The following is a 57,671-nucleotide window of genomic DNA, read 5'->3' as shown; positions in this document are numbered from 1 at the left end:
CAAGGAACGCGTTCGCTTACAATGATTCCGTTTGTTTTCCATGGCAGCGGATTAAAAATAGAAACTCTGTACCCGCGCCTGCAAGGCGAACAGAGCGGAGCTTAACCCGAGCAAAGCGAACAGACCGGTGTTTTTTTGAAAAATAAAAAACTCCGGTAATCAGCCGGAGTTTCAATCATCAATCAAAAAACGAACAGTTAATCAGACTGTTGTTGCGGTAAATATTGTTGTTGTGTTTTGTGGCTCGCAAAATACGAATTAAAAATTAAACACAAAATAATATGTTAAAAAATCATCAAATTAACCCAGGTAGGTTTTCAGGATTTTGCTTCGTGAAGTGTGTTTCAGCCTCCTGATCGCTTTTTCCTTAATCTGGCGTACACGCTCCCGTGTAAGATCAAATGTTTCACCGATTTCCTCTAAAGTCATCGGATGTTGGTCCCCTAATCCGAAGTACAAACGCACGACATCAGCTTCCCTTGGCGTCAATGTTTCCAACGAACGCTCAATTTCAGTACGCAATGATTCGTGAATCAATTCGCGGTCCGGATTTGGCGATTCGCCTGAACGCAATACATCGTAAAGGTTGGAGTCCTCACCTTCAACCAGCGGCGCATCCATAGAAAGATGGCGTCCAGAGTTTTTCATACTTTCTTTAACGTCATTTACAGTCATGTCCAGTTCTTTTGCAATTTCTTCAGCAGAAGGCGGACGTTCGTTAGACTGTTCCAGTAAAGCATACATTTTATTGATCTTATTGATTGAACCAATCTTATTCAGCGGCAGACGAACGATACGGGATTGTTCAGCCAATGCCTGCAAAATGGATTGACGGATCCACCATACGGCGTAAGAAATGAATTTAAAACCACGGGTTTCATCAAATCTTTGAGCAGCCTTAATCAATCCCAGATTTCCTTCATTAATTAAATCGGGAAGGGTTAATCCCTGATTTTGGTATTGTTTTGCTACAGAAACCACGAAACGGAGGTTTGCTTTAGTAAGTTTCTCCAACGCTCTCTGGTCTCCGGCCTTGATCTTTTGTGCTAATTCTACCTCTTCGTCAGCGGTAATGAGGTCTACTTTTCCAATTTCCTGTAAGTACTTGTCTAATGAAGCAGTTTCCCTGTTGGTTACCTGCTTTGTAATTTTGAGCTGTCTCATGTAAAATCCTCCTGTTTAATTAAGTGTACAATTCGTTATACGTATTTCATCCGCCAAAAGTTACAACAACGGATAAATTTCTTTTTTATGTGTCTGATATACGCAATTTAACAGCAGTTTAGTACAATGGATCAATCTCATACCCAAGACGCTCCGCGTAATAATCGATTTTCTTATACGCCCTGTTAAAGAATATTTTCCGGTCGCGGGTGCCGGATAAATTGAGCGATTTTGAGTTCTTGATCTGGTGAAGGAAGTATGCGCCGGCATTTTTGCAGGTATTCTGGTCTTCGGTGATGAAATAGCCTAACATCGTGTAAGGGATGAACAGCGACATTTTTTCCGTTTCTGAAACCAGTACATTGTTGTTTAGAATCAGGAGTTCATTATAATACAAGTGGAAATCGGGATTGTTTTCAGCTGATTTTTGCTCAATCGACGACATCAGCTGGCGCATTTCCTCATACAATTCCAATGCATTTTTCATAGACAAAAGCCCCGATTCTGAGAAATAAAGAATCTGCTGCAGCGTGCTATTGATCGTGGTGTCGTTCCAGATTTCACTCACTGCAACGGCATCGTATACCGTCTTCAACTGCGAACTATAGGACAATAATGATACGGGCAACACAAATTTCTCAAACGGCTCCTGCTGTTCTTTCCCGATAAGCAGGTTCATCCAGACATACAGCTTAAACTTCGACAGCAGTGTTCCGCCAATGGTATAAAACAGCGGAATATCTTTGGCAGAATAATACAGCGTCGCCCCCGGCTTGCCAATATATTGCTTCAGATAGCCCGAAGATTGCTCAAAATACAACTCCAGGTCCCCGAATGTGGCAATCTCTTTCGTCTTTTCGACCAAAACCTTGTTGTCGCCTTCAAATACATGGTCCATCGAAATCCTGAATTGGCGGCATAACATCACGGCTTCGTCAATTGAAAATTTACTTTTCCCGGAAACCCTGCGGTGGGCCGCATCATAGCTGATATTCAATACTGTTGCCACCACATCGTTGATCGAGTCTGACTTTCCAATTTGCTTCCGGATGGCCTTTAATAGTTTTTGCTGTTGATTCATAATTTGTGATAATCACAAATGTATAGCTTTTTATTATTTAAATTCACAAATGCATTTGCGTTTATCACATTAGGTTTGTATTGTAATATTAATCAAACCAACATGAAAAAAGAAACTTATGAACACCGTGGGCCAAGCAGCCAAACCCTTTTCGGGATTGTCAGGCGGATGGCGTATCTGGCACTGCTGGTCTCCATGATTTCCTGCAGCGTCCAGAATCAAATCGACAAAAGCGATTTTAAAAGGATGCCTGAGCATTTCTCGGTCAGCTTCTACGACAAACTGGACACGCTCGACTACCATTACAACAACCGGATCTATACCCGGAGTTTTGTAAAAGACTTCGTCGGGCTCGAGAACATCGATTTTTCAAAACCCATCCGGGCCACGATGAACGACAACGAATTGTTCCTTGATTTTGAAGACACCGACAAAAAGCAACATGTCCTGAAGTTCTATGGACAGCGTAGGCGCAACCGGTTTGTTTTTTACACGAGCTATGAAACGGTATCCTTCCCGGTGCTGTTCATCAAAAAGGACATGACCAAATTTACGGTGTACCTTCCCAATAATAATGAGATACTTTTTCAAAAGCATGAGGTGGGCGAAGGCATGTTCTTGTTTTTTGGAGGCGGAAGCGCGTCAAAATCAGATTATAAATTTAAACTTTTAAGAGATGAATAAACTATTGTTGCTGCTTCTGGTTGCCTTCAGGATGAATGCACAGGACACCATTGTATTCCCGAAAATCGACCTGTACAAACGGAACATTGTCGAAGTGAGCTATGGCATTCCGCTGGGCGCATTGTCAGACAAATACGAAAGCTCGGTCAACACCGGCTATTACATGCGGACGAAAATTGCGAAGCGCCAGTTCATCGATTTCGGGGCTGAGCTGGGCGGCATCATCAAAGGCCGCGCGGTCGAATACGAAGCAAACGGTGAAAAAATCCTTTTGACCGGCAGCAAGTCATCGTTCCTGCTCGGCTTGCGGTACACGAGGCTTTGGTACCTGTCCCCGAACCAGCATTTCCAGATCGAAACCAATTCCGGAATGGGCTGGAAGTACCTGCATTACAGCAAACCCGAAGGGGAAGTCTATGACAATATGGACCTTCGGCCTACGTTGAACACCATTGCGGTATCGCAGGGCATCAAAGTCATGTTTCATGGGTTTGGCGTGCTTTGCAACTACCATTATGCACCTTATGGATTGTTCGATTCCAGGGCAGAACGAAATTTTGGCGCGTCGTCAATTCAATTTGGGGTGTCCGGAAGCTGGAATTTTTAACCGGCGACCGAATTTGCGTTGATGTTTTTTATTGTGCCGACTGCATGGGATCTTTGTTTACTTTAGCGTGCAGCCTGTACGCAACCAAACTTTTAAAATTAATCTCTTAGCTGTAACATAAACACAACAACATGAAAACAAGCATCGCTTTCCTTTTTATCCTGGCCGGATTTGGATTCCTCGCCTCCTGCAGTTCCGATAACGGAAGTGCAGCTCCTCAAAACCTGGTCGGAAACTGGATATGGATGCAGTCCGTGGGTGGGATTGACGGCGGGACCGAAACGCCTTCGTCGACAGGAACCGTGCGAAGCCTCGCGATTTCTACCACAGCGGTAAAAACATATACCAACGGCGCCCTTACCGGTACCTTTCCATATACTATAGAAACGCATACCTCCATTTTTGGCGGGCAGAAGCCCATGCTGGTGTTTGCAGAAGCCCGAAAGCAGTCTTTCGAACTTACCAGCACCCAATTACGGCTTAACGATGAGTGTTATGACTGCTATTCGAGTCAATACGAGAAGGCGCTTGAAGAATAAGCCGGCATTCAGTCGAGCACTATTTTTCAATAAAAAAGCTCTAAACAGGTAAGTTTCGGGTTTTTTTGATTTAAATTGTTAAACCTGAATCCGTTTTTATATCTTAGGATCTTCCCGATTTTTTTAGGAGAAATGTATGAAAAAGTTAAAGGGGATGTTGCGAAGGTAGTGAAGACTCATCCATTAAAAATTGATTTGAAGTTGCGTATATTTGAGGGCGGGCTTTGAGCCTGAGCGGCATGGATACAAATAGAAATTAGAAAATGAACATTAAATTAGAAACGGAGCGATTAATCTTAAGAGAGGTTTTATCAACCGATGTGGATAAATTTTTTGAATTAGATAGTAACCCAAATGTTCACAAATATGTTGGAAATAAGCCTGTAAAAGACAAGAAAGAAATAGAAAAAATAATCCAGAACCTTCAACAGCAATATGCTGAAAACGGAATCGCAAGATGGGCAGTCATCGATAAAACTACCAACGAACTTATCGGTTGGTCAGGTATCAAATTAATTAGGGAACCCATGAATAATCATCACAATTTTTACGAATTGGGTTACCGGTTTATAGAACGCTTTTGGGGAAAGGGATTTGCTACAGAAACAACAATGGCACTTGTTGATTACGCATTTGAAAATCTGAGCACGGAAAATATTTATGCCATTTGTGATATAGAAAATATAGGTTCCAAAAATGTTTTGGAAAAGACGGGTTTAAAGCTTGTTGAAATATTTGATCACGAAGGAACAGCACACAACTGGTTTAAAATGACAAAATCAGATTGGTTACATAAAAAGGCGAAGCAAGCCACCTGACGTTGCCGGTCATTGTTACGGTAGAACTAACAATCAGGATTCTAATTTCAAAACATGAGAAAAGTAATAGCAGCCATCAACATGACGCTCGATGGGATTTGCGACCATACGGTGGGCATTCCGGATGAAGATTTACACCAGCACTACACGGAACTAATCGACCATTCGGGCGTTATCTTATATGGAAGGACCACGTACCAACTGATGCAGTTTTGGCAAACCCTGATCAAGGAACCCTCCGGTGAAAAGTACATGGACGACTTTGCCAAGGCAATAGACCGCATTCCAAAAATTGTCTTTTCGCATACGCTGCAAAGCACCGGATGGGAAAGTGCGACACTGGCTGCCCAGGACCTTGAAAAAGAAGTTGTAGCACTGAAACAGCAGTCGGGTAAAGATATCTTAGTGGGAAGCCGCAGTATCATCATTCAGCTCATCAACCTTAATCTGGTCGATGAGTTCCAGATTTGCATTCATCCCATGTTAGAGGGAAAGGGTCCGCAGTTGTTTGACAAAATAAAAGACCGGACAGTTTATCGGCTTTTAAAGACGAAAACATTTGGCTCAGGTTCCATTGTGCTCTATTATCAGCCAGTTCGAACCTAAACAATAGGAACAGTTGTGAACCGAAATCTTAAAAAACAGCGGTTCGTTGGTAAAATCCGCGCTCGCGCTTAATATCATAGGCGCACCACAATACTGCAGCCCACAATTTTCCTTCCGATCCTCCGTTAAAAACCAATCTAAACCACAAATATGAAAACCACTACGTTTATATTTTTGCTCTTTTCCTGCCTCAACGCGCTGGGGCAGCAATCCGGACGCGACTACGACCGATACAAAGTGCTACGATTGGGTTTAGGGTACAGCTATGTTGGGGCGCAGGATGGTGAGCAGGCGTATCATTTCATAGACTTGGGTGTGAATCGGGCGCGATATGGCGGCAGGCATGGCGGCGGGTTCCAGTACGGCATCGGTACCGAAATCGGGATCAATACCCATGGATTTATGGTTGGCCCCAAAGCAGAAGGAATGGTGTACTTCCAGTTTCTGGCCATTGGCGCTGCACTGGTCACTTTTACTGATTTTGAAGCTTTCTCACCACGGCTGGTTCCTGTCCTTGGCCTCGGGAACGAAAAGGTCAGGCTGACATTTAATCCGCACATTGTATTTGCGAATAGGGATTTGCTGCCGGTTCCGGGCTTTGTGAACCTTGCAGTGAATTTCACACTGGACCGGAAGAAATACGATAAGTAAGGCGTTGCGTTCGTTTACACGATAGTACATTTGCAATCCGGATCCGCAAAGTATCGCTTACGCGAAAAAATGATTCATCACAACAAAACAATTATGCAATATAAAAATATCATCTTCGACTTTGGGGGTGTTTTAGTAGACTGGAACCCAAGGCATTTATACAAAGACCATTTTACCAATCCGGAGGACATGGAATACTTCCTCAAAAACATCTGCACCGAAGCCTGGAATATTGAGCAGGACCGCGGGCGTCCGCTTGCTCAGGCCACTACGGAACTACAGCGGCGGTTCCCGGAGCACAGCGAATCTATAGCGCTTTTTTATGGAAAGTGGGAAGTGATGCTGAAAGGCGAAATCCCCGAAACTGTGGCACTGCTTTATAGGCTCAAGGAAAAAAATTATCCGCTGTATGGCCTGACGAACTGGTCTGCAGAGACAATTGACATTGCATACCGCAGGTTTCCGTTTTTTGCTGTGTTTGACGGCATCGTCGTATCGGGAACGGAGAAACTGATCAAGCCGGACAAACGCATTTATGAGTTGTTGCTGGACCGGTACCAGCTCAAAGCGGAGGAAAGCATTTTTATCGATGACAACATCCACAATGTTGAAGCGGCCCGAGAATTGGGATTTTATGCGATACATTTTGTTGGCGCAGCGCAAGTGGAGGCAGTACTTTCCGGAATGGTTTCATTTTAAGCTTGGTAGCGGTTGTTAAAGTGAGTCCAGACTTATAGATCCCGGGATTTTTAACATGTTCGTATACTTAAACCCGCTATATTTGAAGGGAGGCAAACAAGGTTTTGCCCCATATAAATCCGGAACAGATGAAAAAACTGATTATTGTTTTGCTTGGGATAGGCTTCCTCCAAGGTTGTGAGGAAGTGATAGATGATTTTGATAAGGGCTGCACCAGTGACTGTACCACGGTAAACGGCGTATTTGTAACCGCAGAAAATGTGCCACTCAAAGGCATTAAGATTGAAGTTGATTACAATACCCATGTCGATCATTCTTATTCAACTAGGAATATCAAAAAGGCGGTTACGGACGAGCAGGGATTTTATGACCTGACGTTTTTCGCTAAGGACACAGAATTGGGTAACGGCGGTCCCGGAACGTTCAGGCTCCAGGCTGATTTCTCGGTTTTGGACACCACCAAATACATGGTACCGGATCGGGTTTTCATGTATGGTAATTTCAACCTGAGCCGCCGTGATACGGTACTCAGCAAAGCGTTTTATGTCCCCAGGAAAGCGGTGATTAAAGTCAGCCTCCACAATTTTGTTCCCCAACAGCCAGGGGATAAAGTGGTTGTAAGTACCTTTTTTCCATCAGGAGGAAAAGTTGATGACGGATTCCTAGATACCGACTACAATACCGGTGCCCATACTGTTGCCGCCAAAAATGTCCTGAACCAGACCATGGATCTGTTTGCGGCCGCGGGGGAAACAAATATCGTTAGGGTTTATAGGGTTAAGAATGGTGTCTCTTCACAAGAGGAAATCCAGTTGTTTATTGGGCCGGGTAATCCGGTACAATTGGATTACGATTTTTAGCCGCCTACCGAATCGCGGAATGGCTATTGAATCAACAACTTGCCACGACTATTAAAGCCAAAAAACCCCGAAACATCACTGCTTCGGGGTTCTTTATGAATTAATAACTGTAAATTATTCTTGAGGCGTTTCGCTGTTATCAGCGCCGTTTTCGTCTCTTCTTTCAGGGCGTGGGCCTCTGTTGTCGCGACTTCTGTCGTCTCTCCTGTCATCCCTTCTTGGACCGCGGTCGTCACGTCTTTCAGGACGTGGACCCCTGTCTTCCCTAGGTGCATTTTCATCCCTTGGAGGTCTTGGCATCAAAGCTTTTCTCGACACTTTCTCTTTTCTTGTTTTTGGATCGATACCCAGATATTTCACCTGGAATACATCACCCATATTGACCACGTCGGTAACGTTTTCAGTACGTGCCCAATCCAATTCTGAGACGTGAAGCAACACTTCGTTGCCCGGAGCTTCCGTATATTCTACTACAGCACCAAAGTCAAGCAATTTGATGACTTTCACTTCGTAAGATTCGCCAACGGTTGGTTTGAAAATGATAGAATCAATTTTCGCCAATACTGCTGCAATTCCTGCTGGATCTGTACCAAGGATTTCAACCACACCTTCTTCGTTAACTTCGTTGATCACGATAGTCGTTCCAGTTGCTTTTTGAAGTTCTTGAATCACTTTTCCTCCAGGGCCGATCAGCGCACCGATGAATGCACCAGGAATGGTTCTCATGATGATTTTTGGAGCGTGGTCTTTTACACCTGCTCTAGGTGTGTCTAAGGTTTCGATCAGTTTTCCAAGGATGTGCAAACGGCCATCACGGGCTTGTGCCAAAGCCTGCTCCATGATTTCGTATTTCAATCCGTCGATCTTGATGTCCATCTGACAAGCTGTGATTCCTTCTGAAGTTCCTGTTACTTTAAAGTCCATATCGCCTAAGTGATCTTCATCACCTAAGATGTCAGACAATACTGCGAAACGATCCCCATCGGTAATCAATCCCATGGCAATTCCTGAAACCGGACGAATCATCTGAACACCTGCATCCATCAAAGCCAAAGTTCCGGCACAAACGGTTGCCATAGAAGACGAACCATTTGATTCCAATACTTCAGAAACAACCCTGATTGTGTAAGGATTCTCAGCTGGGATCATGTTTTTCAAGGCACGTTGTGCGAGGTTTCCGTGACCTACTTCACGACGTGAAGTACCTCTCAACGGACGTGCTTCACCGGTAGAAAACGGCGGGAAATTATAATGCAAGTAGAATTTTTCTTCCCCTTGTTCTGATGGCGAATCAATTTGGTTAGCCTCTCTCGAAGTTCCCAAAGTCGCTGTTGCCAATGCCTGCGTTTCTCCACGTGTAAACAATGCAGAACCGTGAACTGATGGTAGATAATCTACTTCACACCAGATGGGACGGATTTCTGTGGTTTTCCTTCCGTCAAGACGCGTGCCTAAATCTAAGGTTACGTTACGAACGGCTTCTTTGTTAACTTCTTTGAAGTACTTAGAAATCAGGTCGCCATTTTCAAGCAACTCTTCTTCCGTGAACAAAGCTTTCACTTCTTCTTTTACTGCTTCGAATGCAGCGGAACGCTCTTGTTTTGCAGAACCTTTGCTCGCGATAGCGTAAATTTTGTCGTAAGCCGCTTCCTTTACCTTTGCAAGGATCGTCTCATCTGATTTTTCCTGATCATACGTACGCACTTCTTTTTTACCAAAAGCGGCCTGCAAACGCTCTTGTGCAGCGATCTGGTTTTTGATGTGCTCATGGGCGAATTTGATGGCTTCCACCATGTCCGCTTCTGAAATTTCTTTCATTTCTCCTTCTACCATCGCGATAGAATCGGTTGAAGCACCAATCATCATGTCGATATCGGACAGTTCCAATTGTGCACGGCTTGGGTTGATGATGAATTGTCCATCGATACGGCCAACCCTTGCTTCAGAAATCAGGGTTTCAAACGGAATGTCAGACAAAGCCAACGCTGCTGATGCGGCCAAACCTGCCAATGCATCGGGCATCACATCTTCGTCATGCGACATCAACTGGATCATCACCTGGACTTCAGCGTGATAATCACTTGGGAAAAGTGGACGCAATACACGGTCAACCAATCTCATTGTCAATACTTCGTTGTCACTCGGGCGTGCTTCTCTTTTAAAGAAACCGCCTGGAAAACGACCTGCTGCTGCAAATTTCTCGCGGTAATCTACCGTTAACGGTAAAAAGTCGATGCCAGGACTTGCCTTTCTTGCGGAAACAACTGTACCTAAAATAACAGTTTTTCCAATTCTTACTACTACAGAACCGTCGGCTTGTTTGGCCAAACGTCCTGTCTCGATTGTGATGCTTCTTCCATCACCTAAATCGATGCTTTCTACAAATAATTGTGGAATCATAAAATTTAATTCTCTAAGTTAAACAATGGGTTCTTAGTTGTGTTGTTGTGTAGTTGTTTAAGAACCCAATGAAAAACTAAACTTTTTTATCTACCGAAGCCCGCGGCCTAAGGTATACTATATCAGGCAAGGCCTGTTTTATGAAAAAAAAAAGAGGCGCGTGAGCACCTCTTTTTTATCGAATTATTTTCTGATATTCAATTCTTTGATAATCTCACGGTATCTGTTGATGTCTGTTTTCTTCAGATAATCCAGAAGGCTTCTTCTTTTACCTACGAGTTTCACAAGAGAACGCTCTGTGTTAAAATCGTGACGGTTTTTTTTCAAGTGGCCTGTGAGGTGGTTGATCCTGAATGTGAACAAAGCGATTTGCCCTTCAGACGAACCTGTGTTTGCTGCTGTTCCTCCGTGTTTAGCGAAGATTTCTTCTTTAACTTCCTTAGTTAAGTACATGCTAATATTATTTTAAATGATTATTATGTATGTGTCCATCTTTTGGATACGGGTGCAAAAGTAATGCTTATTTTTGGAAATACAAGGGCGGGCAATTAATAATTGACAATTAACAATTGATAATTTGGAGTAATGGGATTACTTCTCCAGTAATTTAGCCACTTCCTGATTTACAAATTCCAGGAATCTTTCGTCAGCTTCCGAAAAAGCGTCAATATCTTCAGAGTCAATGTCAATCTGCCCTAGGTTTTCACCATTTACGAATAAAGGAACCACGATTTCAGATTTAACCGTCATCGAACAGGCAATATAGTTGTCCTGTGCGGTCACATCCGGTACCACAAAGTTCTGGTTGGATACTGCGACCTGTCCGCAAATGCCTTTTCCAAATGGGATAATGGTGTGGTCCGTAGGTTCTCCGGCATAGGGGCCTAATTTAAGCTCAGGCTTGTCGCCGTTTTTGAAGTAAAATCCAACCCAGTCATAGTAATCTATGTTGTCCCGAAGCAAATGGCATACCTGCATCAGTTTGTCTTCGAGCAGCACATTGGCGTGGTGGAGGATATCGGCCACTTTCGGTTTTAGTTCTTCAAAAGTCATCAGATTGTTTTTTACAAAAGTATTTAATCGGCACAACTTTAATTTTATAAATTTGTTAAAAAAAATTATGAAGTCGTATCTGCAACGGTACAAGCCATTTTTAATATTCCTGAGCAAATTTCTGCTGTCGTATTTACTGCTCACTTTTCTTTATCAGGAGTATCTGAATCAGTTTGATGCCGCTAAATGTGAACCCGATGGAGCGACAAAATTGGTGTCTGAAAATACCGTTTGGTTCCTTAAGCTGATAGGGCATAATGCCGAGATTTATCCGCATCCCAACGAAGCATCCTATAAGTTGTTTGTCGAAGGGCATGCCGTAGCCAGGATTGTCGAAGGCTGCAATGCGGTGAGTGTCATGATTTTATTTGTTGCTTTCATCGTCGCGTTCAGTTCCCGGTTTTTAAAAACGACACTTTTTATATTTTCAGGTGTTTTATTGATTCATGTGTTAAATGTAATTCGGGTGGGCTTGATCAGCGTAGCGATGCGTACGTATCCGGAATACAAGGATTTTCTTCATGACATTGTTTTTCCGCTTTTTATTTATGGCGTGGTTTTCGGGCTTTGGGTGTTGTGGATTAATAAATTTTCGTCATATGCTAAAAAAAATCCTGCAACATAAGCTGAGAACGGCCATTTTTGTGGTGTTAGTCTGCACGCTCGCAGTAGTCAGGCTGTTTGAAAAAAAGCTTTTTTATGATCCATTTTTGGCATTTTTTAAAAGTGAATTCACTGCAAAACCGCTCCCTGAATTTGATGGGTTACAGCTTGCTGCTGGGTTGTTTATGCGTTATTTTTTCAATTCCGTCATATCACTGGCGATGATTTATGTTGCATTCAAGCAAAAGGAATTGGTAAGGTTTTCCGCGGTTTTATATGGTTTGTTTTTCGTAATCCTGATAATTTCATTTTTTCTGGTGATTTATTTTTCAGGTCCCCATAACAATTTGGTGTTATTCTACGTGCGGCGTTTCCTCATTCAGCCGTTATTCGTGGTACTTTTCCTTCCCGCATTTTATTATCAGGAGCAGCTTGCTAAAAAATAACATTTTATTGTGCCTGAACCTTTGATTTTTAGATACTTTTGCAGCATGAATCCGAAGAAATGTACAAGCGTGTTTTTAGCCATGCTGATATTGGTTACCAATATCGGTCTCGCTTTTAACGTACATTATTGCGGCGGAAAGGTTGCATCCATTTCTTCCATTTTCCATTCCGGCAAAGTTTGCAGTATGGAGAAAAGGGTGGTTGAGAAAGCGTGCTGTGCTAAAAAAATAGCCGAGGAACATCAGAGATGTTGCAAAGACAAGAAAGTGACACTCAAAAACAGCGCTGACAATGGTGTTGTAAAAGTGTTTTCGTTCCAGCTTGACACTCGTATTGTATTGCACAATGAATCACCATCTTTCCCGGAAGCGCAGTCTGAGTCCATTCCTCAGGAAAAATCTACCCATTATTATTGCGACGCGCATTCCCCGCCGCTGTTCAAACTCTATTCCTGTTACCTGCTTTACGCCTGATTTTGATGTTCACCTGATCGATCAACATTGATTAAGAACATTAAAATTTTATTATGCAAAAACAACTCATATTGCTTTTGCTGCTGATTCCCATGATCACTTTCGGGCAGGAAACCCAGGACACCCTGCAGGAAGTGAAGATTGAAGTCGGTCGTAAAAGTCTCAAAAAGTCCTTGAAGCTTACAGCCAACACCGTGACCATGACAAGTAATGAATTGCTTAAGGCCGCCTGTTGCAACCTTGCTGAAAGTTTCGAAACCAATCCCTCCATCGATGTCAATTTTCCGGATGCATTGACCGGGACGAAGCAAATTAAGATGCTTGGGCTTACCAGTCCGTATTTAATGATTACCGAAGAGAACATCCCTTCTGTCCGTGGTGCTTCCCAGGCCTATGGTCTGTCATTTACGCCCGGCACCTGGGTGGAAAGCATCCAGGTTACCAAAGGTGCAGGATCCGTGGTGAATGGTTACGAAAGTATCTCCGGACAAATCAATACGGAACTGATTAAGCCTGTGGGTGACATTCCGTTTTTCCTGAATGTCTACGGCTCTACAGACAGCAGGTTTGAAACCAACCTCCATTTCAACCGAAAACTTTCAGACAAATGGTCGTCCAGCCTTTTCGTACATGGGAACACACGTATTGCTAAAAATGACATGAATGATGACGGATTTATGGATAATCCCCTGGGAAGACAAATCAATGTGATGAACAGGTGGCAATACAACAACGCACAGAAAGGGTGGGTGAGTTTCATCAGCGCCAGGTTTATGGATGACGAAAAGCAAACCGGCCAGGTTGGGTTTGACAAAGGCAGTGACCGGGGTACTACAAACGCCTGGGGTTCTGAAATCAATACGCGCCGTTTTGATCTGGCGACCAAGATCGGATACGTATTTCCGGAAATGCCATATCAAAGCATCGGATTCCAGAATGCTTTTAACAGCCATGATCAGCAATCCTATTTTGGCCTAAACCAATACAACATCAGGCAGAACAGTTATTATTCGAATCTGATTTTCAATTCGATTATCAGCAATACCATGCACAAGTTCGCAACAGGACTGAATTTTGCCTATGATCAATACGAGGAATACGTTCAGGTGCCCGGGATCGATAGGAGTTTTGATCGTATAGATAATTCGGTTGGTGCGTTTTTCGAGTATACTTATGACAATACGGATAACTTCAGCCTCGTTGCCGGAGCGCGTTTCGACAAGCACAATCGTCTGGGGGCTTTTTTTACGCCCAGGCTGCATGTGCGTTATAACCCATGGCAAAAAGGCGTGCTGCGGTTTTCAGCCGGAAGAGGCAAGCGCGCGGCCAACATCTTTGCGGAAAATCAGCAACTTTTTGCGAGTTCCAGAACATTCAATATCGTTGAGGCCAGTGGGCGGGTCTATGGTTTAGATCCTGAGATTGCCTGGAACTACGGTATCAGTTTTTCGCAGCAGTTCTTTCTTTTTGGGCATAGCGCCGATGCGGGTTTTGACGTCTTCCGTACTGATTTCAGTAATCAGGCGGTGGCAGACTTATACAGGAGTCCGCAACAGGTCGCTTTCTATGGCAGCAAGTCGATAGCGAACAGTTTGCAGGTGGAATTTAATTTTGGCATCATTGAAAATCTCCATGCGAGGACTGCCTATAAGTTTTATGATATTCGAACAGATTACCTATCAGGGTCAGCAGAGCGGCCGTTACAGGCAAAACATCGATTTTTTGGAAACCTGGCATACGAAACCAAATTGCAGGCTGATGGCAGTCAGTGGAAATTTGATTACACCTACAACTGGATGGGAAGACAGCGCCTGCCCTTTACATGCACTAATCCCGGGGAAGACCAGCTGCCGGATTATTCGTCGCCATTCTCGCTAATGAATGTTCAGGCTACTAAAGTTTTTTCACGTGTTTTCGAGATCTATGCCGGTGCCGAGAACCTGAGCAATTACAGGCAGGAAAAAGCAATAGTGGGCAGCAGCGATCCGTTTGGTCCAAATTTTGATACCTCAATTGTCTATGCACCGGTGTTTGGCAGAATGTTATACGCCGGTTTACGTTTTAAAATAAAATAATAAAAATAAATCTCATGAAAAATATTGTATTAATAATCGCTTTTATGATTGGTTTTAGCGCCAATGCACAGGAAAATAAAAACAAAAACGCAAAGTACACCATCGAAGTGAATGGCAACTGTGAACAATGTAAAAAGCGCATTGAAAAGGCCGCTTTTGGTGTGGCCGGTGTAAAATCGGCGGTTTGGAATGTGGAAAGCCACAAGTTAAGCCTGATCCTGAATGAAGAGAAAACTTCTATCGCTGCGGTCGAAACGGCAGTGGCGAAAGTAGGACACGATACTGAAACGCAGAAATCCACCGATGAGGCCTACGAAAAATTACATTCGTGCTGTAAATACGACCGAAAATGAACCACACGTATTGGATCAAAGGGATGACCTGTGAGGGATGCAGCACTAGTGTAAAGTCAAAATTAGGAAGTGTTCCCGGTGTGTTTTCGGTTGAGGTAAATCTTAATAAGGGTGAAGCGACCATTGACGTGCAACGGCACATACTACTTTCTGAGTTGCAGGCATCATTGCCGGAAAAGTATACCATATTAGAAAAAACGGAAGGAGTGCGCACTGTGGTGAAAGGCGATAATGATAAATCTGATTGGGAAAGGCTTTTTCCATTGTTCCTTATTTTAGGCTACATTAGCATCGCGTCGTTTTTAATGAATCGGGAGGTAGTTTTTGGTACAGGTTTCATGCTCGACTTTATGGGGCTTTTCTACATCGTATTCAGTTTTTTTAAGATGTTGGATTTGAAAGGATTTCCTGAATCTTTCAGGATGTACGATCCCGTTGCAAAAAATGTTCCGGGATATGCCGTTGTCTATCCGTTCCTGGAGACGGCTTTGGGATTGATGTTTTTGATGCGCTTCCAGATCCCAATCGCCCTGGTTATGACAATCGTCGTTCTTGGCATTACAACAATCGGTGTTGCAAAGGTATTGCTGGATCGGCAATCGATTCAATGCGCCTGCCTGGGTACCGTATTAAAACTACCAATGACCAAAGCTACCATTATAGAGAACACCATTATGATCGTCATGGCGATTGTGATGCTTTTGTCCAATCCTTAATCGTTAATTAAACCAAAAAAGAGCGCATTAGATTGCGCGTACGGCAAATTATCCGTAATTTCACGCTCAATTTTTTTACCACTAAAACTGCAAAGAATGACCAATTTTGACTGGAAGAATTTACTGGATCCGTTGTATTACATTCATTTTGATATCAACGGGATAAAAGTGGGGTTATTCATTGTTTTATTCATCGTATTTGCTGAAACTGGTTTGTTTGCCGGGTTTTTTCTCCCGGGTGACAGCCTTCTCTTTTTAGCTGGGATATACAATCGGGAGCTTGTCGAAAATATTTTTGTGATCGAAAGCAGTTTCCTGAATGTTCTGGTTTTGTCTGTTTTGGTAGGTATAGCGGGGATATTGGGAAATATCGTTGGGTATTGGTTTGGATCGAAAAGCGGCCATTTCCTATACACCCGGAAAGACACTTTTTTATTTAAAAAGAAGTACCTGATCCAATCAAAAGACTTTTTTGAGCGGCACGGCGGCAGGGCGATAATCCTTTCAAGATTCCTGCCGATTTTCAGGACATTTGCCCCTATCGTGGCGGGAATTGTAAACATGAATAAAAAGAAGTTCATGTTTTACAACGTTGTCAGCTCATTTCTTTGGTCGTTCCTGTTAATATTTGCAGGGAACTACCTTTATAAATATTTGCTTAAAAATTTCCAGATTGATTTAAAAGACCATATCGAATTGATCATCATCGGCCTTGTCGTGGTTACGATAATTCCCGTGATTTACAAATTTGGAAAAAAGAGTATCACAAATGTTGAGCATTAAATAAAGAAGCCCCGTAAAAGGGGCTTTTGTTATTTTCTGGGAATTATCTTAATTTCTGAAATCAAGTTGCCATCCGCTGAAATGCCTTCAATTAACAACTTTACGGTTTGCTGTGCCAACGGGGGTATTTGGAAAGTGGATGCTCCTGATTCGTCCGTAAGCAGGTTCGGAATCCAATGAATTAAACCGAAATCTTCGAAGCCTTTTCCGCTTTTGTTTAAATATGCCGCGTTAGAAAAAGGACGGATCATTTCATATCCCTCCATAGTAAAGTCTACAGCATTTGATGTCGCTTCTTTAGTTGCATACTGACTTGCTTTTTTCCGATAGATTTTTATGACTCCGATATTGTTGGTGACCGAGGGAACAATAGCATGTGCGTCCAGGTAAATCTCATCAATGTCGTCCATTCTCATGCCGTCGAGTTCATCAAATGACATCAGTCTAAATGCGTCAATAAACACTACCGGTTGGTTTCTTTGTCCATTGATTGTTGTTCGGGAACGCCCATATACAGCCACCTTTCCTTTGTTTTTTTCTACATCAAATCCGTGATTCCGGATAAAATTCAGCACGTCTAGTCCGTTGTTTTCAGGAACCACTTTATAGCCTTTTAGTAACGCGTTACCGTAATTCATTTGCCTCGTTAGTTTGTACTTGTATTCAACTTTCACTTCGTCAAGTTGTATCTCCTTTTTGTCTGTGGATGTTGGTAAATCGGATGCTACGGGCTCAAATTGAGCGATGCATTGGGATGCTTCAGGGTGGAACAAAAAGCGGTAACTTCTTTTCGCATTGATCACTTTTGCATTCATTTTAAGCGGTAGTGGTTTGGTGATTTCGGGAATTTTAATGAGAGAAATGGATACATGGGATGAGTCACGCACCACGAGATTCTTAAAGTAGAATTCATTTTTCTCATTAATTTTCGCATATTCGTCGATACCCGCAAACACAGAATACAGTTTAATCCGGTATTTTTCAGGGTCGGCTAATTTTTGGTTCAGTGATCCTTTTACGGTTAGTCCATAATCGAACTCGGAGACTTCTTTTGGTTTTTTCGATACAATATCGGTCCAACGGTATTTAGGTTGTTTCTGATTGAGCAGCAAAAGATCCAATTCGAAATCTTTAGCTTTTGAAGAGGCTTCAAAATAGTACCTCGCACCCGGAATTTTGGTGGATAGATAAGGGTTTAAATATGCTGATCCGAATATGTCATCACTACCATGGTCAGCAATAGATTGGTCGGGAAGTACCGAAATGCTCAGATTGGTCTTTGGATCTTCCGTCTGAACTGTAAAGGTATTAATCGCCTTCACTGATGGGCTGATTTCCAGGGAAGATTGTTGCGTAGGCTTTTTAAAAATCAGCCGTTGACAGACTTCGTTTAAATCCGCATCAATAACCCTGATTGTATTTATTCCATCTGCAAAATCAGCCTTTGAAATTATAATTTTCTGTTCATCCGTATTGTCGGACAAACTGATCTCGTAGATCGTGGACTTCTGATCCTGATGGACCAACACAAAAAACGTTTTGTTTTTAAGCGAACGGACATATTCTTTATTTGCTCTCAACAGGATTAGCGTTCTGTCTGCAAAGGCATGATTATTTACTTCAAGGGCTATACCAGTGCTACTGGCATAAGGCAACGGCGTTTCGACAAGGTTTCCATTTATATTAAAGACAGCTTTGTAAAGACCCGCGTTGGGAAGGAAGTCAAACTTGCCATATCCAAATTTATTTAGGAATACTTTTGTAACTGCGGTACCTTTTTCATCGATAATTTCTCCTTCTGTTACTGGAATTGGCCTGTCTTTGCAGTCCGATATTTGTATGCCGACCGTGTTTCTTACACCGAAAATAATGTTGTTTCCACCTTCAGGATAAACGTTTACGTTAATTCGGGAATAGTCAGGTTTTTGCGAAGGTAAAAATGGCTTTTCAGAATTAATTATCGCCAGTCGGTATATTGATGATTCGTCTTCACTGAAATTATTCATCCAATTGGTGTAAAACTGAAGGTAGTAATCTCCCGAAGGACATTTTTCAGTCAGTTTTATGGTTCCCGAAAACGAGCCGCTGTTTGCAAAGACAAGTTGTTCGGAAACTTTATTTCCGTCCGCGTCGAGTAGAATGGCAAATACATTTGTAGTTGAGGCGAAAAGTTTTTTGGTCTTCCGTTGAAGTACATATCCTTTAAACCAAATTTGCTCGTTGGAGAAAAAGATATTTTTGTCAAGCTGCACGTGAATTATTTCCCTATCAAGGGAAAAATAATCCTGGATGTAACCCACCAGTTTTTCTTTTACAGGATCATTCTGGGCGTAGATGAAAGCAGATAAAAACAAAGTGGTCAAAAAGCAAAGGCGGATAGTTTTTTTCATATGGATTGTAGTTGATTATATTTAGCGACATAAAATTAGAAGATTTTATGAATTTCGTGTCAAATTGTAAAAATAAAAAAAGGAGTACGATAAAGTACTCCTTTTAATTTTCAAATAGAAACTATTTTTACATCATTCCGGGCATTCCGCCTCCCATTGGCATTCCGCCTCCGGCATTCTCTTCTTTAATATCCACCAGGGCACATTCCGTGGTAAGGATCATTCCGGCCACCGATGCTGCATTTTCAAGAGCCACACGGGTCACTTTTTTCGGGTCAATGATTCCCGCTTTCAGCATGTCAACGTATTCGTCGGTTTTTGCATTATAGCCATAGTCATCTTTGCCTTCTGCAACTTTCGCAACCACTACAGATCCTTCAAGACCGGCATTTTCTACGATGGTACGCAAAGGCGATTCTATGGCACGCGAGATGATCTGGATTCCTGTAGCTTCGTCAGCGTTGTCAGCAGTTACATTTTTTAAGGATGCTTTTGCGCGCAATAATGCAACGCCACCCCCTGCAACAATGCCTTCCTCAACCGCAGCACGCGTCGCATGTAAAGCATCATCAACACGGTCTTTTTTCTCTTTCATTTCCACTTCAGAGGCCGCCCCAACGTATAGGACTGCTACGCCGCCGGCTAATTTTGCCAGACGTTCCTGTAGTTTTTCGCGATCATAATCCGATGTAGTCGTCTCCATCTGGATTTTGATTTGATTGACACGATTTTTAATCAATTCAGCATCTCCAGCGCCACTCACTATTGTGGTGTTGTCTTTGTCAATGCTTACTCTTTTTGCAGTTCCCAACATATCAAGCGTTGCACCTTCCAGTGTGTAGCCTTTTTCCTCTGAAATTACGGTACCGCCGGTCAGGATTGCGATATCATCAAGCATCGCTTTTCTTCTATCTCCAAAACCTGGTGCTTTAACTGCTGCAATTTTTAACGCTCCGCGAAGTTTGTTTACCACCAAAGTGGACAAAGCCTCTCCATCAACGTCTTCGGCAATGATCAACAACGGTTTCCCTGATTGCGCCACTGGTTCAAGAACCGGAAGCAGTTCTTTTAGTGAGGATACTTTTTTATCATACAAAAGGATGTAAGGATTTTCGAGTTCCGCTTCCATTTTTTCAGGGTTGGTCACGAAATAAGGAGAAAGATATCCTCTGTCAAACTGCATCCCTTCAACTACATCAACATAAGTATCGGTTCCTTTTGCTTCTTCAACGGTGATTACGCCTTCCTTGCCTACTTTAGCAAATGCTGTTGCGATCAATTCGCCGATAACTTCGTCATTGTTCGCAGAGATTGATGCAATTTGTTTGATTTTTTCTGAATCGCTGCCCACCACTTTTGCCTGCTTTGCAAGATCTGCAACGATGGCTTCTACGGCTTTGTCAATCCCTCTTTTCAAATCCATTGGATTTGCACCCGCAGCGACATTTTTGAGGCCTTCTTTCACGATCGCCTGTGCAAGAACTGTAGCGGTGGTAGTACCGTCACCGGCAAGGTCATTGGTTTTCGAAGCCACCTCTTTCACCATCTGTGCGCCCATATTTTCAAGTGGGTCTTTCAATTCGATTTCTTTTGCAACAGTAACACCGTCTTTGGTAACATTCGGCGCGCCAAATGATTTGCCAATAATCACATTTCGGCCTTTCGGTCCTAATGTTACTTTCACTGCGTTAGCCAATGCGTCAACGCCACGTTTTAATCCGTCGCGTGCTTCAATATCAAATTTTATATCTTTTGCCATGGTATTTTTTGTTTACTTTTTTAATTAAATGATTGCCAAAATGTCGTCTTCGCGCATGATCAGGTAATCTTTGCCTTCGAATTTCAATTCTGTTCCTGCATACTTACCATAAAGTACGGTATCGCCTACCTTTACGGTCATTGCATGCTCCAAAGTGCCGTTTCCTACAGCCACCACGGTGCCTTTTTGTGGTTTTTCTTTTGCGGTGTCCGGGATGAAGATGCCAGACGCAGTCTGGGTTTCCGCAGCTACGGGCTCAATTAGGACACGGTCCGAAAGAGGTTTGATGTTTAAAGCCATAATATTTTAAATTTTTAGATAATTTTTGTTGTGCAGCCTTTTTCATAAATCATGCCAGATTGATCCTTCTGACAAAATTTCAGCAAAAAAAATGCCAGCAGTGACGCTGGCATTTGATATCAGTATGTGATAAATTACTTTTTTGTGGTTGCAGGCGCCTCTACAGGAACTGAAACTGTTTTTCCTGGTGTAGTCGTTGCATCCGCAGGTTTGGCTGGAGTAGCGTCAGGCTTCGCTGGCGTTGCAGCAGGTCCCGCCGGTTTTGCCGCTTCGATAGGGGCAACTGCAGGCGCATCATCGCTGAAGTTCATTCCTGAGAAAAGGATCAGTAAAATCAGTACGGTAGCCAATGTCCAGGTACTTTTGTCAAGAAAATCAGTGGTTTTCTGTACGCCGCCCAATTGCTGTGACCCACCCAATGAAGAAGAAAGACCGCCGCCTTTAGGATTTTGAACCATAATCACAATGATCAAAAGAAAGCAAACTATCGCGATCAATGCTAAAAAAACTATAAACATATTTTCTGTATTTAATTGTTATTCTGTTGTAAAATTCTGATGTCCGAAATTCGGTCTGCAAATAAACTACTTTTTTCCGGATATTTCAAAATTAAAATTTCATATGCCTGAATGGCTTTACTATATTTTCTTTGTTCGAGGTATACTTTCGCTAAAGTTTCTGTCATCAAAGCGCTGGTGTCGCTGTTTTCAAATGTCGATACCGCCGGAGTGGGGACATGATCCTTTACAGGAGATATTTTTGGATTGGCTTCGATAAACCGGTCAATGATTTCAATTTTTTTCTTTTTCTCTTCTTCGAGTCCGGTTTCAGCAGGTTGGTTTTCACGCTCGATAGGTTTACAGGCCGCCAATTGCAGCCATTCTCCAAACGAGTGTTTTTCAGCTCCGGAGAATTCCAGCGGCTTCCCGATTTCGAGTTTTTGTGCGACAGCTTCCGCTTCCGAAGGCTTTTCTTCGTCCCCGGTCGTCGGAGAAGCTTCTTTAATCGAATCGAGTATAGACTGTTCGAGTGTGTCGATTTTTATTTCAGGGACAGCAGCGTAGGGAACGACTTCCATTTCGTTCACCATGATTTCATTGATTGCCGCTTCTTTCTCGTCGAAGAATTGTTGTTGCAGCGCCTTGAAGTTTCCTGAAGTGATGAAGTCAAAAAGCACACTCCTGTCAGTGGTGTAGGCAGCGGTTACCTTTAATTGTTGGTTGTACCGGAAACTGTCCTGGTTGTAAAGTCCTTTGAGGTGTAGTGCACGGGCGCTTTGAAAATAGGGAAACTCGTGAACAATCCGTTCCAATACCATGGTTTGCCGGTCGCTTACCGCATCGGGCTTGTTTAATATATAGGTATAGTCGGATACGTTCATTTGTATTGTTTTACCATTTTGCCAATGACGCATTGAAAATATCCTGGGTAATGCGGTCGAAAATAAAATTCACTGTCTCGGTAAGCTGGGCGCCGGTAAGCTGGTCAGATCCGGGATAATCGCGGAAAAAAGAAAAAGATTTTTCAAAATTATCCTCCTCTTTGAGTTTGTTGGTAAACCGCACATTGATGACGATCGTCAGCCGGTTTTGGGCCGCGCGTTGGTCTGCTGTGGCCTGCATCGGTGTAATCCTGTAATCGGTTATTTCTCCTTCATACACAAGTTCGCCACCGGTGTTGGTAAGGTTTAGGTTTGTCTGGTTTTGGATCAACTCCTGCAATTGCTGCGTAAACGTACGCTCGATTCCAGGTTGTACGAGATCCGCATTGTTCTGGAAATAATTTACCTGGAATGTTTTTGCCGCGATGGGGGCGGTACCCGTAAAATTATAGGCGCCACAGCTGTTTAGGCAAAAGGCAAGCAGGCTAAAGAATGAAATCAGGAGATATTTTTTCATTTTATTTATAAAATCCAAAGATAAGATTTTGAGTGTAAAGGGAAACTATAAATCAAACTGTTTGATTTTTCGGTACAGGGTTCTTTCGGAAATACCCAGCTCGTCGGCCGCTGCTTTTCGCTTTCCCTTGTTTTTCTCTAAGGATTTTTTAATCATCTCGATTTCTTTTTGCTCGAGTTTCAGCGTCTCTTCCTCTTCAACAGTTTCTGCAAATAGGTATTTATCGTCGCGGCTGTCATTGATAAAATGGTCCTGCTTGGCGTTTGAAATGGCTGGCAGCATTGATGCGCGCGCGTTATCCGGCTGGTCGTCAAAGTCAAAATCCGATTCATCGGTATTGTCGCCATAGATTTTCTGGATCAGGCTGGGGTTTGTTTCCTGTACTTTGCTGCTCCCGTTTTTCATGAGTTCCAGCGTCAGTTTTTTCAGGTCGTTCAGGTCACTTTTCATATCAAACAATACCTTGTATAGGATTTCCCTTTCGGTACTGAAATCGCTTTCACTTTTCCCGGTCTTAATCACCGAAGGAAGATTCGATCCTTCGCTTGGCAGGTACGACTGCAGCGTGTTAAAGGTGATGTCGCGGTTGGTTTCCAATACCGAAATCTGCTCGGCGACATTTCGCAATTGCCGGATGTTTCCGCTCCAGCGAAATTTCTGCAGCAACTGTACCGCACTGTCATCCAGTTTTAATGGCGGCATTTTGTATTTGTGCGCAAAGTCTGAAGCAAACTTCCGAAATAACAAATGGATGTCGTCCTTTCTTTCGCGCAGCGCCGGCAGCATGATGTCGACGGTACTTAGCCTATAATACAGGTCTTCCCGGAATTTTCCCTTTTCGATCGCGTCGAACAGGTTTACGTTTGTGGCCGCTACAATGCGGACATTCGTTTTCTGTACCTGTGAGGAGCCGACTTTGATAAACTCCCCGTTTTCCAGCACCCGAAGCAAACGGACCTGCGTGGTTAGAGGCAGTTCGCCTACTTCATCCAGGAATATCGTCCCGCCGTTAGCCACCTCGAAATAGCCTTCGCGGGTACCTGTTGCGCCTGTAAACGATCCTTTTTCGTGTCCGAAGAGCTCACTGTCAATCGTGCCTTCGGGAATAGCACCGCAGTTTACGGCGATGTATTTCCCATGTTTCCGGTGCGACAGCGAATGGATGATCTTTGGAATGCTTTCTTTACCGACGCCGCTTTCCCCAATCACCAATACAGTGATATCGGTGGGAGCCACCTGGATGGCCTTTTCAATGGCGCGGTTTAGTTTCGGGTCATTCCCGATAATTTCAAATCTTTGTTTTATGGCCTGTACGGATTCCATATTCTTTATTTTATTGTTTGCAATGTAGCAGAATCCGATAAAGGAATTCTTACACTTAAATTGCAAAAACTTACATCATTAGGTTTTTAGTTCATGTCGCTCAGGCCAACGGCTTTCCCAATCAGGGTTCCGCTGGTGCAATCGGTGATGGTTACGTTTACGAAATCGCCCATTTTGTAGTTCTCTTTTGGGAAAACCACCATGATGCTTTGGGAATTTCGTCCGGACCAGTCGTTGTCTGATCGTTTTGATTCTTTTTCAATCAGTACTTCCACTGTTTTGCCAACAAACTCATTTGTCCTGATGGCACTATGGGTCCTTTGGAGGTCTACGATTTCCTGCAGTCGGCGCAGTTTCACTTCTTCCGGCACATCGTCTTCCATTTTTCTTCCGGCCAGTGTTCCGGGCCTTTCGGAATAAGCATACATATAACCAAATCCGTATTTTACGTGTTCCATCAGGCTTAAGGTATCCTGGTGGTCCTGTTCGGTTTCGGTCGGGAAGCCTGCGATCATGTCCTGCGTGATGCTGCATTCGGGAATGATCCTGCGGATGTTTTCGATCAGGGTGATGTATTCGGCACGCGTGTGCAGCCTGTTCATTTCTTTCAATATCCGGTCGCTTCCGGACTGTATGGGAAGGTGGATGTGTTTGCAGACGTTCGGGTATTTGGCGATCACATGCAAAACACTTTCATGCATATCCTGCGGATTCGACGTAGAAAAACGGATGCGCATTTTTGGGAATGCTTCGGCCACCATGGAAAGCAGTTGGTCAAAAGACACTGCCGTGGCCTGTTGCATGGGTGATGCTTTGTCGAAATCCTTCTTCAGCCCGCCGCCGTACCACAAATAGCTGTCTACGTTTTGACCCAGAAGCGTTATTTCCTTGAAGCCCTTTTGCCACAGGTCGGCGATTTCCGCCATGATGCTCTGGGGTTCCCGGCTCCGTTCGCGACCACGGGTGAACGGAACGACGCAGAAGGTGCACATGTTGTCGCAGCCGCGCGTAATCGATACGAAAGCGGTGATGCCGTTAGACAAGAGCCGTACCGGTGACACATCGCCATAGGTTTCCTCTTTTGAAAGAATGACATTAATGGCGTCGTTGCCCGCTTCGACTTCTTTCAATAAATTAGGTAAATCCTTGTAGGCATCCGGACCGACGACGAGGTCGACAATCTTCTCCTCATCGAGGAACTGGCTTTTGAGCCTTTCCGCCATACAGCCGAGCACACCCACTTTCATTTTCGGGTTTTGGCGTCTTTTGACGGCATTGTATTTCTCGAGGCGTTTGCGTACGGTTTGTTCCGCTTTGTCGCGGATGGAACAGGTATTCACGAGAACCAGGTCGGCCTCTTCCAGAATTTGCGTGGTATTGAAGCCGTTTTCCAAAAGGATGGAGGCGACGACTTCACTGTCGGAAAAATTCATTGCACAGCCGTAGCTCTCAATAAAAAGTTTCTTGGTGTTTCCTGATTTATGTCCTAAAACGAGGCTTTCGCCCTGTTTGCTTTCTTCAATGACCTTTTCCATAAATGATGCGTGTCCTCTAAATTCTGAGGGCTTCAAAGATACAGGAATTCTGTCGAATATGACAAGTTGGCAGACGGAGTTTAACAAATCTTTTAAAAATGGGTAATATCAATTGGCTTCAGGTTTCTTTGATGATCCGATCTGATTAGGGCAAACCGTTTTTTGCTCCCGTGGAACGGCTTATTGGTCCGGGTGTTTGCGGTTTTCCTCCTGATGTACGTCAGGCCGCTCCGTTTATCACTTGCGTTGTTCCGGGCATCTGTTGCTTCACTCCGGGCATCTGTTGCTTCACTCCGAGCGTCCATCGCTTCACTCCGGGCGTTCATTGCTTTACTCCGGGTGTCCGTTGCTTCACTCCGGGCGTCCATCGCTTCACTCCGGAAGCCTGTCGGGGACATTTTTTTAAGAAATTGGGGCGGATTTTACCGGATAAGGTAAGATTCTTTTTGACCACGTTGCCGGTTGTTTTTAATAAGGTAAATTTTGTAATAACATTAACATATTTTGTATTAAAAAGCTAAATTTATGCTAATTATGATTGTTTTAACTTTTAATTTTTGGGTTTTAATAATTTTGAATCACAAATTTTTATTAACCCTTAAACAATTAAAATTATGCCAAAGAAAGAAATGATTGTGCCCGATTTCAATTTTTCATACGGGTACCTGAAACAACTTGCAGACAGCACTTTGCTGTTGATTGACCGCGATACTGTGGAGTTTACGGACCGTGGCTTTACCCCGGCAAAGCGCACGCAGATCGTTACCGCATTGACCAATTTCTCCAATTTTCCTACAGATGAACAAATCAATGGCCTCAAGATTACGGCCACTGCTACGAAAGATGCCGCCCGTGCCGCCGTTGAAAAACAGATGCGCACATTTTTGCTGGCGGCGAAGGCGGTGTTCGGTACCAATACGGGAAGTTATAGGGAATTTGGAAACGCAGACCTCACCAGGCAAACTGATGCCGAATTGGTGCGAAATGCCAAAGTGGTGGTGGTCACTGCAACGAAATACCTGTCCAACCTGGCAGGGGAGGGCATCACTGCTGCGAAAATTACGGCACTTGATAATGCCCGGATTGTGTTTGATACCGCCATTGACCAGCAGACCCAGGCTGTGAATAATCGCGACAGCAGTACAGAGCAGCGCGCCATCCTGGCCAATGCGCTTTATGCATTGCTGGTCAAGTACAGCGATACCGGGAAGGACATCTGGGCGGAAGCCAGTGAAGCCAAATACAACGATTATATTATTTACAATACGGTTACCGGCGGTCCGGAAGAGGCGTCTGGCACTGCGGAGTAAAGTAGTTTAGGTTAATTGGAAAGGAGGGGCAGGCGCCTCTCTTTTTTTATGGTAGAAAGTGATGTAGGTGTTTTCTTTTAGCGTTGCCCTAAAAATTGGACCAAAGCAGCCATTTTTATGGATCTTTATTTCAATAAAAGAAAGGGGTTTTGGTGGTTGTGTTTTAGATAATACCCTAACTATGGTTGTAGCATCGGATCCTTGGAAAATTTTAGAAAAAGTATGGCTTTTCCGTAAAATTTGTTTTGGGGAAGTTGTATTTTACCTTCAGGGAAGGGGAGGTTGTGGTCCCTACGAAACGGCTAGAATTTTCATTACGATAGATTCGGAAATTTTGTTAATGTTTTGAGGGGTTGTTGGAGTCGGTGTGTTGGGATTTAAATAGCAGTGCCGTGCGAATAGAAAAAGAGAAGCAATGGCCTCTCTTTTTTTGGGAAACAGTTTCTTTTCAAACTTTGTCTGCTAGCTTTTTTTATGTAAATAGGTATTTTGCTGTATACACCAGGGAAAATAAGATTAATACCAGTATTAAAAAATTCATCTTCTCTTTGTAAAGCCTTGTCTTGTTTATCCTGTCCTGTTTTCTGAGGTAAATTAATTCCAGTACAGCCGCCGCGAATACTACCCCCAAAACCGTAAATCGCAAATAAGATTTATTGAGGTGTGTATCAATTGGAATCGCCGTAATAAGCAAATAGGCGGTCACAACCAGTGTAAGTACTATTTTCAATATTCGTCTTGTCATGTCAAAGGTTATTTGAATATATAACAGTGTCGTGATTTCTTTTTTAATACTTCCGGGGCATTTCGCAAAAAGAGTTTAAGAAGGCAGGGGATAAATAATCTCCATTAGGATAAACATCAAAATCAAAATCACAGACATCACAATCGCGACCATCACCCAGCGGTTGAAAATAAGGGATTTGGAATGCTCATCTTTTGCCTTTTGTACAGATTCATATATGACATAAGGAACCGCCAATATAATATATGCCATAAAAATATAAAATTCATCATAATGTTTAGGCAGAAAAAAACTTCTGCAAATGAATAGCATTGTAAGGATAAAGAAAGCGATTTTTAAATATTTTCTCATGTAAGGCAAGGCATTTATGACATTCTTAATCCGCATGATGATAGCACGTTTCCGCAATGCGTGAAATTGCTCCTTCATGAAAATCTGTTGTTGTTTGTAAAAGAGTCCAAACTACAAAATAAACGGGAAGAAATTGCAAACACCTAAAATATGTTTTGACTTTCACTGGTGGGTTTTCTGAAAATAGGGAAGGGCCTGCGTAAGATTTTCGAGTGGAGACCGTCGCCGGAAAAGAGCTCACAAAACGATAATATTAAGGTAAAGCCAGAATGCCGAAATCAGCGGAAAAAAATAAAAAAATTGGAATTTAAAAAAAACATATACTTTTGCCAACAACAAAAAAAGGATTATGGCAAAGAATTTAGTGATCGTGGAGTCGCCTGCAAAGGCTAAGACAATTGAGAAATTCCTTGGTCCGGACTTTCAGGTGGAATCCAGTTACGGGCATATTGCAGACCTTCCGTCGAAGGAGATTGGTGTGGACGTGGAGAATGGATTTAAGCCAAGGTATGAAGTCTCTCCAGACAAAAAGGCACTGGTCAGCAAGCTGAAAACGCTTTCAAAAAATGCAGAAATGGTTTGGCTGGCTTCCGATGAGGACCGTGAGGGAGAGGCGATTTCGTGGCACCTTGCTGAGGAATTGAAACTGGATAAAAACAAGACCAAACGAATTGTTTTTCACGAGATTACAAAATCGGCAATCCTAAAGGCGATTGATAATCCAAGGGAGATTGATTACAACCTCGTAAATGCCCAACAGGCACGGAGGGTACTAGACAGGCTCGTAGGATATGAGCTTTCACCGGTGTTGTGGCGGAAGGTAAAAGGCGGGCTGTCAGCTGGTCGTGTCCAATCGGTGGCCGTAAGGCTGATTGTCGAAAGGGAACGCGAAATTCAGGATTTTAAAGCGACGGCCTCTTTTTCAGTCACGGCAGAATTCGTAAATGAAGCCGGAAAGTCATTCAAGGCAAGGCTTCCGAAGAATTTTAGCACAAAGAAAGAAGCAGAGGATTTTCTGCAAAAAAATATTGGTTCTATATATAAGGTATCGGATTTGGAAACCAAGCCGACGCGCAAGTCGCCTGCTGCACCGTTTACGACGTCTACTTTACAGCAGGAAGCTGCACGGAAACTGTATCTCCCGGTTGGAATTACGATGCAGTTGGCACAGCGTTTATATGAGGCGGGATTGATTACATACATGAGAACCGACAGCGTAAACCTGTCGCAGGAAGCAATGGGCGCCGCGAAAGCTGAAATCATTTCTTCGTATGGAGAACAGTTTTCCAAACCACGGACTTTTGCCAATAAGAGCAAAGGTGCACAGGAGGCCCACGAAGCGATCCGTCCGACAGACATGTCAAGGCATACGGTAAATATTGATCGAGACCAGGCAAGGCTGTATGAGCTGATCTGGAAGCGGACTTTAGCTTCGCAGATGAGTGATGCGGAACTGGAACGGACGAATGTGAAAATTGAAGCGAGTAATCACGGCGAGTATTTTAACGCCACCGGTGAAGTGCTGTTGTTCGAAGGGTTTTTGAAGGTGTATCTCGAAGGCCATGATGAGGATGAGGAAGAACAGGAAGGCATGCTGCCCGCTTTACGGATCAATGAGAAATTGCTCGGCAATTACATTACTGCAACCGAAAGGTATACCAGGCCGGCTGCAAGATATACGGAAGCGTCTTTGGTAAAGAAACTGGAAGAGCTTGGGATTGGAAGGCCGTCGACTTATGCGCCTACCATTTCGACAATCATCAATAGGAATTATGTTGAAAAAGGCAATCTGGAAGGGCAGGAGCGCAATTATGTGCAGATGACTCTGGCTTCCGGGAAGATTGCGGAAAAACAACTTAAAGAAAATACAGGTTCTGACAAAGGGAAATTGGTACCGACGGATATTGGAACAATCGTCACAGACTTCCTCGTCAAGAATTTTGAAAACATCCTGGATTATAATTTTACGGCAAAGGTTGAACAGGATTTTGATGAGATCGCGGAAGGCAATGTGAACTGGGCGAAAATGATGCAGGAATTCTATAGCCATTTTCATCCAAATGTTAAGGAAGTCGAAGCCAATGCGGAGCGTGAAAGCGGTGAACGTATTTTAGGGAAAGACCCGAAAACCGGCAGGCAGGTAAGCGTGAGGCTCGGGAAATTCGGGCCTATGGCACAAATCGGGGAGCCCGAAGATGATGATAAATTGTTTGCGAGCCTAAGGGCGGATCAGAATATTGGGAACATCACTTTGGAAGATGCCCTGAATTTATTTTTGCTGCCAAAGAATCTTGGTATATATAAAGGTGAAGAAGTTGAAGTGAATAATGGACGCTTCGGTCCTTACGTGCGGTTTGGAAAGATGTTCATTTCGCTTCCAAAAGGAGAAGACCCGCTTGATGTCGCTATGGAGCGTGCGCAGGAGCTGATTGACGAAAAGTCGAAGGCGGATGCCCCGATTGCGCATTACAAAAATGAAGCCGTGCAGAAAGGTGTGGGACGTTTTGGTCCGTTTATCAAATGGAACGGGATGTTTATCAATGTGAATAAAAAATACAATTTCGATAACCTTTCGCAGTCAGATATCGTCGAACTCATCGAGGACAAGCTGCAGAAGGAAATTGATAAAGTCATCCATAGCTGGCCGGAAGAAGGCATTTTGGTAGAAAAGGCCCGATGGGGGAGATCTGTCATCACCAAAGGCAAGATCAAAATTGAACTCAACAAGGACGTGGATGCCGCAGGGCTGACTCTGGCACAGGTTCAGGAGATGATTGAAAAGAAATCACCTGCCAAGAAGGTGGCTGCAAAGAAAGCACCTGCTAAAAAGACTGCTGCTAAAAAAACCGCTGTTAAAAAGAAATAGAAATGGAACTGGATTTTCTTAAGCCTGTAAGTGCTGACATTATTTCGTATACGGAAGCGCTGTCTTCGCAGCATTTTGGAAGTAAAGTGATGATGCATTCTGGGACAGACTTTCCTGACCTGAGCAGTGTTAGGATTGCTGTTGTAGGGGTATTGGAAAATAGAGGTAAACATCTCGGGTATGAGGAAGTTGATCTCGACAGTATCAGAAAGCAATTGTACGAGCTTTTCCCTGGTAATTGGGACGCTGCAGTTGCGGACTTAGGGGACATCGCTCCGGGGAATTCCTTGTCAGACACCTACTTTGCTGTTCAGGGAGTAGTTTCAAACCTGATTAAGAGAAAAATCATACCTATTATAATAGGTGGCACACAAGATCTTACGTATGCACTCTACCGGGCTTATGATAATCTGGAACAAATGGTTAATCTGGTGTCGATTGACAGCCGATTTGATTTTGGGAAGCATGAGGGTGAAATCAGTGCGGATTCGTACCTTACGAAGATGCTCATGGACGAGCCGACAAACCTGTTTAATTACAGCAATATTGGATTTCAGACCTATTACAATTCTCAGGAAGAAATTGATTTGATTGAAAAGTTGTTTTTTGATGCTTACCGACTCGGAGAAGTTTGTGCCAATATATCGATTTCGGAACATGTTTTTCGAGATGCAGACCTTGTGAGTTTAGATTTAACATCCGTAAAGTCTTCTGATTCAGGTAATTTTGTTACTTTTACGCCTAACGGCTTCAATGGAAAAGAAGTGTGTGCGTTGGCGCGCTATGCGGGAATCAGTGATCGAGTTTCTTTATTTGGCATATTCAATCACGGAAACTCGGCGCAGGAATCGGTGCTAATCGCCCAGATCATCTGGTATTTTATAGAGGGAATTAATTACCGTTCGAATGAATATCCTTTTGGTAGCCGTGAGAATTATTTAAAGTACACTGTTCCGATTGATGATGATCAATTGGTGTTTTATAAAAGCAATAAAACAGACCGTTGGTGGATTGAAATTCCGTATGTTTCAACCGGAAATAATAAATTAAAAAGAAACACGTTATTACCGTGTTCCTATAAAGATTACGAAGAAGCCTGCAACCAGGAGTTGCCTGGAAGGTGGTGGAAAGCACAGCGAAAGAATATGCTGTAAATCAGTTACATTGATGCGTAAAGTTTTGTATTTACTGCTGATTTCACACATTTTTAAGTTTTTGTTAGTAAAAAAATTGTTTTTTAAAAAAATAATAGATAGGTTTACGCCCTTAAAAATATGAATACATTTTAACCCAAATTTATATGAAGAAGTTCATTGCATTTGCAGCATTATCATCATTATTGTTCAGCTGTGGTTCAAGCGATAAAGGGGAACTCGTTGGTGTGAAAGGAAAAAAATGGCATCCTGAGAAACCTTATGGAATGTCATTAGTTCCAGGCGGCGCTTTTATCATGGGTAAATCAGATGATGATTTGGCTAACATAGGTGATGCTCCTACAAAGACAGTTACCGTTCGCTCATTCTATATGGATGAGACCGAGATCACCAATAGTGAATACCGTCAGTTTGTGGAGTGGGTAAAAGACTCGACAATCCGTGTTCGCCTTGCTATCCTTGCGGATGAAGTTGGTGGGGGGGCTCAGGCAGGTACTTCTGCGCCTACCAAAGCTAAAGGTAAATCCGGAGGAAGTATCAATGATTATGCTTTCAACGATGCTGATCCTGCAAAGATGACGCCTTATGACAAGTATATGTATGAGAATTACTATAGTGTTGGAGATGGTGATGACATGTATGCGGGTAGAAAACTGAATAAGAAAGTTAAATTGCAAACCAGTACTGCTAAATATCCTGATGAGTATTACGTTGAGGTAATGGATTCGATGTATATTCCTGTTGCTGAGTCATATAACGGCTTAAGAACAATTGATGTTTCTAAGTTGAAGTTCCGTTATTCCTGGATGGATATTCAGGCCGCTGCCAAGGCTAAAAAAGGCAAAAGAAAGGAATTTATCAAGACAGAACAGGTTGGAATTTATCCGGACACTACTGCGTGGATTAAAGACTTTGCATATTCATACAATGAGCCTATGCATAATGATTATTTCTGGCATCAGGCATATAGCGAATATCCTGTAGTGGGCGTTACCTGGAAGCAGGCTAAAGCGTTCTGCGCGTGGAGAACGTTGAATAAAAATACTTACGTAAAGTCGAAGAAGAAACACCAGGATTTAGTGAATTCTTTCCGTCTTCCAACTGAAGCTGAATGGGAGTATGCTGCAAGAGGAGGTCTTCAGTCTGCTACTTACCCATGGGGAGGTCCTTATGCGAAGAGCGACAGGGGTTGTTTCCTCGCTAACTTTAAACCAAATAGAGGGGATTATGCAGCGGACGGTGCATTGTATACTGTAGAAGCAAAGTCATATGACCCGAATGGTTACAATTTGTATAACATGGCTGGTAACGTTTCTGAGTGGACTGATTCGTCTTATGATCCGGGGGCTTACGAGTATGTTTCTACGATGAACCCGAACGTGCCTGATACGAAGAACCAACGTAAAGTGGTTCGTGGAGGATCGTGGAAAGATGTTTCTTATTACCTACAGGTAAGTACACGTGATTTCGAATACGCTGACACGGCAAGGAGCTACATCGGATTCAGGACTGTACAGGATTACATGGGGGTTCAGACCACAGGTAATGCGCCAAAAAATTAAATTAACCAACTTTATTATAAACTATTCTAATTAACAAAAAAAATTATTTATTATGGCACTTTTAAGTAAAAAAGCAATGAATTTCGCTTACGGTATGGGAGCGGCGGTTGTAATCATAGGGGCACTTTTCAAAATTCAGCATTATCCTGGAGCGGGTCCTTTGTTGATTATTGGTCTGGTTACTGAGGCGTTAATCTTTGGCTTGTCTGCATTTGATCCAGTTGATAATGAGTTGGATTGGTCATTGGTGTATCCTGAATTGGCAGGTGGCGATCCTAAAGACAAAAAGAAAAAAGAAGAGCCAAAAGATGCTCAGGGAATGTTGTCTCAGAAATTGGATGCGATGTTGAAAGAAGCTAAAGTTGACGGTGAGTTGATGGCTAGTTTGGGTAATAGTATCAAGAATTTTGAGTCAGCGGCGAAAGGTATTTCTCCTGCGGCAGATGGAATTGCTGCTACTAAGAAATACAGTGAAGAGCTTTCTATGGCAGCGGCGCAGATGGAATCACTGAACAGTTTGTACAAAGTGCAATTGGAGAGTGCGTCTAGAAATGCTGAGGCAAACAAAGAGATTGCTGATAACGCTAACAAACTGAAAGAACAAATGCAGTCGATGACCGCAAACATTGCTTCGTTGAACAATGTTTATGGAGGTATGCTTTCTGCAATGAGCAACAAAGGATAATTAGTTTAAACACTAAGACTTATTAACTAAAAGTAAACTAAACTAATTAAACGAAAATGGCAGGAGGAAAATTAACCCCTAGACAGAAGATGATTAACCTGATGTATCTGGTTTTCATTGCAATGTTGGCACTAAATATGTCCAAAGAAGTATTATCGGCTTTTGGATTGATGAATGAAAAGTTTGAGTCTGCGAATAAAGCTTCTGTTGAAAATAACAAGCAGTTGTTAGCCTCAATTGATCAAAAAGGAACGGACAACCCCACTCAGTTCGGCGAGGCAAAGGTCGTTTCTAAGAAGATTTCGGCTATTTCTAAGGAGTTTTTCGATTTTGTGGAGAATTTGAAAAAAGACGCTACCAACGGAATTGAAATCGATAAGGAGAGCGGAAAGCTTCCGTATGAAGCTATGGATAAGGGTCCGCATATTGATGAAACTTGGTTTGCAGGTGACAATTATTCGGCCAAAGGAACTTCTATCGTTAATGCGATAAATAAGTATGTTTCTGAAATGAAGGCGGCCGCTGGCTCTAATCCTAAATTGATTCCAGTAGTTAAGGAGTTGGAGCAAAAATTTAATACTGCAGATGTTAAAGATAGGGAAGGAGTTAAAAAAAGATATTTGAATTATCATTTTGAACATTTCCCTGCGATTGCATCACTCGCTAAGTTATCTGCATGGCAGAATGACATTCAGAAAGCGGAGTATGATAGTTATAACAACTTACTTGGTAAAGCGGCTCTTGAAATTTCGTCTATGAAAAACTATACTGCTTTGGTTGTTCTTGATAAAAATGCTTACTTCCAAGGGGAGAAAGTAACTGGTAAAGTCGTATTGGGTCGTTATGACGACAGCACTGTGCCAACGTCATTCAACGGTCCTGGTAAAATTGAAAACGGTCAGGCGGTTATTGATATGACCGCGGGTGGCGTCGGGGAGCAAAACATTAAAGGAAGTTTTACTTTTATGGAAGACAACAAGCCGGTGGCGTTACCTTTTGAAGGAAAATACGTTGTTGTGCCACGTCCAAATTCTGCTACAATAGCTGCTGATAAGATGAATGTTGTATATCGAGGTGTTGTTAACCCGATGACTATATCTTTCGCTGGAGTATCTGAAAATAATGTTTCTGCCAGTGCGCCTGGGTTGACCCCTGCAGGTGGTAAGGGAAAGTATAATATGTCTCCTGGAAACGGAACTGAGGTTAAGATTAATGTAAACGCTAAGTTGCCTGATGGTAAAAGTGTTACCGATGCAAAGGTTTTTAGGATTAAGAACATCCCAAATCCTGAAGGTACTATCGGAGGTATGGCAGGCGTTGTTAAGGGTCAGAAATCCCGGCTTGAAGCATCTACAATTGGTGCCTCTTTGCCAGACTTTGATTTTGAAGTTCAGCTTAATGTAGTTCAATTCAGCATGAAAGTTACTGGACAGCCTACGGTTGTTGTTAACGGTAATAAGTTGAATTCCCAAGCTAAAGCTGCATTAGCGAGAACTTCACGTGGTGATCAGGTTACATTCTCGGAGATTAAGACAAAGCTTGTAGGTTCGCAAATAGAACTTAGAAAAACTGCGATAGTTATATACGAAATACAATAATAAATTTAGTTTGGCGTTTTTGTCAAACACATTGAATACTTCAACTATGAATTGTAAAAGCGTTTTATCAATAGCGATATTGTTCGCTGGGAGTGTCACCTCGTTCGCGCAATCAAATCTTTTGAATGCAAAGACACCGGATGAGATAGGTAAAAAAACCGAAGCTCAACTGAATTCTGATAATGACAAGCCGCTTCCATATGGATATGTGCATGACAGGGATGTGATGATGGGAAAGACCGTTATGGAAACTATTGATCTTGATGAGAGAATCAATTTTCCGATGTATTTCCCGATTGACACTAATAATATTGGTAAAGACAGAAGGTCATTGTTCGATGTTATTATCAAAGGCATTAAATCAGGAAAAATTACTGAGGTGTACGCGGATCCTTACTTTAACACAAAACGTCCGTTGGGGGATTTGGAAAATACTTTTAAATTTCGTGATACGACAGATGCTGGGAAAGATTTGATAAATCAGGATCCTGATGCATATAGGGGTAGACATGTTGAGGCGCAGCCTGAGAAACGGAATAAAAAAGGTAAGGTAATTTCACCGGCTACACCGGCTCAGGATCTTCCTGCGTCTAAGGTATTGTCGGCTGAATTTATAGACGAAAGATTTTTGACTTCTCAGGATATCTCCGCATACAAAATCAAGGGTTACTGGTATTTTGATAAAAGACAGGGTGAGATGAAATACAGGTTGTTAGGAATCTGTCCTGTAGCTCCTGAAGCGAAAGAAGTTGGTAAAGATGATCCAGATGTTATTGAGTTGTTTTGGGTCTACTTTCCCGCGTCGAGAGATGTTTTACACGCATCCAATGCGTTTAACGACAAAAATTCGGCTATGCCGATTACATTTGATCATTTGTTAAATTCGCGGCGTTTTAATTCTGTTATCTACGATGAGGAAAATGTATATGGTGATAGATTAATCGCTGATTACATGAAAGACAATGCCCAAATGCAGTTGCTCGAATCTGAAAGGATTAAGGAAAAGATCAGGAACTTCGAGCAGGATATGTGGAATTATTAATTCATTTTGTTTTTGAACATACAGAAACTCTTATCTTCGGGTAAGAGTTTTTTTTATTATTATCATGGTTGATTATTTGGTTGTAGGATCTGGTTTAGCCGGGATTGCTTTTGCCGAAACCGCGCTAGCGAATGGCAAGACCATTCTTGTTTTTGATGATGACTCGCAAAATTCTACTAAAGTGGCTGGTGGACTTTTTAATCCGGTAATATTGAAGCGGTTCAGTAAGTTGCAGGATGGGGCAGCTCAGATTGACTACCTTCAGCGCTTTTATGCAGACCTTGAATTTAAGTTGAAATTAGAACAACGACTATTGTTCAACGTACCGATGTTAAGAAAGTTCTTTTCAGTCGAAGAACAGAATAATTGGTTTATTGCTTCGGATAAGCCAGGATTATCTGAGTTCCTTTCAGTTGATTTAGTAACTAAGGAATATTCCGGAATTAGCTCGCCTTACGGATTTGGTGAAGTTTTGCGTACTGGTTACGTTGATACAGCGCTGCTCAGAAGCGCTTATATACGGTATTTGGATGAAATCGGAATGTTGTTAAATCAGTCGGTTGATTATCGTGCTATCGCTTTTGATGCCGCCGGGATTCATTATAATGAGATTCAGGCAAAGCACATTGTGTTCGCAGAAGGCTTCGGTGTTCATGCTAACCCCTTTTTTAATTACCTTCCTTTAGACGGTACGAAGGGAGAGTTGTTTATAGTAAACGCTCCTGAGTTGAATCTCGATGTCATCTTAAACACAAACGTGTTTATCCTCCCTCTTGGAAATAGTCGTTTCAAAGTTGGTGCTACCTACAATTGGCAAGATAAAACCGCACTTCCTACCGAGTCTGGTAAATTGGAACTCGTTGCCCGTCTTAAAGAGATCCTCAATTGTGATTTCGAAATAGAGGAGCATCTTGCAGGTGTAAGACCAACGGTTAAAGACAGGAAGCCACTGTTAGGAACACACCCGGAGTATCAAAATTTGCACATTCTAAATGGACTAGGGACGCGCGGTGTCATGCTTGGGCCTTACATGGCTAACTTGTTGTTCGAAAACATTGAAAACAATGTCCCGCTTAACCCTTCAATAGATATTAAGAGGTTTTGGAATAAAGACTAATTGCCCGCAGCGTCCTTATCGTAAGAAACAAACATATTGATGTAAATATTCCGCGACCAGCGCAATACAAAGGGCATCGACACCACCAACGTGGCTATGATAGTGATAAATGTAAATGTAACCTGGGTTTTTAAGATGAAAAAGCAGAACAGGAAAGCTGCAATTCCAATAGCGACATTCAATCCGTAGCTGACATACATTGCGCCGTAAAAGAATGATGGCTCAATCATGTATTTTAATCCGCAGTGACTACAGTGGTCGTTCATTTTTAGAACTTTGGGCAGGTTGAGAGGGTTTGCTTCCTCATACATGCTTTCAGACTGGCATCTTGGACAACTTCCTGTTAAAATGCTATTTAGTTTGGATCCTTTTTTTAACATTTGCAAAAAATTTAAATGTTTGATTTTGTGGGCTTTTTTTAGCACTGCAAAGTTACGAATACATTCACAGATAAAAGCGAAAAATGCTCAATATACACAACCTCTCAGTTTCGTTTGGCGGAACCTATTTATTTGAAGAAGTAACCTTCCGGCTCGGTTCGGGCGATAGGGTAGGGCTTGTCGGGAAAAATGGTGCCGGAAAGTCGACAATGCTGAAAATACTCGCACGAGATTTTACGCCCGACTCAGGAAGTATCGCAACAGAGAAGGAAGTAAAGATCGGCTTCCTTCGGCAGGATATCGACTTTGAACAGGGGCGGACTGTGCTCGAAGAGGCATACCAGGCATTTACTGAAATCAAGGCGGTAGAAAAGAAGCTCGAATCCATCAACCACCAGTTGGTTACCAGAACGGATTATGAAAGCGATGAATACTCCCAGATTATCGAGGACCTTTCCGATTTCACGCACCGTTTTGAACTTTTAGGCGGTTATAATTACGTGGGCGATACTGAGAAAATCCTGCTGGGACTTGGTTTTAAGCGCGAAGATTTTAATAACCTTACAGAGACTTTTTCCGGAGGATGGCGTATGCGTATCGAATTGGCGAAACTGCTGCTGCAATCAAATGATATTCTATTACTCGATGAGCCCACAAACCACCTCGATATCGAAAGTATTATCTGGCTCGAAAACTTCCTGCGCAATTTCCCAGGAGTGGTAGTAATCGTATCACACGATAAGATGTTTCTGGACAACGTCACCAATCGAACCATCGAAATTTCGCTTGGAAAGGCTTATGATTTCAACAAGCCGTACTCGCAATACCTGGAACTCCGCCACGAAATCCGGGAGAAGCAATTGGCTACACAGAAAAACCAGCAGAAGAAAATTGAGGAGACTGAAAAGCTGATTGAGAAATTCCGCGCCAAGGCTTCTAAAGCTTCCATGGCACAATCGCTGATCAAGAAACTCGATAAAGTAGAGCGTATTGAGGTTGATGAAGACGATAACGCGGTGATGAACATATCGTTCCCGATATCAAAAGTGCCCGGCAGGGTTGTGGTAGAAGCGGAACATGTTACCAAAGCCTACGGCGATAAAACCATCCTGAAAGATATTTCACTATTGGTGGAACGGGGCAGCAAAATTGCATTCGTTGGTCAAAACGGGCAAGGAAAATCCACATTTATCAAAGCCATCGTTCACGAATTTCCGTTCGAAGGAACAATAAAGCTTGGGCACAATGTCCAGGTGGGTTATTTTGCACAAAACCAGGCCGAGTATCTGGATGGCGAAATTACGTTGTTGCAAACAATGGAAGACGCCGCTACAGACACAAATCGGTCGAAAGTACGCGATATGCTGGGGTCATTCCTGTTTCGCGGCGATGACGTGGAAAAAAAGGTAAAAGTACTCTCCGGAGGGGAGCGCAACCGTCTCGCGCTTTGTAAACTGTTGTTACAGCCAATCAATGTGTTAGTAATGGATGAGCCGACGAACCACCTCGACATCAAATCCAAGAACGTCCTCAAAGCGGCATTGCAGAAATTCGAAGGCACATTGCTACTCGTATCCCACGACCGTGATTTCCTTCAGGGTATGTCGAATATCGTGTACGAATTTAAGGACCAGAAAATACGGGAATACCTCGGTGACATCAATTTCTTCCTCGAGCAAAGGAACATGGAGAACATGCGCGAAGTAGAGAAGAAAGACGTTGCAAAAAAGGAATCTCCAAAGGAAAGCACGAAAATCTCATACGAAGACCAAAAGAAAAACAAATCGTTGCAAAATCGCCTCAGTAAAATTGAAAGCCAGATAAAACAATTGGAAACCGATATCCAGCGCGACGATAAAGCTTTGGCATCCAATTACGACAAGCACATCGAAGACGCAAATTTCTTTAAAGCATACAACCAAAAGAAATCAGATCTGGACCAATTGCTCGAAGAATGGGCCGTGGTTCAGGACGAGATTGACAATGCGTAATGTTTAATTGGTGCTTCGTCCGCTAAGTTTGATGTTTTGGAGCTGTTTCCCGCTCTCCGCTTTATCTTTTGCGGCTCCGCTGCGCTGCGCCGCAAAAGGATGCCGCTGCGATCGGGGCTAACGGCGCCTTGTCAACTGATCAACCCAATCTTTCGGGAATGTTCTATCGCTTCTGAGCTTTCGCGGAAATAACACGCCGCGACATTCAGGCTTTCGAGGTTTTTCATCACCGCAATCGCCTTTTCCTTTTTCGCGCTCCCAGTCTGCCGGATGTAAACTGCCTGAACAGTCACGGGGAATATTTTGCAGATTTGCTCATATAAGAAGGGGTCGTGCTGCGAGTCATCGCCGAGAAGCGTATATTTTAAATTGGGATAAAACTCCAGAATATGTTTGATTTTCTCAAATTTGTGGTTGTGGTCACCGCGTCCGGTGATGAAGAAGTCCATCAGGCTGGTTTTGATGTCTTTTAACAAAAGGACACCCCTTGGCAACTGGTGTAACTCAGTAAACTGCACAATAAAACGGTACAAATTCCATTCGCTGCTGGAAACATAAAAGAAGGCATTCTGTTCATTTTTATTGTTCCTTCCGGAGGTACTTAAGGCTTGGTAATGTGCCACAACATTATCGAAAATCTTTCGGTCGTTCACATTTCTGAAAAGTAAAATGTAAAGCTTCTTAAACATATTCCGGGTATGCGAGATCAGGAAGGTGTCGTCGATATCGGAAATAAACCCAAGATTTCCTTCATACGGCCTGATAAAACTACCCTTGGCCCTAATCTCTTCACCATTGAAATGGATGGAGACAAAATAGTCAATCCAGCCATAGCCACTTTCTTTGTTCAACGGAATACAAAACTTAAAATAACCGTCATCCAGCGTTTTCGTATGAATCCTGGTGCCGTTAAGCTCTAAATAAACATCGGCGTTTTTTTGTGTCTTGATACGGAACATCCTGATTACGGACTTGGCATTCTGAAATTTTTTCTTTTGAAAATCATAGTCTTCGCGTGTAGTGGGTTTAAAAACGTGTCCCATAACGATGAGTTCCTGTTCGTTTGCGTAGCCACGGTATAATTTTAGAACTGGTTTCACCTTTTAAGATTTTATTATAAGTTAAATTACCTATTTTTAAGCAATAAAAGAAACAAAGCCTTGAAAAAGAAAGTCATTTTTGTAGTAAATCCAATTGCGGGAGGCAATGATAAGGCTGAATTGGTTTCGGCGGTACAGGCTTATGCTGAAAGTGAGGACATAGCGGTCGTTTTATATGAGACGAATGGAGAAGACGATATTGCTAAAATCAAGGCGCTGTACGCTGCTCATCGGCCAGACCGGATACTGGTGGCCGGAGGTGATGGCACGATCAAAATGGTCGCCGAAGCCGTGGAAAAGCACGACGTCATTTTGGGAATTCTTCCTGCCGGCTCTGCAAACGGACTGTCCGTCGATTTGAATTTGCCCTCTTCCATTCCGGAAAACCTTGAAATCGCTTTTCACGGCAGCCATATCGATATGGACATGATTTCGATTAACGGGATCCGAAGCATGCATCTCAGTGATTTGGGACTCAATGCGCAATTGGTTAAAAACTATGAAAAAGGGAATACCCGCGGCATGATCGGTTATGCACTGAATGCTTTTCAAACCTTAAGCGAGCAGGAAGGGCCTTTTGAGGTGAAAATTGCCGCCAATGGAACAACAATTGAAACGACTGCAAGAATGGTGGTCATCGCGAACACCCAGAAATACGGGACTGGGGTTACGATCAACCCATCTGGTATTATGGATGACGGAAAATTTGAGATCGTAATCCTTAAAAATCTTGATTTACTGGTCTTTGGAAAAATAATCACTGGAAATATGCCGCTGGATACTGGTGATGTGGAAATCATCTCTACCGATAAAGCCGTAATCCACACCGAAACAGAAGTCAGTTTCCAGATTGACGGGGAATATTGCGGTATGTTGCGCAAGCTGGATATTCACATCCTGCCCGGTCAAATGAAAGTTGCAGTTCCCTCTGCCCCTCCGGAAAACTGATCTTATTTAAATGGGTTGCGTTCCTGCCAGGTTGTTACAGGTTCCAGGTAATTAAAAATCCAATGCATGTTCTTGTTGATCAGCTTGTTCCCGTGTTGCAGAAAACCGTACATTTTCATTGGTTCAGCACCCACTGAACTTTTTATTTCCAAGGCGGTTCTGCCAAATACAATTTCAGAAAACCCTTTGTTGATCGAGTAGGCGATCATGTCGTACAACATGTTCAGGTAGAGCATTTTTTCGCGCTGCAGGGTTTCGTCATATCCGAGGAAATAGGTATCCATCGACTTGCCATTTTTAACTAATGTATTGAAGCCTATCAATCTATCGCCCAGGAAATATCCGTAAAACAGAAATTTATCCTTCAGTTTTTCCTTAAACGTTCTGAAATGATTTCTACTTAGGAAAAAAGTGTTGAAGGGCGCGTTTTTAGCCACATGAAAGTAAAGGTCATAGATGGTGTTTTCATATTGTATGATTTCCTCAAGGTTCAGTTTTTTCTTTTGAATGCCTTCTGACTTTTTCCGCGCGCGTTTGTATTGATCGCGATATTTTTTAGAAAGCGAATGGATGTAATCTTCTTCCGCGCGCCAATCGGGACGTATTGTGAAAATCATGTTTGGTTGGGTAGAGAATTCAAGGTGGTCGTCAAAGCCGGCTTTTGTAAAATCGGATGCGTCTTTTTCATCGAAATCCTTAAATGTCGTGAGGTGAATTTTTTTCCCTCTTTTTGCATAGTCGCTTTTTATAGCATTTACCGCAAGCCTTAAAGTAGGCAATACCGTGAAAAGCGCGATGCCTGGCGTAAAAGCGAATGCATTTTGTCCAGTGAGCATATTATTGCCGATGAACAATACATGCGATGAAAAGTTTTTAAAAATTATTTTTCTTGCTGTGGACCGTAAACAGCGGTCGCGCTCTCCAAATGATTCCAGCCGGTTTACGTCAAGAAATTGAGACAAAGCAATTCCAATAGGTTTATTATCATCGAATATGAAAATGTACTTGCACTCCATGTTTTCCGGTGCGGAAAGCTGCAACACCTCCAGGTATCCACGTGAAAGGAAAATATTCTCTGACGCCAATTGATCCCAGGATTCGGGAAGCAGGTTTGGGTTGTCAAAAAGGGTGAAAGTAAAAGCCATCAGGCGCTTGTAGTATTTCGGATAAAAATAGGAAAATTCCGGGGCATAAAAAAACCGCCTGACAACAGGCGGCTTCTATAACTTCAGCTTCTGATTAAAGAAACTACGTCAAATGAAATCCATCGGGTGACCAGCCACATACGATGCCGCCCATCAGCATACAGACTATGACCCAGTAAAATCCGGTTACAAGGATGTATTTCCAGCTTCTTTTTTCAAAAAGAGAGTTAATAGCAACCATTGGTAACACAAACAGCAAACCCGTCATAAACCCGTGAAGCGCCCCATGTTTAAATGTCCTGAACGCTGTTCCGTAATCGCTAATAAACTGTCCATAAGATGGTTCGGCTTTGTCTATGAATTCAGGTCCGCCGATCATGCCCAACGCGCCCATTTGATGGACGGTGATAAAGCACATAATGAATGCAATAAAAACGCTGTAAATGTATACCAATGAGAAGATTAGCGCCATTTTTGGTTTTTTGCCATCGTCCATTGTCATTCCGGTTTCCCGCATCCAGACTGTGCCAAAAACTTTAGGATGATACCAGATAAAGCCTATTAATAGTGATACGGCTGCGGCCAAAAACAGCACGGGGAAGTTGATGAATTTTTCCATAATGTTAATAGTTAAAGGTTGGTTGTAGTCAAAAGTAATAATTTTTAGTAAAATGGAATGTGTTATGTTTAAAATTTAAATATTGCCTAAAGTTTAGCTTAATAAAGTGATGATTTTTGATTTTTGCAATCGCGTCTAAATTCCTGTAACCCGCTATTTTTTTAATTATATTCAGCATTTACCTGTTAAAATTATTAATTCACCGCAATTTTGTCTGGTTTGGTCTAAAATTTTCAAAAAATATTTTTGCGGTTGGCTTTTTTTTATACTTTTAACCGCTTTAAAAAAAATCAACTATTTCTATGTTTAAAAACTACAATTCCCCTGCAAAAAATCTGCATGTTTTGTTTAGTAATGCTTTCAAAAAGAACTTCATCCTCGGGATGTTGTTTTTTTTGTTTACTGCGTTTACTATGCAGGCCCAGATTTCGGTAACGGTTACCAACCCAGGTAACACGACTCCAGCTCTGGCTTCAAGTTACACCAGCCTTGCCAGCGCATTGACCGATTTAAATGCTGTTACGGCAATGTCCGGACCAATTGTGCTTACGTGTGCATCCGGTACTTCTGAAACGGCTCCCGTGAAAGGAATGTCGCTTGGAAGCGCTTCCCTGAACGCGGTGCTCAGCGCAACAAACACAATTACAATCAACAAGTCATCGTCAGGTGCGGTAACAATTAACGCGGGAGTAGGAACGTCCAATGGACCCTCTGCTTCACCGGATGGAATGTTATACCTTGATGGAGCCGATTTTGTTACCATCGATGGGTTAACTTTTACAGATGGGAATACTGCTTCTGCTACAGTTGCTATGGAGTATGGAATTGCCTTTTTCAAGAGGTCTGCGGGCGATGGTTGTAATAGTAATACAATCCAAAATTGTGTTTTCAATATGCAGCGTATCAATAATGCCGTTGCGAGTGGGCCGTTATTTGATGGTTCCTGGGCAATATCCGTATTGAATTCAACCGCTGCTGCTGCTGCGACGGCGCTTACTCCTACTAATGGAGGTACGCTTGCTACAAATGGAACAAATTCAAACAACAAATTTTATTCCAACACGATCAACGGTGGTAATGGCGGTATCGCTTTGAGTGGATTTGCCGCAACTGCAGGTGTTGGGCCTACGCCCACAGCGACAACGTTCCTTGGCGACTTAGGGAATGATATTGGGGGTGTTGGGTCAGTTTCAGCGACAACCGGAAATACGGTATTAAATTTTGGAGGCGGCGCTGCAACAAATGCTGCTGCAGGTATCCGTGCCAACAATCAATGGAGTGTCAATATATCAAACAACGTTGTCAACAACAACAATGGATCGGGTGTTAACCACGGTACGACGCTCAGAGGGATTTACGCCCAGGCAGGTACGAGTGCCAACGCGACCATTACTTACAATACGTTGACGATAAAATCGTCAGGTACCACTGCAAGCGTTTATGGAATCGACAATGGTATCGGAACCACTGCTGCGTCAAATACGATAAATATAAATAACAATACGATTACGAATTCTACGTATGCTACTGCTACGACAGGTAGTTTTTTTGGAATAAATACTTCCTCTAGTGCTGCAAACGTAAATACTAATTTTAATCAGATTACCAATAACAGTATTGGAACGTCTGGCACCGCATCTACTTGTTTATTCTATGGCGTGTATAATGCAGGCGCTTCGACGAACTATACTGCAAATTCAAACACGATATCTGGAATTACGCTAAACAATAGTTTTAACACGTTTTACGGGATCCGGGGTTCAACTTCTGTAATCACGGTGGATGGAAATACCGTTTCCAGCATTTCGATGCCAAACATGGCCGGAGCTACTACCTGCGTATTATACGGTTATTACGATGTGTCATCTCCTGTGACTGAGACGGTGACAAACAACAATTTCATGAACTTCAGCATGAATGGAAGCAGTACGGCCACCTTGAATGCGATTTATGGCATTTACAACCTGACGGCGGCCGGCACTAAAAATTTCAGCGGAAATAATATTAACAACCTGACATTTAACAGCTCAAGTACAGGGTCTGCTTCAGTTGCAGGGATTAGGAATGCTTACAATACTGTAGCGACTATTTCTAAGAATGTCATCCACGGTTTGAGTTCTTCAGGAACTACCCCAACTGTTGCGGGTATTTATCTGGGAAGTACCACTGCAACGACTTTTAACGTTTCAAATAACCTTATCGGAAACCTTAGTACGCCGCAAAGTACCGGTCATAATCTTTATGGTATTTTTTGCGGAACTGTAGGTACAAACATGAATCTGTACTACAATACAATTTACCTGAACGCAACGAGTTCCGGTACAGGTTTTGGTAGTTCTGCCGTATTCCAGTCATCGACTGTACCGTCCGTTCTGATGAATAACAATATCCTTGTTAATTTGTCTACGCCAACAGGGACAGGAATCAGTTCCTGCTTCAGACGAACAAGCACAACATTGACTCAGTATGCGTCAGCTTCAAACAACAACTTATTCTACGCGGGTACGCCTTCGGCAGCAAAATTGTTGTTTTATGATGGTACAAATCTTGTACAAGCGATGTCCGCTTATAAAACATTGGTTTCACCAAGAGAGTCATTGTCTTTCTCTGAAGCGGTTTCAGCTACTCCTGGAACCTTCTTTCAAAGTTTAACAGGACCAGCTTCGGGGACATCTTCAACGTTTCTTCACCTTGTGAATGGATTGTCCACACAGGCTGAAGGTGGTGGTATTGCCATTTCAGGTTATGCTGATGATTATGATGGAAACACTAGAAACGTGTCGACACCTGACGTGGGCGCCGATGAGTTTTCTGGAGTGAGTCCGGCGCCTTCCGTTGTTTTAACGTCAGTATCACCGGCCGCTGCACCGCAATGTAGTGCTGTAAGCCGCGCGGTAGATGTAAACGTTACGACAAATAGTGGGACAATTTCCGGCGTGACATTAAATTATAGCTTCAACGGTGTCGCACAAACTCCTATTGCGATGGCCAGTGGTGCCGGGAATTCGTACACCGGAACCATTCCTGCGGCTACGCCAACGAATGCAGTTGTAACATGGTCTGTCACTGCGACAAACTCCTTGTCGTTAAGCGCAACTTATTCAGGAACGGCTTACGGTGACGATCCGCTTAATGGATACGCGCAAACGGCAACAGCAACCGTATCGACGGTATGTGCTGGCGCGCCAACGGTTTTGAAAGCGAGCGCTGTCAAAACAAATTCTAATGTTACTCTTGGTACTGGCCTGACCACTATAGGGACAACTTCCACCAGCGAAGCATTATCTCCTTTGTCACAGTACTACGAGTCGCAGCATACGCAATACCTATTGTTGGCATCGGATCTTCAGGCTACTGGACTTGCTGCGGGTAACTTAACAGCATTAAGGTTTAATGTTACGACCAAAAACAGTACAAAGCCATTTACGAGTTACACGATTAAGTTGTCTACAACCGCGTTGACTACTTTGACCAGTGGAAACAATACCGGTTCGTTTACTACGGTGTATGCTTCGTCATCTACTGTCGGTGCGGGCGTAAGTACAACTGCTGGAATTAACACTTTTGCTTTTGGTACAGGCGGTACGGCTTCCTCGTTTAATTGGGACGGATCTTCAAACCTCCTGGTCGATATCTGTTTCGCTAACGATCCGTCAAATACCGGAACTTTTTACTCGAATACAGACATTGTTGCTGCCACAACAAAATCGTATGTTGCCACGTATGGTTACAATCTGGATAATGCTAATTTATGCGGTACCACTGGGGCCAATATAACAAGCAGCTCAAAATTGCCGGACATGACTTTTACAGGAACGGTTGGTATTCCGTTAACGGGTATTACCTGGTCTGATGGCGTGTCTTCTGTCGGTTCAGGAAACAATCTTTCTGTAGCACCTACGACAACTACCACCTATACTTTTACTGCAAATTATGCCGGCTGTCCGGTAACAGCAAATACTTCGGTTACAGTAAATCCGTTGCCAACTGCTCCGACCGCTACGAACTCATCTCAATGTGGATTAGATGTACCGACTGCGTCAGTTGCTGATCCAAATGGCTTTACTACGCCGACGTTTAAATGGTATGCCGATAATGTAACCACTACCGCGTTGCAGGCAACTACATCGAATACATATGCAACCGCAATTTCAACAACGACAACTTTTTATGTGTCTGTTGTTAACCCGACAACAGGATGTGAGAGTTCGAGAACGCCTGTTACAGTGAATGTAACTTCTCCTGCTGCAATTGTGGTAACACCGGGAGCCACAACATCTGTGTGTCTTGGTGCAACCATTTCGCTTGGCGCAAGCAGTGCTAATCCTTATTCCTATTCATGGACGGTTAGTCCTTTAGCTGGAAGCGGAATGAGCGGTACATTAACTGGTCCTACACAAAGCGTCCAGCCTACTGTTCCCGGAACTTATGTTTACACGGTTTTCGGAGATGATACCGTATGTGCGACAACCAATACAGTAATAGTAACAGTAAATCCGTTGCCAGCCATAACTTCTGCTGCGGCATCTTTATCAACGGTATGTGCTGGAACACCGGTAACTTTGACTGCTTTGAGTACGACGTTGACGAACGTAAATGCGACAATTGGTACACAAACGACTACCATTGGCGGAGATAACGGTAACCCTTACCGTTCAGGAAATGGTTCAGGAAACCAAATCAAGACCCAATTGCTTTATAAAGCTTCTGAATTGACTGCTGCCGGATTTTCGGCCGGGACGATTTCAGGCTTAGGCTTTACAGTTACATCAACTACGGGAACGTTGTCGAATTTTACCATCAATATGGCACATTCGAATGCGACTGCGCTTACCACAACATATGAAACCCCATCGTTTACTACAGTATTCACACAGGCTTCATTCACGCCTGCAGTAGGGGTCAATATGCACACGTTCAGTACACCTTTCAATTGGGACGGTGTTTCAAACGTGATTGTTCAGATCTGTCAGACGAATTCGGCCGTACAAGGAACTACTACAGTCGCCTGTTCTACTCCGGCGTTTGCAGGGAATACGCATAGTGCAACTTCAACAACGGCATGCAGCCTGACTTCAGGTACAGCCGTAGCCGCACGTCCTATTATAACTTTCGCAGGACAAACCGGTACGGATTTAACTTCGAATTTTAACTGGGTATGGAATCCGGGCAACTTAAGCGGAAACAGCGTTACAGTCAATCCAGTATCGAATACTGTCTATACCGTTACCGCGACGAATCCAACAACTTTATGTTCTATCGATACTACAGTTTCGGTAACTGTTAATGCAAAACCATTATCGGTTACTTCTACAGGTTCCAGCCAATGCGGTGTTGGTGTGCCAACGGCCGCTGTTGTTGATCCAAACGGGTTTACAAGCCCAACGATCAAATGGTATGCCGATAATGTGACCACAACGGCACTCCAGTCAGGAACATCGACAACCTATCTTACTTCAATTGCCGCTACTACTACTTTCTATGTGTCGGTAACCAATCCGGTTACAGGCTGTGAAAGTGACCGAACTGCAGTCATCGTAAATGTCATTACTCCAGACCCACTAACGCTTAGTATTCCTTCGGGTAACAAGTGCGCGGACAGTGCTTTCAGCCTTACCACAAGCTATACGCCGACCACTAATTTATTCGCTACGTTCACACTGACTGCAAGTCCATCGGTAGGAAGCGGTGTTAGTGGCAGTGTCGCGCTGGTTGCTAATGCATCTGGTGCTAATCCATACGCCATTACGCCAACGGCTGCAGGAACTTACACCTATACGGTGTCTGCATACGACCCTGACACACAATGTACATCCGTTAAAACAGTTACGGTTACCGTTGATCCATTACCGGTGCTGACACTTTCTGCAACGCCATCCACAATTTGCGCGGGGAATGCTACTACGATCCTTGCAACAACTCCTGCAATTGCGCCGGGTACAACTGCGTTAGGTACTGCGGTAACTACTACTGCAGTTGCTGGAATTACACCTTATACTTCCAATTGGGAAGGGCAACGTATTCAGTATATTGTAAAAGCAAGCGAATTAACTGCTGCCGGACTTTATGCTGGAAACATTACCAGCCTTGGTTTCAAGGTAACCGCATCGGGAGCAGGGACAAACCCTCAGAGTGGTTTCTCCATTAAGATAGCGAACACAGCCGACATTGCTTTCGCCGGAGCTTACGCTACACCTTCCGGAAGTTTCACGACTGTTTATGGACCGGTTTCTAAGGCTGCTCCGGGTATCGGAACAGACACCATGGTATTTACTACGCCGTTCAACTGGGATGGAATCTCTAACATCGTTATTGATATTTGCCATGATAATGATACGGTAGCGGATACGTGTGCATCTTGCTTTAGCTCTAATTCGACAGTAGAATATACCGCCACGACATTCAATTCGGTTTTTGGAAGATATGCGGATAATAATTCCCTTTGTGGAACTGTAAATGGAACCACGATTTCTACATTCACGAACAGGCCAAACATGATTTTTGGCGGGCAGATTAACGGACAAGGTGCGGGTAATTTAACCTATTCCTGGAGCGATGGTACTGCTACGGTCAGTTCTTCGAATACGTTTAGCGCTTCACCAACAACTACAACAGTGTATACTGTTACGGCTACGAACCCTGGTACATCTTGCTCCAGCACGCAAAGTGTTACGGTAACCGTTAACCCAGCTCCGACCGCGCCAGTGGCGACAAACGGCGGACGTTGCGGCGCGGGTATTGTAACAAACGCAACAGTTGCTGATTCAAACGGGTTTGTTAACCCAACATTCAAATGGTACAGTGCCTCTTCAGGCGGAACTGCTTTACAGAGTTCCACTTCAACAAATTATTTGGCTCCGTTGTCGACAACCACTACGTTTTACGTAAGTGTTGTTAATCCAACAACTTCTTGTGAGAGCCCACGGGCCATGATTGTTCTGACAATTGACTCAACGCCCTCGGCAAACATTAATTACAGTGCCAGCCCTTACTGTAATACGCTCACAAGCGTTTCGGTAACAATGTCAGGCACCACAGGAGGATCGTATATTGCTGATAGTGGACTGAGTTTAAATCCTACAACTGGGGAAGTTAATCCTTCAGCAAGTATTCCAGGAACTTATCAGGTTACCTATACCATGGATGGAGGATATTGCGGTATTCAAACGGCCACCGCATCTATTACAATCAGTGCCAATCCAAGTTCCGCTTTCAATTATCCTTTAGCAGTTTACTGTTCAAGCTCAAATACCGCCAACCCAACAATTTCCGGAAGTGCGGGAACATTTACTGCTGTCCCTTCAGGTTTGGCAATTAATGCGTCTACTGGTGTAATTGACTTGACGTCGAGTGCAGAAGGAACGTATACAGTGACAAACACCGTAGTTGTTGCAGGATGTGCTACCAGCACTACCGATGTGACGGTAACGGTTAATAAGGCTGTCGTTATTACAGGCCAGCCTCAGGGCGTTTCAATACTTCCTGCAGACAATACTTCGTTCACGGTTGCTGCAACTGGAACAGGTATTTCAGCATACGTATGGGAAATGAGTACGGATAACGGTGGTAGTTGGACTACAGTATCAAATGGCGGTGTATATTCAGGCGCCACGACCGATACATTGACTTTGACCAATGTGACGTCCGGCATGAATCAGTACCAGTATCGTGTTACGGTTTCAGGTACTTCACCGTGCTCTTCTGCAACCAGTAACGCGGCAATACTTACGGTGAGTACCATTTCAATCAATTTGCAGCCGCAGTCGCAAACAATTTGCAGCAATTCGGGTGTGACATTTTCAATTGGTACAGCTGGAGGAACGCCTTCGTCTTACCAATGGCAATACAGGGTAAACAGTTCAGGTACCTTTGCGGATATTCCTGGTGCTAATTCCTCTTCGTATACCATATCTTCCGGATTGACTTCGGCGAATACAGGAAACCAGTACCAATGTATTGTTAATGGAGGTTTTTTAACTTCAAACATTGCGACCCTAACTGTAAACGATGTTGTTGCGATAACTGTAAATCCCAACACCCAATCCGTATGTTCCAACACATCTTCAGTGACATTTAATGTAGCGGCGAGCGGCACGGGCCTTACTTACCAGTGGGAATCGAGTACGGACGATGGCGCAAACTGGTCTGCGATATCTGGTGAAACAAGCAATGCTTACGTTATCAACTCGCCTTCAGTTTCACTTAGTGGGCGACAGTTCCGTGCGGTGGTTTCAGGTACCGCTCCTTGTGTTTCCATGACGTCTTCACCGGCAACTTTAACAGTTACCCAAGCCGTCGCGATTACAGGACAGCCTTCGAGTCAGGCCATTTGTGCCTCTGCAACTGCAAGCTTCAGTGTGGCTGCCACAGGTGCAGGATTAACTTACCAATGGATTGCCAATAATGGTAGTGATATTATACTTTCTGACGGAGCGCTATCTGGCGCTACAATCAGTGGTGCGACTTCAAGTTCACTTTCGATCGCTTCAGCATCAGCGTTGTCCGGATACACCTTCCGAGTACAGGTTTCGGGAATCGCTCCTTGCGGTCCTGTTACTTCAAACACCGTTAACTTATTCGTTTTGAGTGGCGGAACAATTGCTATTGGACCCGGTGGAGTATACAACAACCTTACTTCTGCCATCGCGGCATTGGCGACTTGTGGTATCACACAACCTACAACTTTGGAGCTTAATGCAGGTTATGACGCATCAACGGAGACTTACCCGATCGTGTTACCAAATATTTCTGGATCAAGTGTGGCAAATACGCTTACAATTCGTGAGGCGGGTGGCGTTACCGGAAAAGTTATTACTTCGTCCAATGCGGTAGCAACATTCTCACTTAACGGTGCCAATTATTGGACAATCGATGGACGTTCGGGAGGTGTTGGAACTACAAGGGATTTACAAGTCAGCAACTCAAACGTGGCTGGTAATGCAATCTTGTTTATCAACGATGCGTCTAATAATGCTATCCGATACGTTGATGTAAGGGGTGTAAACACATCGGTTTCTTCAGGTGTTGTGTTGTTTTCTACAACAACTGGAGCATCTGGTAACGACAACAACACCATAGCAAATTGTGACATTCATGAGGGGGCGTCTACACCTACAAATGGCGTTTATTCGTCAGGAACTGCTTCAAAAACGAATGATAATAATACACTTTCAAATAATAATATCTATAACTACTTCAGTGCTACTTTAGCTACGAAAGGTATTGCGATTGCATCCAACAGTGATGCCTGGACGATATCAGGCAATAGATTATATCAGACAGCGACAAGGCTTTATACTGCTGCGCAAACGCACAACGGTATCAACGTGGCGGCGGGGTCAGGCTATACCATTACTGGTAACGTGATCGGGTTTGCTAATGCCAGTGGAACAGGCTCTACCAATCTTGTTGGTAATAGCGTTGCGCTTACTGGTACTTTCCCGTCCGCTTACACTACAACAGGGACAGCCAATGCAACAAGATTCATCGGTTTAAACCTTGGGTTTACGGCCGCGGGCACCGTGTCATCAATCCAGAACAATACCGTTGCTGGAATTGCATTATACACGTCAAGCGGTGCTACGACTACTAATGGTGTCCTTTGTGGAATTAACATCACAAGTGGTAATGCCAATGTGGGAACCGTAACAGGGAATACAATTGGTGCAACTAGCGGTACAGGCTCGCTTTATGCAGCTGCATCAACGTCTGGTGCTGCGGTCGTTGGTATTTATACGACATCGACGAATACGGTTTCAATCCAGAACAATACGATTGGAGCGATTGATGCATCGGGAACTACTGCAGGAGCAATAACCGGATCGATTACCGGTATTGATGCGGCAGGAACCGGCGTATTAACAATCAGTAACAATACAGTGGGTCATAGCGGCGCGAATAACCTGAGGGCAGGTTCGTTCTTTAACGGAACCAATCTTACCAATTCGGGCGCAATTACTTTCGTTAATACTGCCGCTTCGAATATCGAAGGGATCAGGTCATCTTCTTCCGGTAGCAGTACGACCATCAGCAGCAACATCGTGAGAAATGCAACTGCTTACGGTACTGGAGGCTCCATTGTTAACGGAATTGATAACACAGGTGCTGCGACTTTGGTTACCGCAGCTTCGAATACGGTTTCTGATGTGGCAAATGCAGGAACGGGTGCGTTTACGGGGATGACCCTTGGATCTCCAACTACTGCTAACGTAACTGCCAACACAATCAATAATCTTAGTAGGACAGGTGCTGGTACTTTTTATGGTATCCAATATGGTTTGAATACGACCATTACAATTGATGGCAATACGATCTCCAACTTGTCCAGTAATGCGACAGGAAGTACTTCTGGTTTCTACGGAATTTATTCTGTATCATCTCCAGTAAACGAGTCTATTACTAACAATAGCATCTTTAACCTGACGACTACCGCCACAGGTGCCCAAAACATCGTGGGTTGGTATCAGCTCACTACAAATAGTGGGGTGAAGAACTGTACCGGAAATACGATTTATAACTTTACTGCTCCTGCAACCAGCTCCGTCGTAATGTATGGTATCCGTAGCGGTTATGGTCCAACAGTAACGTTAAGTAGGAATACGATCTACGGATTCTCTGGAGGTCTTACACAATTCGGTATCTTCTCGTCTACATCAGCTGCGGGTACTACGAGTATTTTCAGGAACAAGATTTATGATCTTTCTACTGCAAATACCGGCGCTGCGCAAATTATCGGACTGGCATTGGCTTCTACAACAGCTTCGGCGAACGTAAATGCTTACAATAACCTTATCGGTGATTTAAGGGCGACGGCGGCATCCAATTTAGATGCGATCCGCGGAATCTCGGTAACAGCTACCAGTACCACGGCAACAGTGGGTCTTTATAACAATACGGTTTACCTGAATGCCTCTTCTTCAGGAAGCGCTTTCGGAACTACCGGTATTTATCACACTGCGAACGCGACTGCTACCACAGCCAAGCTTGATTTGCTGAATAATATCGTAATCAATACTTCTACACCTGGAACTACTGGATTCGTAAGTGCGTTGAGAAGAAGTGCGGCGGCCACGTTAGGTAATTTTGCCACGACTTCAAACCGAAATATGTATTTCGCTGGTACTCCTGCAGCCAACAAGGTGATTATGTATGATGGTACAAATGCATACCAGGATTACACTGCCTATTTTGGTGTCGTCGGGACAACACGTGAGAGCAATTCGTTCGTGGACAATGCATTCTCTGCGGCTACGTTCTTCAACAGTGTTGTCGGAAGTTCTGCTACTTATCTAAAACCAAACGATGGTATTAACACCCTTGCTGAAAGTGGGGGATCAAACTTGTCTTCATTGTTTACCGTTGATTACAATGGTGTTGCAAGAGGAAGTCTTTACGATATGGGTGCCTGGGAGTTTGCAGGAAGCAGTCCGGCACCGACCATTGTATTGAATGCTGTGACGCCTGCGGCGGTCTCGCAATGTACTGCGACAGCAAGAGATATTTCTGTAGAAGTAACCACGCCATCAGGAACAATTACATCAGTAACGTTAACTTATAACAACGGTACTGCTACGGGGCCTGTTGCGATGACAAATACTGCGGGTAATACTTGGACCTATACTATTCCGGCTGCCTCTCCTGTAAACAGCGTTGTTACCTGGAGTGTTACAGCTGTTGGATCTAGTGGGTTGAGTACGGTTTACACTGGTGCTTCTTATCAGGATGCCTTGAATACAGGGTTGACAATGAGCGCAGTGGCAAGCGTTGCTACGGTGTGTTCTGGTAGTCCAACCGTCCTAAGTGCGGTTCCTGTGGGTACAACTACACCATTTACCAATGGCTTCGAAACAGCAATTACGTCGTTTACATCAGCAAATGCTGCGGGAACGGTTAGTCTTACGCAAAATACTACCTACGCAAGCGAAGGTACGAAGTCACTGTATTTGAATACTGCTTCGTTCAGTGCCGATGTGAGTGCTTCAATGACTAACAGTGTAAACCTTAGCAGTTTGCCGACTGCTTATTTGACCTTCTCGCACATTGCGGCACTCGAAGGACCAACCACATCATTTGATTATGGTTATGTGCAGTATTCTTCTGATGGAGGAACAACTTGGGTGAGCTTCCCAACGACAAGTTATATTGGTAGCGCGACCTTGTTTAATGGCGTGGTGAGCTTCTCTACCAAGAGTTATGCAAACTGGATCGGTGCATTTACGAGCACTACTTCAACGCCTACAAATGCGTTGTGGCAGAATGAGGTATTGGCGATTCCCGCAGCTGCTTTAACATCCCAGTTTAAGGTTCGTTTCCGATATACTACTGATACTACACAAAATTATTATGGATGGTTAATTGATAACGTGAAGATTTCAAATGCCTACACTACGGCAACGCCAACAGCTTATTCATGGTCAGATGGCAGTGCTGTGGTAGGTACGACAAACAATCTTACTGTCAATCCGAATGTTACTACAACGTATACATTGACAGCGACGCTTAATAACTGCGTAGTTGTTTCCAATCCTGTTACTGTTACAGTCAATTCACCTGCAGTGGCTGGAACAATTAGCGGCGCAACGTCTGTTTGTTCTGGAACGAACAGCACTACGCTTACATTAAACGGCAACACTGGAACCATTCAATGGCAGTCTTCTGCGGACAATAACACTTTCGCAAATATCAGCGGAGCGACTGGTACAACGTATAACGCGGTTAATCTTTCTGCTACAACTTATTATAGGGCTGTGGTAACAAGTGGCGTATGTACACCTGTAAATTCTCCAAGTGTAGCGATTACGATAACTCCTTCTGCCAACGGCGGAACAGTTAGCGGAACCCAGGTTGTATGTTCAGGCACTACACCGATGAACCTGACGCTTTCCGGCAATGTTGGATCAGTGGTAAGATGGGAGAAATCTTCTGACATCGGCTTTACAAGTCCGACGACGATCAACAACACGACCACGACACTTACCGGAGCTGAAGTTGGTGCTGTTACAGCAACGACTTACATCCGTGCGGTGGTACAAAGTGGAACTTGTGGAACGGCCAACTCTACTGTTGCTACAATCTCTACGGGTAACACTACCACGTGGACGGTAGCTGGAGGCTGGGATAACGGCGCGCCAACTTCTACAAGTGCTGCGATCATCAACGGTAACTATACCGCTGCTGCAGACCTTAACGCTTGTACTTTAACTGTACAGAGCGGAACGGTATTGGTGACAGGAGGATTTGAT

The 57,671-nt window shown here is 43.4% G+C and carries 46 protein-coding genes; 26 read left to right on the top strand and 20 right to left on the bottom strand.

Annotated features, from left to right (window positions below; genetic code table 11):
- Window positions 1-300 precede the first annotated feature (300 nt).
- The gene (locus tag CFE23_RS09230) at window positions 301-1,164 is read right to left on the bottom strand and encodes a sigma-70 family RNA polymerase sigma factor (protein WP_026707723.1); all 864 of its coding nucleotides are present in this window, start codon (window positions 1,162-1,164) and stop codon (window positions 301-303) included.
- 118 nt (window positions 1,165-1,282) lie between these two features.
- Window positions 1,283-2,245, bottom strand: coding sequence for a hypothetical protein (locus CFE23_RS09225; protein ID WP_291087009.1), 963 nt, complete (start codon window positions 2,243-2,245; stop codon window positions 1,283-1,285).
- 102 nt (window positions 2,246-2,347) lie between these two features.
- Between CFE23_RS09225 and CFE23_RS09220 the strand changes: the two genes are divergently transcribed.
- The 8 genes from CFE23_RS09220 (at window position 2,348) to CFE23_RS09185 (ending at window position 7,709) form a co-directional block, all read left to right on the top strand.
- The gene (locus CFE23_RS09220; RefSeq protein WP_291087007.1) at window positions 2,348-2,929 is read left to right on the top strand and encodes a hypothetical protein; all 582 of its coding nucleotides are present in this window, start codon (window positions 2,348-2,350) and stop codon (window positions 2,927-2,929) included.
- On the top strand, window positions 2,922-3,536 hold the full coding sequence (locus tag CFE23_RS09215; protein ID WP_291087005.1) for a hypothetical protein: 615 nt from the start codon (window positions 2,922-2,924) through the stop codon (window positions 3,534-3,536). Before CFE23_RS09220 ends, CFE23_RS09215 begins: the two co-directional genes overlap by 8 nt.
- 131 nt (window positions 3,537-3,667) lie before the next feature.
- Window positions 3,668-4,075 carry a hypothetical protein gene (locus CFE23_RS09210; protein ID WP_291087003.1) on the top strand — a complete coding sequence of 136 codons (408 nt, stop codon included), beginning with the start codon at window positions 3,668-3,670 and terminating at the stop codon, window positions 4,073-4,075.
- Between the two features lie 263 nt (window positions 4,076-4,338).
- Window positions 4,339-4,893: a GNAT family N-acetyltransferase gene (locus CFE23_RS09205; protein WP_291087001.1), complete on the top strand. Its 555-nt coding sequence runs from the start codon at window positions 4,339-4,341 to the stop codon at window positions 4,891-4,893.
- Window positions 4,894-4,947: 54 nt separating this feature from the next.
- Window positions 4,948-5,499 carry a dihydrofolate reductase family protein gene (locus CFE23_RS09200; RefSeq protein ID WP_291086999.1) on the top strand — a complete coding sequence of 184 codons (552 nt, stop codon included), beginning with the start codon at window positions 4,948-4,950 and terminating at the stop codon, window positions 5,497-5,499.
- Window positions 5,500-5,649: 150 nt separating this feature from the next.
- A complete protein-coding gene (locus CFE23_RS09195) occupies window positions 5,650-6,150 on the top strand; it encodes a hypothetical protein (RefSeq protein WP_291086997.1) in 501 nt (166 codons plus the stop codon).
- A 69-nt stretch (window positions 6,151-6,219) separates the two neighbouring features.
- Entirely contained in the window at window positions 6,220-6,849 is a 630-nt protein-coding gene (locus CFE23_RS09190) for an HAD family phosphatase (RefSeq protein WP_291086995.1), read from the top strand.
- A 128-nt stretch (window positions 6,850-6,977) separates the two neighbouring features.
- Entirely contained in the window at window positions 6,978-7,709 is a 732-nt protein-coding gene (locus CFE23_RS09185) for a hypothetical protein (RefSeq protein ID WP_291086993.1), read from the top strand.
- Between the two features lie 114 nt (window positions 7,710-7,823).
- Here the strand turns inward: CFE23_RS09185 and CFE23_RS09180 are convergent, their stop codons facing one another.
- The 3 genes from CFE23_RS09180 to CFE23_RS09170 all read right to left on the bottom strand — a co-directional run bounded on the left by CFE23_RS09180 (window position 7,824) and on the right by CFE23_RS09170 (window position 11,162).
- Window positions 7,824-10,109, bottom strand: a complete 2,286-nt coding sequence (locus CFE23_RS09180; RefSeq protein ID WP_291086991.1) for a polyribonucleotide nucleotidyltransferase — start codon at window positions 10,107-10,109, stop codon at window positions 7,824-7,826.
- Window positions 10,110-10,292: 183 nt separating this feature from the next.
- Window positions 10,293-10,562, bottom strand: a complete 270-nt coding sequence (gene rpsO / locus CFE23_RS09175) for a 30S ribosomal protein S15 (protein WP_291086989.1) — start codon at window positions 10,560-10,562, stop codon at window positions 10,293-10,295.
- A gap of 138 nt (window positions 10,563-10,700) precedes the next feature.
- A complete protein-coding gene (locus CFE23_RS09170; RefSeq protein WP_291086987.1) occupies window positions 10,701-11,162 on the bottom strand; it encodes a GAF domain-containing protein in 462 nt (153 codons plus the stop codon).
- A 67-nt stretch (window positions 11,163-11,229) separates the two neighbouring features.
- On the opposite strand from CFE23_RS09170, the gene xrtF reads away from it, so the two are divergent.
- The 7 genes from xrtF (at window position 11,230) to CFE23_RS09135 (ending at window position 16,612) form a co-directional block, all read left to right on the top strand.
- Window positions 11,230-11,787 carry an exosortase family protein XrtF gene (gene xrtF, locus CFE23_RS09165; RefSeq protein ID WP_291086985.1) on the top strand — a complete coding sequence of 186 codons (558 nt, stop codon included), beginning with the start codon at window positions 11,230-11,232 and terminating at the stop codon, window positions 11,785-11,787.
- The gene (locus tag CFE23_RS09160) at window positions 11,762-12,211 is read left to right on the top strand and encodes an exosortase F system-associated protein (protein WP_291086983.1); all 450 of its coding nucleotides are present in this window, start codon (window positions 11,762-11,764) and stop codon (window positions 12,209-12,211) included. Before xrtF ends, CFE23_RS09160 begins: the two co-directional genes overlap by 26 nt.
- 45 nt (window positions 12,212-12,256) lie before the next feature.
- Window positions 12,257-12,685 carry a hypothetical protein gene (locus tag CFE23_RS09155; protein ID WP_291086981.1) on the top strand — a complete coding sequence of 143 codons (429 nt, stop codon included), beginning with the start codon at window positions 12,257-12,259 and terminating at the stop codon, window positions 12,683-12,685.
- 53 nt (window positions 12,686-12,738) lie between these two features.
- Window positions 12,739-14,760, top strand: coding sequence for a TonB-dependent receptor (locus CFE23_RS09150; protein ID WP_291086979.1), 2,022 nt, complete (start codon window positions 12,739-12,741; stop codon window positions 14,758-14,760).
- A 14-nt stretch (window positions 14,761-14,774) separates the two neighbouring features.
- Window positions 14,775-15,113, top strand: a complete 339-nt coding sequence (locus CFE23_RS09145) for a cation transporter (RefSeq protein WP_291086977.1) — start codon at window positions 14,775-14,777, stop codon at window positions 15,111-15,113.
- Window positions 15,110-15,829: a MauE/DoxX family redox-associated membrane protein gene (locus tag CFE23_RS09140; protein ID WP_291086975.1), complete on the top strand. Its 720-nt coding sequence runs from the start codon at window positions 15,110-15,112 to the stop codon at window positions 15,827-15,829. Before CFE23_RS09145 ends, CFE23_RS09140 begins: the two co-directional genes overlap by 4 nt.
- Window positions 15,830-15,925: 96 nt before the next feature.
- The gene (locus tag CFE23_RS09135; RefSeq protein ID WP_291086973.1) at window positions 15,926-16,612 is read left to right on the top strand and encodes a VTT domain-containing protein; all 687 of its coding nucleotides are present in this window, start codon (window positions 15,926-15,928) and stop codon (window positions 16,610-16,612) included.
- A 29-nt stretch (window positions 16,613-16,641) separates the two neighbouring features.
- Here CFE23_RS09135 and CFE23_RS09130 read toward each other — a convergent pair whose 3' ends face one another.
- The 9 genes from CFE23_RS09130 to CFE23_RS09090 all read right to left on the bottom strand — a co-directional run bounded on the left by CFE23_RS09130 (window position 16,642) and on the right by CFE23_RS09090 (window position 26,215).
- Window positions 16,642-19,002: a hypothetical protein gene (locus CFE23_RS09130; RefSeq protein ID WP_291086971.1), complete on the bottom strand. Its 2,361-nt coding sequence runs from the start codon at window positions 19,000-19,002 to the stop codon at window positions 16,642-16,644.
- 127 nt (window positions 19,003-19,129) lie between these two features.
- On the bottom strand, window positions 19,130-20,761 hold the full coding sequence (gene groL, locus CFE23_RS09125) for a chaperonin GroEL (protein WP_291086969.1): 1,632 nt from the start codon (window positions 20,759-20,761) through the stop codon (window positions 19,130-19,132).
- A 24-nt stretch (window positions 20,762-20,785) separates the two neighbouring features.
- Complete coding sequence (locus CFE23_RS09120) at window positions 20,786-21,061, bottom strand: co-chaperone GroES (protein WP_108369400.1); 276 nt, start codon at window positions 21,059-21,061, stop codon at window positions 20,786-20,788.
- Window positions 21,062-21,195: 134 nt separating this feature from the next.
- Entirely contained in the window at window positions 21,196-21,579 is a 384-nt protein-coding gene (gene secG, locus CFE23_RS09115; protein ID WP_291086967.1) for a preprotein translocase subunit SecG, read from the bottom strand.
- 11 nt (window positions 21,580-21,590) lie between these two features.
- Window positions 21,591-22,442 (bottom strand): tetratricopeptide repeat protein, encoded by an 852-nt coding sequence (locus tag CFE23_RS09110; RefSeq protein ID WP_291086964.1) that lies wholly within the window; start codon window positions 22,440-22,442, stop codon window positions 21,591-21,593.
- A 10-nt stretch (window positions 22,443-22,452) separates the two neighbouring features.
- The gene (locus CFE23_RS09105; RefSeq protein WP_291086962.1) at window positions 22,453-22,959 is read right to left on the bottom strand and encodes an LptE family protein; all 507 of its coding nucleotides are present in this window, start codon (window positions 22,957-22,959) and stop codon (window positions 22,453-22,455) included.
- Window positions 22,960-23,004: 45 nt separating this feature from the next.
- Window positions 23,005-24,282, bottom strand: a complete 1,278-nt coding sequence (locus CFE23_RS09100) for a sigma 54-interacting transcriptional regulator (protein WP_291086960.1) — start codon at window positions 24,280-24,282, stop codon at window positions 23,005-23,007.
- 86 nt (window positions 24,283-24,368) lie between these two features.
- Window positions 24,369-25,817 (bottom strand): tRNA (N6-isopentenyl adenosine(37)-C2)-methylthiotransferase MiaB, encoded by a 1,449-nt coding sequence (gene miaB / locus CFE23_RS09095; RefSeq protein WP_291086958.1) that lies wholly within the window; start codon window positions 25,815-25,817, stop codon window positions 24,369-24,371.
- Between the two features lie 92 nt (window positions 25,818-25,909).
- On the bottom strand, window positions 25,910-26,215 hold the full coding sequence (locus tag CFE23_RS09090; protein ID WP_291086956.1) for a hypothetical protein: 306 nt from the start codon (window positions 26,213-26,215) through the stop codon (window positions 25,910-25,912).
- A gap of 216 nt (window positions 26,216-26,431) precedes the next feature.
- On the opposite strand from CFE23_RS09090, the gene CFE23_RS09085 reads away from it, so the two are divergent.
- Window positions 26,432-27,127: a hypothetical protein gene (locus CFE23_RS09085; RefSeq protein ID WP_291086954.1), complete on the top strand. Its 696-nt coding sequence runs from the start codon at window positions 26,432-26,434 to the stop codon at window positions 27,125-27,127.
- A 472-nt stretch (window positions 27,128-27,599) separates the two neighbouring features.
- Here CFE23_RS09085 and CFE23_RS09080 read toward each other — a convergent pair whose 3' ends face one another.
- Both CFE23_RS09080 and CFE23_RS09075 read right to left on the bottom strand, forming a co-directional pair.
- Window positions 27,600-27,872, bottom strand: coding sequence for a hypothetical protein (locus CFE23_RS09080; RefSeq protein ID WP_291086952.1), 273 nt, complete (start codon window positions 27,870-27,872; stop codon window positions 27,600-27,602).
- A gap of 75 nt (window positions 27,873-27,947) precedes the next feature.
- Window positions 27,948-28,124, bottom strand: a complete 177-nt coding sequence (locus tag CFE23_RS09075; protein ID WP_291086950.1) for a hypothetical protein — start codon at window positions 28,122-28,124, stop codon at window positions 27,948-27,950.
- Between the two features lie 448 nt (window positions 28,125-28,572).
- Between CFE23_RS09075 and topA the strand changes: the two genes are divergently transcribed.
- From topA to CFE23_RS09040, 7 genes are all read left to right on the top strand, one after another.
- Window positions 28,573-31,089, top strand: a complete 2,517-nt coding sequence (gene topA, locus CFE23_RS09070) for a type I DNA topoisomerase (protein WP_291086948.1) — start codon at window positions 28,573-28,575, stop codon at window positions 31,087-31,089.
- Window positions 31,090-31,091: 2 nt separating this feature from the next.
- Window positions 31,092-32,243: a formimidoylglutamase gene (locus CFE23_RS09065; RefSeq protein ID WP_291086946.1), complete on the top strand. Its 1,152-nt coding sequence runs from the start codon at window positions 31,092-31,094 to the stop codon at window positions 32,241-32,243.
- 146 nt (window positions 32,244-32,389) lie between these two features.
- A complete protein-coding gene (gldK, locus tag CFE23_RS09060; protein ID WP_291086943.1) occupies window positions 32,390-33,805 on the top strand; it encodes a gliding motility lipoprotein GldK in 1,416 nt (471 codons plus the stop codon).
- Window positions 33,806-33,857: 52 nt separating this feature from the next.
- A complete protein-coding gene (gene gldL, locus CFE23_RS09055; protein ID WP_291086941.1) occupies window positions 33,858-34,490 on the top strand; it encodes a gliding motility protein GldL in 633 nt (210 codons plus the stop codon).
- A 56-nt stretch (window positions 34,491-34,546) separates the two neighbouring features.
- Window positions 34,547-36,088, top strand: coding sequence for a gliding motility protein GldM (gene gldM, locus CFE23_RS09050; protein ID WP_291086939.1), 1,542 nt, complete (start codon window positions 34,547-34,549; stop codon window positions 36,086-36,088).
- A 46-nt stretch (window positions 36,089-36,134) separates the two neighbouring features.
- The gene (gene gldN / locus CFE23_RS09045; protein WP_291086937.1) at window positions 36,135-37,130 is read left to right on the top strand and encodes a gliding motility protein GldN; all 996 of its coding nucleotides are present in this window, start codon (window positions 36,135-36,137) and stop codon (window positions 37,128-37,130) included.
- Between the two features lie 64 nt (window positions 37,131-37,194).
- Window positions 37,195-38,247, top strand: coding sequence for an FAD-dependent oxidoreductase (locus CFE23_RS09040; RefSeq protein ID WP_291086935.1), 1,053 nt, complete (start codon window positions 37,195-37,197; stop codon window positions 38,245-38,247).
- Here the strand turns inward: CFE23_RS09040 and CFE23_RS09035 are convergent.
- Complete coding sequence (locus CFE23_RS09035; RefSeq protein ID WP_291086933.1) at window positions 38,244-38,627, bottom strand: DUF983 domain-containing protein; 384 nt, start codon at window positions 38,625-38,627, stop codon at window positions 38,244-38,246. The two genes, CFE23_RS09040 and CFE23_RS09035, sit on opposite strands and share 4 nt — an antisense overlap.
- An 83-nt stretch (window positions 38,628-38,710) precedes the next feature.
- On the opposite strand from CFE23_RS09035, the gene CFE23_RS09030 reads away from it, so the two are divergent.
- The gene (locus CFE23_RS09030; protein ID WP_291086931.1) at window positions 38,711-40,618 is read left to right on the top strand and encodes an ABC-F family ATP-binding cassette domain-containing protein; all 1,908 of its coding nucleotides are present in this window, start codon (window positions 38,711-38,713) and stop codon (window positions 40,616-40,618) included.
- 131 nt (window positions 40,619-40,749) lie between these two features.
- On the opposite strand, the gene CFE23_RS09025 is transcribed toward CFE23_RS09030, so the two are convergent.
- Window positions 40,750-41,718: an App1 family protein gene (locus CFE23_RS09025; RefSeq protein ID WP_291086929.1), complete on the bottom strand. Its 969-nt coding sequence runs from the start codon at window positions 41,716-41,718 to the stop codon at window positions 40,750-40,752.
- Window positions 41,719-41,778: 60 nt separating this feature from the next.
- Here CFE23_RS09025 and CFE23_RS09020 point away from each other — a divergent pair, with 60 nt between their 5' ends.
- A complete protein-coding gene (locus tag CFE23_RS09020) occupies window positions 41,779-42,666 on the top strand; it encodes a diacylglycerol kinase family protein (protein ID WP_291086927.1) in 888 nt (295 codons plus the stop codon).
- A gap of 2 nt (window positions 42,667-42,668) precedes the next feature.
- Here CFE23_RS09020 and CFE23_RS09015 read toward each other — a convergent pair whose 3' ends face one another.
- Both CFE23_RS09015 and CFE23_RS09010 read right to left on the bottom strand, forming a co-directional pair.
- Complete coding sequence (locus CFE23_RS09015) at window positions 42,669-43,811, bottom strand: GNAT family N-acetyltransferase (protein WP_291086925.1); 1,143 nt, start codon at window positions 43,809-43,811, stop codon at window positions 42,669-42,671.
- Between the two features lie 103 nt (window positions 43,812-43,914).
- The gene (locus CFE23_RS09010) at window positions 43,915-44,430 is read right to left on the bottom strand and encodes a DUF1761 domain-containing protein (RefSeq protein WP_291086923.1); all 516 of its coding nucleotides are present in this window, start codon (window positions 44,428-44,430) and stop codon (window positions 43,915-43,917) included.
- 302 nt (window positions 44,431-44,732) lie between these two features.
- On the opposite strand from CFE23_RS09010, the gene CFE23_RS09005 reads away from it, so the two are divergent.
- Window positions 44,733-57,671 (top strand): hypothetical protein (locus tag CFE23_RS09005; protein ID WP_291086921.1); only part of this gene is annotated, 12,939 nt, incomplete at its 3' end.

Source organism: Flavobacterium sp. BFFFF1 (genome assembly GCF_002256285.1).
Lineage (GTDB): Bacteria > Bacteroidota > Bacteroidia > Flavobacteriales > Flavobacteriaceae > Flavobacterium.
This window is presented reverse-complemented; position numbering and strand designations above follow the sequence as displayed.

Bases quoted from the DNA above. Each gene is read 5' to 3' on its own strand.
- CFE23_RS09230 (WP_026707723.1), bottom strand. From the start codon at position 1,164: ATGAGACAGCTCAAAATTACAAAGCAGGTAACCAACAGGGAAACTGCT.
- CFE23_RS09225 (WP_291087009.1), bottom strand. From the start codon at position 2,245: ATGAATCAACAGCAAAAACTATTAAAGGCCATCCGGAAGCAAATTGGA.
- CFE23_RS09220 (WP_291087007.1), top strand. From the start codon at position 2,348: ATGAAAAAAGAAACTTATGAACACCGTGGGCCAAGCAGCCAAACCCTT.
- CFE23_RS09215 (WP_291087005.1), top strand. From the start codon at position 2,922: ATGAATAAACTATTGTTGCTGCTTCTGGTTGCCTTCAGGATGAATGCA.
- CFE23_RS09210 (WP_291087003.1), top strand. From the start codon at position 3,668: ATGAAAACAAGCATCGCTTTCCTTTTTATCCTGGCCGGATTTGGATTC.
- CFE23_RS09205 (WP_291087001.1), top strand. From the start codon at position 4,339: ATGAACATTAAATTAGAAACGGAGCGATTAATCTTAAGAGAGGTTTTA.
- CFE23_RS09200 (WP_291086999.1), top strand. From the start codon at position 4,948: ATGAGAAAAGTAATAGCAGCCATCAACATGACGCTCGATGGGATTTGC.
- CFE23_RS09195 (WP_291086997.1), top strand. From the start codon at position 5,650: ATGAAAACCACTACGTTTATATTTTTGCTCTTTTCCTGCCTCAACGCG.
- CFE23_RS09190 (WP_291086995.1), top strand. From the start codon at position 6,220: ATGATTCATCACAACAAAACAATTATGCAATATAAAAATATCATCTTC.
- CFE23_RS09185 (WP_291086993.1), top strand. From the start codon at position 6,978: ATGAAAAAACTGATTATTGTTTTGCTTGGGATAGGCTTCCTCCAAGGT.
- CFE23_RS09180 (WP_291086991.1), bottom strand. From the start codon at position 10,109: ATGATTCCACAATTATTTGTAGAAAGCATCGATTTAGGTGATGGAAGA.
- rpsO (WP_291086989.1), bottom strand. From the start codon at position 10,562: ATGTACTTAACTAAGGAAGTTAAAGAAGAAATCTTCGCTAAACACGGA.
- CFE23_RS09170 (WP_291086987.1), bottom strand. From the start codon at position 11,162: ATGACTTTTGAAGAACTAAAACCGAAAGTGGCCGATATCCTCCACCAC.
- xrtF (WP_291086985.1), top strand. From the start codon at position 11,230: ATGAAGTCGTATCTGCAACGGTACAAGCCATTTTTAATATTCCTGAGC.
- CFE23_RS09160 (WP_291086983.1), top strand. From the start codon at position 11,762: ATGCTAAAAAAAATCCTGCAACATAAGCTGAGAACGGCCATTTTTGTG.
- CFE23_RS09155 (WP_291086981.1), top strand. From the start codon at position 12,257: ATGAATCCGAAGAAATGTACAAGCGTGTTTTTAGCCATGCTGATATTG.
- CFE23_RS09150 (WP_291086979.1), top strand. From the start codon at position 12,739: ATGCAAAAACAACTCATATTGCTTTTGCTGCTGATTCCCATGATCACT.
- CFE23_RS09145 (WP_291086977.1), top strand. From the start codon at position 14,775: ATGAAAAATATTGTATTAATAATCGCTTTTATGATTGGTTTTAGCGCC.
- CFE23_RS09140 (WP_291086975.1), top strand. From the start codon at position 15,110: ATGAACCACACGTATTGGATCAAAGGGATGACCTGTGAGGGATGCAGC.
- CFE23_RS09135 (WP_291086973.1), top strand. From the start codon at position 15,926: ATGACCAATTTTGACTGGAAGAATTTACTGGATCCGTTGTATTACATT.
- CFE23_RS09130 (WP_291086971.1), bottom strand. From the start codon at position 19,002: ATGAAAAAAACTATCCGCCTTTGCTTTTTGACCACTTTGTTTTTATCT.
- groL (WP_291086969.1), bottom strand. From the start codon at position 20,761: ATGGCAAAAGATATAAAATTTGATATTGAAGCACGCGACGGATTAAAA.
- CFE23_RS09120 (WP_108369400.1), bottom strand. From the start codon at position 21,061: ATGGCTTTAAACATCAAACCTCTTTCGGACCGTGTCCTAATTGAGCCC.
- secG (WP_291086967.1), bottom strand. From the start codon at position 21,579: ATGTTTATAGTTTTTTTAGCATTGATCGCGATAGTTTGCTTTCTTTTG.
- CFE23_RS09110 (WP_291086964.1), bottom strand. From the start codon at position 22,442: ATGAACGTATCCGACTATACCTATATATTAAACAAGCCCGATGCGGTA.
- CFE23_RS09105 (WP_291086962.1), bottom strand. From the start codon at position 22,959: ATGAAAAAATATCTCCTGATTTCATTCTTTAGCCTGCTTGCCTTTTGC.
- CFE23_RS09100 (WP_291086960.1), bottom strand. From the start codon at position 24,282: ATGGAATCCGTACAGGCCATAAAACAAAGATTTGAAATTATCGGGAAT.
- miaB (WP_291086958.1), bottom strand. From the start codon at position 25,817: ATGGAAAAGGTCATTGAAGAAAGCAAACAGGGCGAAAGCCTCGTTTTA.
- CFE23_RS09090 (WP_291086956.1), bottom strand. From the start codon at position 26,215: ATGTCCCCGACAGGCTTCCGGAGTGAAGCGATGGACGCCCGGAGTGAA.
- CFE23_RS09085 (WP_291086954.1), top strand. From the start codon at position 26,432: ATGCCAAAGAAAGAAATGATTGTGCCCGATTTCAATTTTTCATACGGG.
- CFE23_RS09080 (WP_291086952.1), bottom strand. From the start codon at position 27,872: ATGACAAGACGAATATTGAAAATAGTACTTACACTGGTTGTGACCGCC.
- CFE23_RS09075 (WP_291086950.1), bottom strand. From the start codon at position 28,124: ATGGCATATATTATATTGGCGGTTCCTTATGTCATATATGAATCTGTA.
- topA (WP_291086948.1), top strand. From the start codon at position 28,573: ATGGCAAAGAATTTAGTGATCGTGGAGTCGCCTGCAAAGGCTAAGACA.
- CFE23_RS09065 (WP_291086946.1), top strand. From the start codon at position 31,092: ATGGAACTGGATTTTCTTAAGCCTGTAAGTGCTGACATTATTTCGTAT.
- gldK (WP_291086943.1), top strand. From the start codon at position 32,390: ATGAAGAAGTTCATTGCATTTGCAGCATTATCATCATTATTGTTCAGC.
- gldL (WP_291086941.1), top strand. From the start codon at position 33,858: ATGGCACTTTTAAGTAAAAAAGCAATGAATTTCGCTTACGGTATGGGA.
- gldM (WP_291086939.1), top strand. From the start codon at position 34,547: ATGGCAGGAGGAAAATTAACCCCTAGACAGAAGATGATTAACCTGATG.
- gldN (WP_291086937.1), top strand. From the start codon at position 36,135: ATGAATTGTAAAAGCGTTTTATCAATAGCGATATTGTTCGCTGGGAGT.
- CFE23_RS09040 (WP_291086935.1), top strand. From the start codon at position 37,195: ATGGTTGATTATTTGGTTGTAGGATCTGGTTTAGCCGGGATTGCTTTT.
- CFE23_RS09035 (WP_291086933.1), bottom strand. From the start codon at position 38,627: ATGTTAAAAAAAGGATCCAAACTAAATAGCATTTTAACAGGAAGTTGT.
- CFE23_RS09030 (WP_291086931.1), top strand. From the start codon at position 38,711: ATGCTCAATATACACAACCTCTCAGTTTCGTTTGGCGGAACCTATTTA.
- CFE23_RS09015 (WP_291086925.1), bottom strand. From the start codon at position 43,811: ATGGCTTTTACTTTCACCCTTTTTGACAACCCAAACCTGCTTCCCGAA.
- CFE23_RS09010 (WP_291086923.1), bottom strand. From the start codon at position 44,430: ATGGAAAAATTCATCAACTTCCCCGTGCTGTTTTTGGCCGCAGCCGTA.